The 54645-nt window shown below is 67.6% G+C and carries 59 protein-coding genes (2 of these 59 running past the window's edge); 32 read left to right on the forward strand and 27 right to left on the reverse strand.

What is annotated here, in order from left to right; translation table 11 throughout:
• The 5 genes in view from ACWW1C_RS02635 to ACWW1C_RS02655 are tightly spaced (at most 51 nt apart) and all read left to right on the forward strand, a layout consistent with a single transcriptional unit that may run on beyond the window.
• Nucleotides 1-916: the 3' portion of an aldehyde dehydrogenase gene (locus ACWW1C_RS02635; RefSeq protein ID WP_455981992.1), read on the forward strand. Its footprint begins 554 nt before the window's first position; only the last 916 of its 1470 coding nucleotides appear in the window; its start codon lies off the left edge, out of view; the stop codon is at nucleotides 914-916.
• A 51-nt stretch (nucleotides 917-967) separates the two neighbouring features.
• On the forward strand, nucleotides 968-1723 hold the full coding sequence (locus tag ACWW1C_RS02640) for an SDR family oxidoreductase (RefSeq protein WP_455981993.1): 756 nt from the start codon (nucleotides 968-970) through the stop codon (nucleotides 1721-1723).
• Nucleotides 1720-2574 (forward strand): NAD(P)-dependent oxidoreductase, encoded by an 855-nt coding sequence (locus ACWW1C_RS02645; protein WP_455981994.1) that lies wholly within the window; start codon nucleotides 1720-1722, stop codon nucleotides 2572-2574. Before ACWW1C_RS02640 ends, ACWW1C_RS02645 begins: the two co-directional genes overlap by 4 nt.
• The gene (locus ACWW1C_RS02650; RefSeq protein ID WP_455981995.1) at nucleotides 2574-3017 is read left to right on the forward strand and encodes a carboxymuconolactone decarboxylase family protein; all 444 of its coding nucleotides are present in this window, start codon (nucleotides 2574-2576) and stop codon (nucleotides 3015-3017) included. The genes ACWW1C_RS02645 and ACWW1C_RS02650 overlap by 1 nt, the downstream gene beginning before the upstream one ends.
• Entirely contained in the window at nucleotides 3007-4233 is a 1227-nt protein-coding gene (locus ACWW1C_RS02655) for a hypothetical protein (protein WP_455981996.1), read from the forward strand. Before ACWW1C_RS02650 ends, ACWW1C_RS02655 begins: the two co-directional genes overlap by 11 nt.
• 4 nt (nucleotides 4234-4237) lie before the next feature.
• Here ACWW1C_RS02655 and ACWW1C_RS02660 read toward each other — a convergent pair whose 3' ends face one another.
• On the reverse strand, nucleotides 4238-4729 hold the full coding sequence (locus tag ACWW1C_RS02660; protein WP_455981997.1) for an EspA/EspE family type VII secretion system effector: 492 nt from the start codon (nucleotides 4727-4729) through the stop codon (nucleotides 4238-4240).
• Between the two features lie 72 nt (nucleotides 4730-4801).
• On the opposite strand from ACWW1C_RS02660, the gene purD reads away from it, so the two are divergent.
• Nucleotides 4802-6070 carry a phosphoribosylamine--glycine ligase gene (purD, locus tag ACWW1C_RS02665; protein ID WP_455981998.1) on the forward strand — a complete coding sequence of 423 codons (1269 nt, stop codon included), beginning with the start codon at nucleotides 4802-4804 and terminating at the stop codon, nucleotides 6068-6070.
• Nucleotides 6071-6085: 15 nt separating this feature from the next.
• Here the strand turns inward: purD and ACWW1C_RS02670 are convergent, their stop codons facing one another.
• Complete coding sequence (locus tag ACWW1C_RS02670) at nucleotides 6086-6982, reverse strand: alpha/beta hydrolase (protein WP_455981999.1); 897 nt, start codon at nucleotides 6980-6982, stop codon at nucleotides 6086-6088.
• A gap of 96 nt (nucleotides 6983-7078) precedes the next feature.
• On the opposite strand from ACWW1C_RS02670, the gene ACWW1C_RS02675 reads away from it, so the two are divergent.
• From ACWW1C_RS02675 to ACWW1C_RS02685, 3 genes are read left to right on the forward strand one after another with little or no spacing between them, the layout of a single operon-like run.
• Complete coding sequence (locus tag ACWW1C_RS02675; protein ID WP_166428169.1) at nucleotides 7079-7693, forward strand: TetR/AcrR family transcriptional regulator; 615 nt, start codon at nucleotides 7079-7081, stop codon at nucleotides 7691-7693.
• A 24-nt stretch (nucleotides 7694-7717) separates the two neighbouring features.
• A complete protein-coding gene (gene purB, locus ACWW1C_RS02680) occupies nucleotides 7718-9136 on the forward strand; it encodes an adenylosuccinate lyase (protein ID WP_455982000.1) in 1419 nt (472 codons plus the stop codon).
• Entirely contained in the window at nucleotides 9133-10350 is a 1218-nt protein-coding gene (locus ACWW1C_RS02685) for a cytochrome P450 (RefSeq protein WP_455982001.1), read from the forward strand. The genes purB and ACWW1C_RS02685 overlap by 4 nt, the downstream gene beginning before the upstream one ends.
• 8 nt (nucleotides 10351-10358) lie before the next feature.
• Here the strand turns inward: ACWW1C_RS02685 and ACWW1C_RS02690 are convergent, their stop codons facing one another.
• Nucleotides 10359-11225, reverse strand: a complete 867-nt coding sequence (locus tag ACWW1C_RS02690) for a cyclopropane mycolic acid synthase family methyltransferase (protein WP_455982002.1) — start codon at nucleotides 11223-11225, stop codon at nucleotides 10359-10361.
• A gap of 278 nt (nucleotides 11226-11503) precedes the next feature.
• Here ACWW1C_RS02690 and ACWW1C_RS02695 point away from each other — a divergent pair, with 278 nt between their 5' ends.
• Nucleotides 11504-12721, forward strand: a complete 1218-nt coding sequence (locus ACWW1C_RS02695) for a geranylgeranyl reductase family protein (RefSeq protein WP_455982003.1) — start codon at nucleotides 11504-11506, stop codon at nucleotides 12719-12721.
• Nucleotides 12722-12774: 53 nt separating this feature from the next.
• Here the strand turns inward: ACWW1C_RS02695 and ACWW1C_RS02700 are convergent, their stop codons facing one another.
• From ACWW1C_RS02700 to ACWW1C_RS02710, 3 genes are all read right to left on the reverse strand, one after another.
• On the reverse strand, nucleotides 12775-13659 hold the full coding sequence (locus tag ACWW1C_RS02700) for a cyclopropane mycolic acid synthase family methyltransferase (RefSeq protein ID WP_455982004.1): 885 nt from the start codon (nucleotides 13657-13659) through the stop codon (nucleotides 12775-12777).
• A gap of 10 nt (nucleotides 13660-13669) precedes the next feature.
• Nucleotides 13670-14533: a cyclopropane mycolic acid synthase family methyltransferase gene (locus ACWW1C_RS02705; protein WP_455982005.1), complete on the reverse strand. Its 864-nt coding sequence runs from the start codon at nucleotides 14531-14533 to the stop codon at nucleotides 13670-13672.
• 401 nt (nucleotides 14534-14934) lie between these two features.
• Nucleotides 14935-15564: a hypothetical protein gene (locus ACWW1C_RS02710; RefSeq protein WP_455982006.1), complete on the reverse strand. Its 630-nt coding sequence runs from the start codon at nucleotides 15562-15564 to the stop codon at nucleotides 14935-14937.
• A gap of 30 nt (nucleotides 15565-15594) precedes the next feature.
• Between ACWW1C_RS02710 and ACWW1C_RS02715 the strand changes: the two genes are divergently transcribed.
• Nucleotides 15595-16494: a phosphoribosylaminoimidazolesuccinocarboxamide synthase gene (locus ACWW1C_RS02715; protein ID WP_455982007.1), complete on the forward strand. Its 900-nt coding sequence runs from the start codon at nucleotides 15595-15597 to the stop codon at nucleotides 16492-16494.
• A complete protein-coding gene (locus tag ACWW1C_RS02720; RefSeq protein WP_455982008.1) occupies nucleotides 16491-18653 on the forward strand; it encodes a S9 family peptidase in 2163 nt (720 codons plus the stop codon). Before ACWW1C_RS02715 ends, ACWW1C_RS02720 begins: the two co-directional genes overlap by 4 nt.
• Here the strand turns inward: ACWW1C_RS02720 and ACWW1C_RS02725 are convergent.
• Nucleotides 18582-19028 carry a DoxX family protein gene (locus ACWW1C_RS02725; RefSeq protein WP_455982009.1) on the reverse strand — a complete coding sequence of 149 codons (447 nt, stop codon included), beginning with the start codon at nucleotides 19026-19028 and terminating at the stop codon, nucleotides 18582-18584. The two genes, ACWW1C_RS02720 and ACWW1C_RS02725, sit on opposite strands and share 72 nt — an antisense overlap.
• A 79-nt stretch (nucleotides 19029-19107) precedes the next feature.
• On the opposite strand from ACWW1C_RS02725, the gene ACWW1C_RS02730 reads away from it, so the two are divergent.
• The 3 genes from ACWW1C_RS02730 to ACWW1C_RS02740 all read left to right on the forward strand — a co-directional run bounded on the left by ACWW1C_RS02730 (nucleotide 19108) and on the right by ACWW1C_RS02740 (nucleotide 22357).
• Nucleotides 19108-19659, forward strand: a complete 552-nt coding sequence (locus tag ACWW1C_RS02730; RefSeq protein ID WP_455982010.1) for a TetR/AcrR family transcriptional regulator — start codon at nucleotides 19108-19110, stop codon at nucleotides 19657-19659.
• A gap of 255 nt (nucleotides 19660-19914) precedes the next feature.
• Nucleotides 19915-20619 (forward strand): DUF2334 domain-containing protein, encoded by a 705-nt coding sequence (locus ACWW1C_RS02735; protein ID WP_455982011.1) that lies wholly within the window; start codon nucleotides 19915-19917, stop codon nucleotides 20617-20619.
• A 49-nt stretch (nucleotides 20620-20668) separates the two neighbouring features.
• Nucleotides 20669-22357 carry an FAD-binding dehydrogenase gene (locus ACWW1C_RS02740; RefSeq protein ID WP_455982012.1) on the forward strand — a complete coding sequence of 563 codons (1689 nt, stop codon included), beginning with the start codon at nucleotides 20669-20671 and terminating at the stop codon, nucleotides 22355-22357.
• 3 nt (nucleotides 22358-22360) lie between these two features.
• On the opposite strand, the gene ACWW1C_RS02745 is transcribed toward ACWW1C_RS02740, so the two are convergent.
• Both ACWW1C_RS02745 and ACWW1C_RS02750 read right to left on the reverse strand, forming a co-directional pair.
• Nucleotides 22361-22969 (reverse strand): PA-phosphatase, encoded by a 609-nt coding sequence (locus tag ACWW1C_RS02745; protein WP_455982013.1) that lies wholly within the window; start codon nucleotides 22967-22969, stop codon nucleotides 22361-22363.
• A gap of 2 nt (nucleotides 22970-22971) precedes the next feature.
• Nucleotides 22972-23634, reverse strand: coding sequence for an MBL fold metallo-hydrolase (locus ACWW1C_RS02750; RefSeq protein WP_455982014.1), 663 nt, complete (start codon nucleotides 23632-23634; stop codon nucleotides 22972-22974).
• Between the two features lie 112 nt (nucleotides 23635-23746).
• On the opposite strand from ACWW1C_RS02750, the gene purS reads away from it, so the two are divergent.
• Nucleotides 23747-23986 carry a phosphoribosylformylglycinamidine synthase subunit PurS gene (purS, locus tag ACWW1C_RS02755; protein ID WP_455982015.1) on the forward strand — a complete coding sequence of 80 codons (240 nt, stop codon included), beginning with the start codon at nucleotides 23747-23749 and terminating at the stop codon, nucleotides 23984-23986.
• Complete coding sequence (purQ, locus tag ACWW1C_RS02760) at nucleotides 23983-24657, forward strand: phosphoribosylformylglycinamidine synthase subunit PurQ (RefSeq protein WP_455982016.1); 675 nt, start codon at nucleotides 23983-23985, stop codon at nucleotides 24655-24657. The genes purS and purQ overlap by 4 nt, the downstream gene beginning before the upstream one ends.
• A gap of 71 nt (nucleotides 24658-24728) precedes the next feature.
• On the opposite strand, the gene ACWW1C_RS02765 is transcribed toward purQ, so the two are convergent.
• Both ACWW1C_RS02765 and ACWW1C_RS02770 read right to left on the reverse strand, forming a co-directional pair.
• Nucleotides 24729-25526, reverse strand: a complete 798-nt coding sequence (locus tag ACWW1C_RS02765) for a family 1 encapsulin nanocompartment shell protein (protein ID WP_455982017.1) — start codon at nucleotides 25524-25526, stop codon at nucleotides 24729-24731.
• Nucleotides 25523-26533: a Dyp-type peroxidase gene (locus tag ACWW1C_RS02770; RefSeq protein ID WP_455982018.1), complete on the reverse strand. Its 1011-nt coding sequence runs from the start codon at nucleotides 26531-26533 to the stop codon at nucleotides 25523-25525. Before ACWW1C_RS02770 ends, ACWW1C_RS02765 begins: the two co-directional genes overlap by 4 nt.
• Before the next feature lie 51 nt (nucleotides 26534-26584).
• On the opposite strand from ACWW1C_RS02770, the gene ACWW1C_RS02775 reads away from it, so the two are divergent.
• Both ACWW1C_RS02775 and ACWW1C_RS02780 read left to right on the forward strand, forming a co-directional pair.
• Entirely contained in the window at nucleotides 26585-27868 is a 1284-nt protein-coding gene (locus tag ACWW1C_RS02775; RefSeq protein WP_455982019.1) for a M18 family aminopeptidase, read from the forward strand.
• A gap of 14 nt (nucleotides 27869-27882) precedes the next feature.
• Entirely contained in the window at nucleotides 27883-28236 is a 354-nt protein-coding gene (locus ACWW1C_RS02780) for a VOC family protein (RefSeq protein ID WP_455982020.1), read from the forward strand.
• A 4-nt stretch (nucleotides 28237-28240) separates the two neighbouring features.
• Here ACWW1C_RS02780 and ACWW1C_RS02785 read toward each other — a convergent pair whose 3' ends face one another.
• The gene (locus tag ACWW1C_RS02785; protein WP_455982021.1) at nucleotides 28241-28411 is read right to left on the reverse strand and encodes a hypothetical protein; all 171 of its coding nucleotides are present in this window, start codon (nucleotides 28409-28411) and stop codon (nucleotides 28241-28243) included.
• 136 nt (nucleotides 28412-28547) lie between these two features.
• On the opposite strand from ACWW1C_RS02785, the gene ACWW1C_RS02790 reads away from it, so the two are divergent.
• From ACWW1C_RS02790 to ACWW1C_RS02800, 3 genes are read left to right on the forward strand one after another with little or no spacing between them, the layout of a single operon-like run.
• Nucleotides 28548-28970 carry a DoxX family protein gene (locus ACWW1C_RS02790; protein ID WP_455982022.1) on the forward strand — a complete coding sequence of 141 codons (423 nt, stop codon included), beginning with the start codon at nucleotides 28548-28550 and terminating at the stop codon, nucleotides 28968-28970.
• A gap of 51 nt (nucleotides 28971-29021) precedes the next feature.
• Nucleotides 29022-31310 (forward strand): phosphoribosylformylglycinamidine synthase subunit PurL, encoded by a 2289-nt coding sequence (gene purL, locus ACWW1C_RS02795; RefSeq protein ID WP_455982023.1) that lies wholly within the window; start codon nucleotides 29022-29024, stop codon nucleotides 31308-31310.
• Between the two features lie 53 nt (nucleotides 31311-31363).
• Nucleotides 31364-31744 carry a sterol carrier family protein gene (locus tag ACWW1C_RS02800; protein WP_455982024.1) on the forward strand — a complete coding sequence of 127 codons (381 nt, stop codon included), beginning with the start codon at nucleotides 31364-31366 and terminating at the stop codon, nucleotides 31742-31744.
• Nucleotides 31745-31747: 3 nt separating this feature from the next.
• On the opposite strand, the gene ACWW1C_RS02805 is transcribed toward ACWW1C_RS02800, so the two are convergent.
• Complete coding sequence (locus tag ACWW1C_RS02805; RefSeq protein WP_455982025.1) at nucleotides 31748-33100, reverse strand: DoxX family protein; 1353 nt, start codon at nucleotides 33098-33100, stop codon at nucleotides 31748-31750.
• Between the two features lie 207 nt (nucleotides 33101-33307).
• Here ACWW1C_RS02805 and purF point away from each other — a divergent pair, with 207 nt between their 5' ends.
• A complete protein-coding gene (gene purF, locus ACWW1C_RS02810; RefSeq protein ID WP_455984117.1) occupies nucleotides 33308-34840 on the forward strand; it encodes an amidophosphoribosyltransferase in 1533 nt (510 codons plus the stop codon).
• A 63-nt stretch (nucleotides 34841-34903) separates the two neighbouring features.
• Nucleotides 34904-35986: a phosphoribosylformylglycinamidine cyclo-ligase gene (gene purM / locus ACWW1C_RS02815; protein ID WP_455982026.1), complete on the forward strand. Its 1083-nt coding sequence runs from the start codon at nucleotides 34904-34906 to the stop codon at nucleotides 35984-35986.
• A 60-nt stretch (nucleotides 35987-36046) separates the two neighbouring features.
• Here the strand turns inward: purM and ACWW1C_RS02820 are convergent, their stop codons facing one another.
• The gene (locus tag ACWW1C_RS02820; protein WP_455982027.1) at nucleotides 36047-36262 is read right to left on the reverse strand and encodes a DUF3073 domain-containing protein; all 216 of its coding nucleotides are present in this window, start codon (nucleotides 36260-36262) and stop codon (nucleotides 36047-36049) included.
• A 203-nt stretch (nucleotides 36263-36465) separates the two neighbouring features.
• A complete protein-coding gene (gene ygfZ, locus ACWW1C_RS02825) occupies nucleotides 36466-37530 on the reverse strand; it encodes a CAF17-like 4Fe-4S cluster assembly/insertion protein YgfZ (protein WP_455982028.1) in 1065 nt (354 codons plus the stop codon).
• Between the two features lie 70 nt (nucleotides 37531-37600).
• Between ygfZ and ACWW1C_RS02830 the strand changes: the two genes are divergently transcribed.
• Nucleotides 37601-38389, forward strand: a complete 789-nt coding sequence (locus ACWW1C_RS02830) for an aminotransferase class IV (protein ID WP_455984118.1) — start codon at nucleotides 37601-37603, stop codon at nucleotides 38387-38389.
• A 269-nt stretch (nucleotides 38390-38658) separates the two neighbouring features.
• On the opposite strand, the gene ACWW1C_RS02835 is transcribed toward ACWW1C_RS02830, so the two are convergent.
• From ACWW1C_RS02835 to lmeA, 7 genes are all read right to left on the reverse strand, one after another.
• Nucleotides 38659-39318, reverse strand: a complete 660-nt coding sequence (locus ACWW1C_RS02835; RefSeq protein WP_455984119.1) for an FABP family protein — start codon at nucleotides 39316-39318, stop codon at nucleotides 38659-38661.
• 291 nt (nucleotides 39319-39609) lie between these two features.
• The gene (locus ACWW1C_RS02840; protein WP_138228477.1) at nucleotides 39610-39912 is read right to left on the reverse strand and encodes a DUF1416 domain-containing protein; all 303 of its coding nucleotides are present in this window, start codon (nucleotides 39910-39912) and stop codon (nucleotides 39610-39612) included.
• Nucleotide 39913: 1 nt separating this feature from the next.
• Nucleotides 39914-40750, reverse strand: a complete 837-nt coding sequence (locus ACWW1C_RS02845) for a sulfurtransferase (protein ID WP_455982029.1) — start codon at nucleotides 40748-40750, stop codon at nucleotides 39914-39916.
• A 38-nt stretch (nucleotides 40751-40788) separates the two neighbouring features.
• Entirely contained in the window at nucleotides 40789-41259 is a 471-nt protein-coding gene (locus tag ACWW1C_RS02850; RefSeq protein WP_455982030.1) for a DUF4395 domain-containing protein, read from the reverse strand.
• 82 nt (nucleotides 41260-41341) lie between these two features.
• Nucleotides 41342-41434 carry an Ms5788A family Cys-rich leader peptide gene (locus tag ACWW1C_RS02855; RefSeq protein WP_350224456.1) on the reverse strand — a complete coding sequence of 31 codons (93 nt, stop codon included), beginning with the start codon at nucleotides 41432-41434 and terminating at the stop codon, nucleotides 41342-41344.
• A gap of 29 nt (nucleotides 41435-41463) precedes the next feature.
• Nucleotides 41464-41889 carry a thioredoxin family protein gene (locus ACWW1C_RS02860; protein WP_455982031.1) on the reverse strand — a complete coding sequence of 142 codons (426 nt, stop codon included), beginning with the start codon at nucleotides 41887-41889 and terminating at the stop codon, nucleotides 41464-41466.
• Nucleotides 41886-42683 carry a mannan chain length control protein LmeA gene (gene lmeA / locus ACWW1C_RS02865; protein WP_455982032.1) on the reverse strand — a complete coding sequence of 266 codons (798 nt, stop codon included), beginning with the start codon at nucleotides 42681-42683 and terminating at the stop codon, nucleotides 41886-41888. Before lmeA ends, ACWW1C_RS02860 begins: the two co-directional genes overlap by 4 nt.
• A 209-nt stretch (nucleotides 42684-42892) precedes the next feature.
• Between lmeA and ACWW1C_RS02870 the strand changes: the two genes are divergently transcribed.
• The 6 genes from ACWW1C_RS02870 to pstB all read left to right on the forward strand — a co-directional run bounded on the left by ACWW1C_RS02870 (nucleotide 42893) and on the right by pstB (nucleotide 48637).
• Nucleotides 42893-43672: a winged helix-turn-helix transcriptional regulator gene (locus ACWW1C_RS02870; RefSeq protein WP_455982033.1), complete on the forward strand. Its 780-nt coding sequence runs from the start codon at nucleotides 42893-42895 to the stop codon at nucleotides 43670-43672.
• Nucleotides 43669-44559 carry a mycothiol synthase gene (mshD, locus tag ACWW1C_RS02875; protein WP_455982034.1) on the forward strand — a complete coding sequence of 297 codons (891 nt, stop codon included), beginning with the start codon at nucleotides 43669-43671 and terminating at the stop codon, nucleotides 44557-44559. The genes ACWW1C_RS02870 and mshD overlap by 4 nt, the downstream gene beginning before the upstream one ends.
• 149 nt (nucleotides 44560-44708) lie before the next feature.
• Nucleotides 44709-45818, forward strand: coding sequence for a phosphate ABC transporter substrate-binding protein PstS (gene pstS / locus ACWW1C_RS02880; protein WP_455982035.1), 1110 nt, complete (start codon nucleotides 44709-44711; stop codon nucleotides 45816-45818).
• A 72-nt stretch (nucleotides 45819-45890) separates the two neighbouring features.
• The gene (gene pstC, locus ACWW1C_RS02885) at nucleotides 45891-46922 is read left to right on the forward strand and encodes a phosphate ABC transporter permease subunit PstC (protein WP_455982036.1); all 1032 of its coding nucleotides are present in this window, start codon (nucleotides 45891-45893) and stop codon (nucleotides 46920-46922) included.
• An 8-nt stretch (nucleotides 46923-46930) separates the two neighbouring features.
• Nucleotides 46931-47845: a phosphate ABC transporter permease PstA gene (gene pstA, locus ACWW1C_RS02890; RefSeq protein WP_455984120.1), complete on the forward strand. Its 915-nt coding sequence runs from the start codon at nucleotides 46931-46933 to the stop codon at nucleotides 47843-47845.
• Between the two features lie 15 nt (nucleotides 47846-47860).
• Nucleotides 47861-48637, forward strand: coding sequence for a phosphate ABC transporter ATP-binding protein PstB (gene pstB / locus ACWW1C_RS02895; protein WP_455982037.1), 777 nt, complete (start codon nucleotides 47861-47863; stop codon nucleotides 48635-48637).
• A gap of 98 nt (nucleotides 48638-48735) precedes the next feature.
• On the opposite strand, the gene ACWW1C_RS02900 is transcribed toward pstB, so the two are convergent.
• Both ACWW1C_RS02900 and ACWW1C_RS02905 read right to left on the reverse strand, forming a co-directional pair.
• Complete coding sequence (locus ACWW1C_RS02900; protein ID WP_455982038.1) at nucleotides 48736-49608, reverse strand: type IV toxin-antitoxin system AbiEi family antitoxin domain-containing protein; 873 nt, start codon at nucleotides 49606-49608, stop codon at nucleotides 48736-48738.
• Between the two features lie 129 nt (nucleotides 49609-49737).
• The gene (locus tag ACWW1C_RS02905) at nucleotides 49738-50712 is read right to left on the reverse strand and encodes a quinone oxidoreductase family protein (protein WP_455982039.1); all 975 of its coding nucleotides are present in this window, start codon (nucleotides 50710-50712) and stop codon (nucleotides 49738-49740) included.
• A 73-nt stretch (nucleotides 50713-50785) separates the two neighbouring features.
• Here ACWW1C_RS02905 and ACWW1C_RS02910 point away from each other — a divergent pair, with 73 nt between their 5' ends.
• Nucleotides 50786-51322, forward strand: coding sequence for a MarR family winged helix-turn-helix transcriptional regulator (locus tag ACWW1C_RS02910; RefSeq protein WP_455982040.1), 537 nt, complete (start codon nucleotides 50786-50788; stop codon nucleotides 51320-51322).
• Between the two features lie 87 nt (nucleotides 51323-51409).
• Here ACWW1C_RS02910 and phoU read toward each other — a convergent pair whose 3' ends face one another.
• From phoU to dusB, 3 genes are all read right to left on the reverse strand, one after another.
• On the reverse strand, nucleotides 51410-52078 hold the full coding sequence (gene phoU / locus ACWW1C_RS02915; RefSeq protein WP_455982041.1) for a phosphate signaling complex protein PhoU: 669 nt from the start codon (nucleotides 52076-52078) through the stop codon (nucleotides 51410-51412).
• A gap of 78 nt (nucleotides 52079-52156) precedes the next feature.
• Complete coding sequence (locus ACWW1C_RS02920) at nucleotides 52157-54259, reverse strand: LCP family protein (protein ID WP_455982042.1); 2103 nt, start codon at nucleotides 54257-54259, stop codon at nucleotides 52157-52159.
• 2 nt (nucleotides 54260-54261) lie between these two features.
• Nucleotides 54262-54645: the end of a tRNA dihydrouridine synthase DusB gene (gene dusB / locus ACWW1C_RS02925; protein ID WP_455982043.1), read on the reverse strand. 702 nt of this gene lie beyond the right edge of the window; 384 of the gene's 1086 nt are visible here — the last part of the coding sequence; its start codon lies beyond the right edge, outside the window; its stop codon occupies nucleotides 54262-54264.

Genomic DNA, 54645 nt, shown 5'->3' on the forward strand with positions numbered 1-54645 from the left:
GCCCGACACCCCGTGGGCCGCCGCGGTGCTCGGCGAACTGATCACCGCGCACACCGACTTCCCGGCGGGCGCCATCAACATCGTCACCTCCCGTGACCACGGCGTCGGCGCCATGCTGTCGAAACACGCTGACGTGGACATGGTTTCGTTCACCGGCTCGACCGTCACCGGACGTGCCGTGATGACCGACGCTGCCGAGACCATCAAGAAAGTGTTCCTGGAACTCGGTGGCAAGTCGGCGTTCCTGGTCCTCGACGACGCCGATGTCGCCGGCGCCTGCGCCATGGCCGCGTTCACGGCGTCTATGCACGCCGGCCAGGGCTGCGCGATCACCACCCGCCTCGTGGTGCCGCGGACCCGTTACGACGAGGCCGTCGCGGCCGCGGCCGGCACGATGGGCGGCATCAAGCCCGGTGATCCATCGAGCCCGCGAACCGTCTGCGGCCCGGTGATCTCGGCCCGTCAGCGGGACCGCGTGCAGAGCTATCTCGATCTCGCCATCGCCGAGGGTGGCACGTTCGCCTGTGGCGGCGGACGTCCGGCGGACCGAGACACGGGGTTCTTCATCGAGCCGACCGTCATTGCCGGACTTGATAATTCGGCCCGAGTCGCCCGCGAGGAGATCTTCGGCCCGGTCCTCACCGTCATCGCCCACGACGGCGACGACGACGCCGTCCGTATCGCCAACGACTCGCCGTACGGTCTGTCGGGCACGGTGTTCTCGGCCGACCCACAGCGGGCGGCCGGCGTCGCGGCGCGGCTACGCGTCGGCACCGTCAACGTCAACGGCGGTGTCTGGTACTCCGCCGATGCGCCGTTCGGCGGCTACAAGCAGTCCGGCAACGGGCGCGAGATGGGCCTCGCCGGGTTCGAGGAGTACCTGGAGACCAAATGCATCGCCACGCTGGCCACATAGGTCCGGCGGGCGAGAACTTCTGGCTGACAAGAACTTAGACGAAAGGTAATCATGAGCAGCAGGTTCGAGAACAAGGTCGCGATCGTGACCGGGGCCGGTGGTGGCATCGGTCAGGTCTACGCCGAGGCACTGGCCCGGGAAGGCGCCGCCGTCGTCGTCGCCGACATCAACGTCGAAGGCGCCGAGAAGGTGGCGGCCGGCATCAAGGCCGAGGGGGGTAAGGCGCTGGCCGTTCGGGTCGACGTCTCGGACCTCGATTCGGCAAACGACATGGCCGCCCAGGCCGTCGCCGAGTTCGGCGGTATCGACTATCTGGTGAACAACGCCGCGATCTTCGGCGGGATGAAGCTCGACGGTCTGCTCACCGTGGACTGGGACTACTACCGCAAGTTCATGAGCGTGAACCTCGACGGGGCGCTGATCTGTAGCCGGGCGGTTTTCCCGCACATGGAGAAGCGCGGCGGTGGCGCCATTGTCAACCAGTCCTCTACCGCGGCATGGGTTTACGCGAACTTCTACGGTCTGGCGAAGGTCGGTATCAACGGTTTGACGCAGCAGCTGTCCCGCGAATTGGGGTGGCGCAACATCCGCATCAACGCGATCGCGCCCGGACCCATCGACACCGAGGCCAACCGCAGCACCACGCCACAGGCCATCGTCAAGCAGATCGTGCAGACCCTGCCGCTGGCGCGCATGGGCACCCCTGAGGATCTCGCCGGTATGTGCCTGTTCCTGCTGTCCGACGAGGCCAGCTGGATCACCGGGCAGATCTTCAACGTCGACGGCGGACAGATCATCCGGTCATGAGTTCTGATGTGAAACTCGGCTACATCGGGCTCGGCAACCAGGGCGCGCCGATGGCCAAGCGGCTGGCCGAATGGCCCGGCGGGCTCATCGTTTTCGACATGCGAGCGGAGGCCATGGCGCCGTTCGCCGAACTCGGCGCCACCGTGGCCGGCAGCGTCGCGGACGTCGCCAAGGCCGACGTCATCAGCGTGACTGTGCTCAACGACGAGCAGGTCCGCGACGTCGTGGCACAACTGGCTGCACATGCCGAACCGGGCACGGTGATCGCGATCCATTCCACGATCGAGCCGACGACGGCCGTCGAGCTGTCCGAGCAGTTGCGGCCCAAGGGAATTCACGTCGTCGACGCTCCGGTGAGTGGTGGCGCCGGAGCGGCGAGCAAAGGCGAACTGGCCGTCATGGTCGGCGCTGACGACGAGGCGTACGACAAGGTCAAGCCCGTCTTCAAGCAGTGGGCTTCGTTGGTGGTGCGCGCCGGCGAGCCCGGCGCCGGCACCCGGATGAAGCTGGCCCGGAACATGCTGACCTTCATCGGTTTCGCCGCCGCGTGTGAGGCGCAAAAGCTGGCAGAGGCGTCGGGCATCGACCTGCAGAAGCTGGGTCGCGTGGTGCGGCACAGTGACGCGCAGTCCGGCGGACCCGGCGCGATCATGGCGCGCGACGACACCAAACCGCTGGCGCCCGACCACTTCCTCTACAACATGTTCGTCCACACCCGTGGGCTGGCGGAGAAAGATCTGACGCTGGCCCTCGGTCTGGGTTCTGCTGTGGGAGTGGACCTTCCGCTTGCCGAGCTGGCGCTGGCCAACCTCGCCGATGGCCTCGGCGTACCTCATGCCAAGGAGAATTGATGGACGAGTTGCGTGCCAGGGGCCTGGCGAAGATGAACGAGGTCTACGGCTGGGAGATGCCCAACATCGAGGGCGACCCGTACTTCGACCTCACCGTGGACCACCTGTTCGGCACCATCTGGAGCAAGCCCGGACTGTCCATGCGAGAGAAGCGCCTGATGACGTTCACGTGCGTCACGGCCGTCGGCTCGCAAGATCTGGCCGAGATTCAGATCAACGCCGCGTTGCTCAACGAGGAGTTCACCGAGGCCGAGCTCAAGGACATCGGAATCTTCCTGACCCAGTACCTCGGCTTCCCCCTCGGTTCGGCGTTCAACGGCGCCGTATCCAAGGTGGTGGCCAGGCGACGCAAGGCGGCCGAGAAGGGCGTGGCCGAGGACCGCAAGGCCAACGTGAACGCCGCGGTCAAGATGAACACCGGGAGCGAGCTCGATGACAAGTAGGTACGCGTCGCTGTCGCGGGCACAGCTCGCGGCGTTGGTGCCGGAACTGCTGCTGATCGGCCAGCTCATCGACCGCGCCGGAATGGCTTGGTGCATCGTCGAATTCGGTCGTGAGGAGATGCTACAGGTCGCCATCGAGGAGTGGGCCGGGTCCAGCCCGCTCTACACCAAGCGGATGCAGAAGGCGCTGAAATACGAAGGCGTGGACGTCATCACGATCTTCAAGGGGCTGCAGCTCGATATCGGTGCGCCGCCGCAGTTCATGGATTTCCGGTACACCGTGCATGACCGCTGGCACGGCGAGTTCCATCTGGACCACTGCGGCGCGCTCATGGACGTCGAACCGATGGGCCCCGACTACGTGCGCGGCATGTGCCACGACATCGAGGACCCCACGTTCGACGCGACGGCGCTGGCCACCAACCGGCGCTGCCAGGTGCGGCCCATCCACCGGCCGCCACGGGTGCCGGCGGGCCGCACCCCGGCCTGCGCGTGGACCGTCACCATCGACGAGTCCCACCCGGAGGTCGGGTTCATCCCGCAGCTCGACATCATCGGCGCGACCAATGCCTACAGGTGTGAGCTCGACGAGATCGATCCCGCGGACGAGGGCCAGGCCGACTACTCCGGCCCGCTGGTGAGCGATGTCGACTTCTCGGCGTTCTCGCATTCGGCGCTGGTGCGCATCGCGGACGAGGTGTGTCTGCAGATGCACCTGCTGGTGCTGTCGTTCGCACTGGCCGTCCGGGCGCGCTGCAGCGGCGATGTGGAGAAGGAGCGGTCGATCCGGACGAAGTCGCTGATCGGTATCTCCGGGGTCGCGGCCGGCCGCATCCAGCAGGTGCTGGGATTGTCGAACGACACTGCCGGCGCGCTGCGGGTGCTGGAACTGCATCCGCTCCTCAACCCGGCCGCGTATGTCTCCGTTGATGTTTCGGGCGAAGCGGCGCATGTGCACCCGTCACCCGCTCACAAGGACGGCGCCTGGATCACGCTGGTCTCCCCGGAATCCGAGCTGCCGCTGCAGGCCATCGCGACGGCCGTCAACCCGTTGCTGCGGGCCGAGGTGTCCGGCGACGACACCGACTGGACCGTTCGCTTCATCGAAACCGACACCCCGGCAAAGGAACTCGGTGAGGTCTCGGTGTGCAAGGTCAGCAGCGGGGCGGCGTGGGTATTCGAGGAACGCAAGTCCCTGCCGTTGACGGTGGTGTAGCGGCTCAGAAGTCGTCGAACTCGCTGTCGAGACTCTGGATCCGCCCGGCGACTCCCGACAAGTCGGTGTGGGAGCGCTGGATGATGTCGGCGACGTCGCCGCTGGCCTTGCCGATCGCCGACCACAGCGCGTGGTCGGCGGCGGCGGTCGGCGTCTTCTTGGCCTCGTCGGCGAGGTCGGTCACCCAGTGCTTGAGTGCGTCGAGTTCGCGTCGTCCGCCATTGACCACGCCGGCGGACCGCTCGAGCTCGTCGCCGAGGCGCTTGTCGAGATCGGCCAACCGGCCGAGGGCCTGGGCGTGCTTGTCGTTGGCGTCGGCGTAGCTGTCGGCCGCTGCGCCGGTCCAGTGCGACCCGGGACCCGCGGCCATTACCTGGTCCTGCAGCCCGCGCAGCTGCGCGCTCTTGTCGAACTCGGTGCGGTCGTGCGGAACGCCCTCGCCGAAGGTGGCGCGCGCCCGCGCCCACATCAGCAGGAAGGCATCCAGCGGCTCCACCGGTGCGGACCTCCTCGCGTGCGTCGGGCCTGCCCAGTTTAGGACGAGCCGACCAGCTACTAGGGTGTGGCTGTGCGCGTCCTCGTGATCGGCTCCGGAGCCCGTGAACATGCCCTGCTGCTCGCCCTGAGCCGCGACCCCCAGGTGGACCATCTGGCCGTCGCTCCCGGCAATGCCGGTACCTCCGCCGTCGCCGAGCAGCACGACGTCGACATCACCGCCGCCGACGAGGTCGTCGCGCTGGCCAAGAAGCTGACGGCCGACCTGGTCGTGATCGGACCCGAGGTGCCGCTGGTGCTCGGGGTGGCCGACGCGCTGCGTGCGGCCGGCATCGCAACCTTCGGTCCAAGTAAGGATGCCGCCCGCATCGAGGGCTCCAAGGCCTTCGCCAAGGACGTCATGGCGGCCGCCGGTGTCCGCACCGCGACGAGCGAGATCGTCGACAACCCCGCCCGCCTCGACGCCGCACTGGACCGCTTCGGCCCGCCCGCCGGCCAGCGGGCCTGGGTCGTCAAGGACGACGGTCTGGCCGCGGGCAAGGGCGTCGTCGTCTCCGCCGACCGCGACGCCGCCCGGGCTCACGCCGCCGAACTATTGGAGTCCGGCCACCCCGTGCTGCTCGAGTCGTTCCTCGACGGCCCCGAGGTGTCGCTGTTCTGCGTCGTCGACGGCGAGACCGTCGTGCCGCTGCTGCCCGCTCAGGACTTCAAGCGCGTCGGCGACAACGACACCGGGCCCAACACCGGCGGCATGGGCGCGTACACACCGCTGCCGTGGCTGCCCGCCGCCGTCGTCGACCAGATCGTCGACGAGGTCGTCAAACCCGTTGCCGCTGAACTGGTTCGGCGTGACAGCTCCTTCTCGGGGCTGCTGTACGCCGGCCTGGCCATCACCTCGCAGGGGCCGGCCGTCGTCGAATTCAACTGTCGCTTCGGCGATCCCGAGACCCAGGCGGTGCTGGCACTGCTCGAGACCCCGCTGGGCACACTGCTCAATGCCGCCGCCACCGGCACGCTGGACTCCCTCGGTGCGCTGCAGTGGCAGGACGGATCGGCAGTGACGGTCGTCGTCGCCGCCGAGAACTACCCGGGACGCCCCCGCGTCGGGGACGTGATCACCGGGTCCGAGACCGCCGGCGTGCTGCACGCGGGCACCACCCGCCGGGACGACGGCAGCGTCGTCTCCTCCGGTGGCCGCGTGCTGTCGGTGGTCGGCACCGGCGCGGACCTCGCGGCCGCACGCGCGGAGGCCTACCGGATCATCGAGTCAGTTCGCCTGCCGGGCAGCCATTTCCGCACCGACATCGGCCTCGCCGCGGCTGAGGGCCGCATCTCGCTCTAGCTCTGCTCGGCCGGGTCAAGTGACCAGGAGCGGGGCCAGCCAGGAAATCTCGGCCGGCAGCTGCGAACTCCAGAACGACCCGTCGTGCCCGCCGGGGGAGAAGCCGCCGGCCGCACCGTTCGGCAGTTGGGCGATGAACTGCTTGGTCGCCGAGTAGAACGGGTCGCTGTCACCGCAGTCGATCCGGATCGGAATGCCCGCAAGCCCGGGCAGCCCCCACACCGAGTTGGCGGCGTAATCAGCCGCGCCGTCGAAGGCACCCGGAGCCGTTCCGCCCGATGACGTCCACAGCGCCGGGCTGACGGCGCAGATCGCCGCAGTACGGGCCGCGCCCAGCCGGGCACCCAGCAGCAGCGCGCCATAGCCGCCCATCGACCAGCCCAGGAAACCGACCCGTGACGTGTCGAGGCCCTGGCCGGCCAGCATGGGGATCAGCTCGTCGAGCACCATCGCGCCCGAATCCTCGCCGGATGCCCGCTTGTGCCAGTAGCCGCCACCACCGTCGACGGCCACCACAGCGAAGGGCGGCAGACCCGCCGCCACGGCCTGGGCCAGCCCCTGTTCGACGCCGCCGGCCATCACGGTCGCGGCGTCGCTGCCTTTGCCGTGCAGCGCGATCACGGTGCGCAGCGGCGTGGTCTGGCCCGGCGGCCGCGCGATGGCCCAGTTCGTCGAGACGCCCCCGCGGGCCTGCGACACGAACGAACCGGTCACGTATGTGGGCGCCGGCTCCGCGACGGCCGGGGGCGGTGCGAGGGGCACCCCCACGCTCGTCATCGTCACCGGGGTCGCGGTGACCGTCGGGCGGTTGAACGTCGACCCCAGCGCGAACGCGCCGGCGGCCCCTGCGGCGGCGCCCGCTCCGAGTCGGAGGACGGCGCGTCGGCTCAGCTCTGCCATGGCCGCCATCATGCCATCGGCCGCGGCCCCTCATTCCTGAGTAATGCCTAATGGATTACGTGAAATCGTGATCGCCGCGTGACCATTACTGGCAGCATTTACGGGGTGATGACAGCAGTGACCCCAAAGGGGGAACGGCGGCGGTATGCGCTGGTCAGCGCGGCCGCCGAGCTGCTGTGTGAGGGCGGCTTCGACGCCGTCCGGCACCGCGCCGTGGCGCAACGGGCCGGGCTGCCGCTGGCCTCCACCACGTACTATTTCTCGTCCCTCGACGACCTCATCGAAAAGGCGGTCGAGCACGTCGGAGAATCCGAATCTCAGCAGCTGCGCATGCGGGTCTCGGCGCTGTCGCGGCGCCGCCGCGGCGCGGACGCGACGGCGGATCTGCTGGTCGATCTGCTGGTCGGCGACGGTAACCGGGCGTCCGACCAGTTGATTTCCCGCTACGAGCGGTACATCGCCTGCGCCCGTCAGCCCGGACTGCGGGACGTGCAGCGGCGCATCCTCAAGCAGCGCTCCGACGCCGTTATCGAGGTGGTGGAACGGTCGGGCCGCTCGGTGCGGGCCGAACTGCTCACGGCCCTGGTCTGCGCGGTGGACGGGGCAGTTGTGGCGTCGATGGTCAGCGACGGTGACGGCCCGCGGGCGACGGCACGAGCGACCCTCGTCGACGTCATCGATGTCTTGGCGCCCTTCGACCAAGAACGCCGGGTCGCCCTGTAAGCGGGCTTAGTAGGCTGTAGCCCCGTGAGCATCCCCAACGTGCTGGCCAATCGTTACGCCAGCGACGAGATGGTGGCCATCTGGTCCCCGGAGAACAAGATCGTCGCCGAACGCCGGCTGTGGCTGGCCGTGCTGCGTGCGCAGTCCGAGCTGGGCGTGTCGGTGCCCGACGGAGTGCTGGCCGACTACGAGCGCGTGCTGGAGCAGGTCGACCTCGGCTCCATCGCGGCGCGCGAGCGCGTCACCCGGCACGACGTCAAGGCGCGCATCGAGGAGTTCAACGCGCTGGCCGGCCATGAGCACGTGCACAAGGGCATGACGAGCCGCGACCTCACCGAGAACGTCGAGCAGCTGCAGATCCGGCAGTCGCTGGAGCTGGTGTTCTCGCACGGCGTCGCGGTGGTGGCCCGGTTGGCCGAGCGCGCCGCGCTGTACCGCGACCTGGTGATGGCCGGTCGCTCGCACAACGTGGCGGCGCAGGCCACCACCCTGGGCAAGCGGTTCGCCTCGGCCGCCGAGGAGACGCTGATCGCGCTGACCCGGCTGCGTGAGCTGATCGACCGGTACCCGCTGCGCGGCATCAAGGGCCCGATGGGGACGGCGCAGGACATGCTTGACCTGTTCGGCGGGGATGGTTCGCGGCTGGCCGACCTGGAGCGCCGGGTCGCCGAATTCCTGGGATTCACCGAGGTTTTCACGTCCGTGGGGCAGGTTTACCCGCGGTCCCTGGACCATGACGTGCTGTCCGCGCTGGTGCAGCTGGGCGCCGGCCCGTCGTCGTTCGCGCACACCATCCGGCTGATGGCCGGCCACGAACTGGCCACCGAGGGCTTCGCGCCCGGGCAGGTCGGTTCGTCGGCCATGCCGCACAAGATGAACACCCGGTCGTGTGAACGCGTCAACGGCCTGCAGGTCGTCCTGCGCGGCTACGGCTCCATGGCCGCGGAACTGGCCGGCGCGCAATGGAATGAGGGCGACGTCTTCTGCTCGGTGGTGCGCCGCGTCGCGCTGCCCGATGCGTTCTTCGCGATCGACGGCCAGACCGAGACGTTCCTGACCGTGCTCGACGAGTTCGGTGCCTACCCGGCGGTGATCCAGCGCGAGCTCGACCGCTACCTGCCGTTCCTGGCGACCACCCGCATCCTGATGGCCGCGGTGCGCGCCGGCGTCGGCCGCGAGACCGCGCATGAGGTGATCAAGGAGCACGCCGTCGCCGTGGCACTGGCAATGCGCGAAAAGGGTTTGGAGCCCGACCTTCTGGACCGGTTGGCTGCCGATCCGCGGCTGCCGCTGGACCGCGTCGAGCTCGACGCGGCGCTGGCTGACAAGCAGGCTTTCAGTGGCGCGGCGGGCGACCAGGTCGACGCCGTCGTCGCTGCGGTGGACCGCCTGGTCGCGCAGTACCCGGAGGCGGCCAAGTACACCTCGGGCGCCATCCTGTGACCTTGGCGGGAAGTCTGGCCGGGGTCGACCTGACCGACCTCGACAACTTCGCGTCGGGCTTCCCCCATGACCTGTTCGCGCGGCACCGCGCGGAAGCCCCGGTGTACTGGCACGAGCCGACCGAGAACACCCCCGATGGCGAGGGCTTCTGGTCCGTCGCCACCCACGCGGAAACCCTTGCGGTGCTGCGTGATCCGGTGACGTACTCATCGGTGACGGGCGGTTCGCGGCCGTTCGGTGGCACTCTCATCCAGGACCTGTCCATCGCCGGGCAGGTGCTGAACATGATGGACGACCCACGGCACGCGGAGATCCGGCGACTGGTGTCGTCGGGGCTGACGCCGCGGATGATCGCGCGGGTCGAGGACGACCTGCGCGTGCGCACCCACGCGCTGCTGGACGAGATCGTGCCGTCGCAGCCTTTTGATTTCCTCGTCGACATCGCCGCCGAGCTGCCCATGCAGATGATCTGCATCCTCATGGGTATCCCTGAGTCGCAACGGCATTGGCTGTTCGAGGCCATCGAGCCGAGCTTCGATTTCGGTGGGTCGCGCAAGGCCGCCATCACCCGGTTGTCCGTCGAGGAAGCCGGCTCGCGGATGTACAACTTCGGCATGGAGTTGATCGCGTCCAAGCGGGCCCGGCCCACCGACGACATGCTGTCGGTGGTGGCCAACGCCGAAGGCGTGTCAGACCTGGAGGTATACCTGTTCTTCAATCTGTTGTTCAGCGCGGGCGCCGAGACCACTCGCAACTCGGTGGCCGGCGGGCTGTTGGCGTTGTGCGAGAACCCATCTCAGCTGGCCTTGCTGCGGTCAGACCTGTCGCTGTTGCCCTCGGCGATCGAGGAAATGGTGCGCTGGACCTCCCCCTCGCCATCGAAGCGGCGCACCGCCACCCGCACCGTCGAACTCGGTGGATGCACCATCGAAGCGGGGCAGAAGGTGGTCGTCTGGGAAGGGTCGGCAAACCGTGATTCATTGGTGTTCGATCGCGCCGACGAATTCGACGTGACGCGGAAACCCAACCCGCACTTGGGCTTCGGGCAGGGACTGCACTACTGCCTGGGTGCCAACCTGGCCCGCCTCGAACTGCGGGTCCTGTTCGAGGAGCTGCTGAACCGGTTCCCCGACATCAAGGTTGTCCAGCCGCCGGAATGGACCCGCAGCAACCGGCACACCGGGTTGCGGCACCTGATGGTCAGCATCAGCTAGCCCCTGGATCAACGATCCGGCAACTTCGCCAGAGTGAATTGGTTGACGTCCATCTGGCGGCGGCGGAACATCGCGGCACAGCCCGTCAGGTACCTCATGTAGCGGTCGTAGACCTCGACCGATGCCGTTGCGATGGCTTCTTCGCGGTGCGCCTCCAGCGCTTCGGCCCACCGGTCCACGGTCCGGGCGTAGTGCGGCTGAAGAGACTGGACCCGCGTTACGCGGAACCCCGCCGCTGCCGAATGTTGACGCACCATCGCGGCCGACGGCAAGCCGCCGCCGGGGATGATCTCGTTGCTGATGAATTTCATGAACCGGGCCAGTTCGAGGGTCGGGGGCAGGTCTGAGTAGCGCGGGTCGATGCCGCAGATCGTGTGCAGGACCATGACGCCGTCGGGCGGAAGGACGTCATATGCCATTCGAAAGAATGCCGGGTAACGGTCACGGCCGAAATACTCGAAGGCGCCGATGGACACGATGCGATCGACGGGTTCATCGAACTGTTCCCAGCCTGCCTGCAGGACCCGTCGGGAATGTGTGGTCGCCGTCCCGTCCAGCAGCTGCTCGACGTGGTCAGCCTGGCTCTTGGACAGGGTGAGTCCGACGACGTCGACGCCGTAGTTCTCGATCGCGCGGCGCATCGCCGCGCCCCACCCGCAGCCGATGTCGAGCAGCGTCATCCCGGGCGCGAGACCCAGTTGCCCGAGTGCCAAATCGATCTTCGCCATCTGGGCTTGCTCCAGAGTCATGCCGTCGTGCTCGAAATAGGCGCAGCTGTACGTCCTGCTGGGGTCGAGAAACAACGCGAAGAAGTCGTCCGAGATGGGTTGGTGCGCTTGGGTATCCGCGGTGTGAGCGGTCAGCTTTTCTGCCATGGTGTTGCCTTCTCGAGCGAATGGCCACCGCGGGCGCCGCGAATGGTGTCAGGGATTCGCAGTGGGGCACGCGCCGGATGGGTCGGCCACGCGGGCGCCGACGGGTCGACCGTTGCACCCATCCGCGCGCCTTCGGGCTACGAATTCCTCGAGCCAATACACGAAGACCCCCGAGAGGTCGGAGGTCGGTCAGGAGGATGCGCGATGGTGGACTGCACTGACACAAGGCGAAGAACTATTGCCGGCCAACGTATTACGCGATTGCCGCGAGTGTGCCGATGACATCCAGCTATGACGTCGTGATCGTGGGCGGCGGCCCGGCGGGGTCGGCGGCCGCGTGGCAGGCCGCGCAGGCCGGCGCTCGGGTACTGGTGTTCGACAAGGCGGACTTCCCGCGCGACAAGCCGTGTGGTGATGGGCTGACACCCCGGGCGGTCAGCTACATCCAGAAGATGGGATTGGCCGACCAGGTCGCGAAGTTTCATCGAGTGAATCGCGCGACGGTCTTCAGCCCGAGTCGATGGGACCTGGCATTTCCCGACCGCCCCGGCATGCCTCACCACGGTCACGTGGCGCGCCGACTCGATCTGGACCTGATGCTGCTCGACCGGGCCGAGTTCTGCGGGGCCGAGGTGCGCCGCGGCGCCGAGGTGGCCGGACCCATCGTTGCGGACGGCGGGCGAGTCGCGGGCGTGGTGCTCAAGAGCGGTGAACGGGTCGCCGCCGACGCCGTGATCGCGGCTGACGGTGCCCATTCGCCGATCAAGCGGGCGCTGAAGATCACCTCGCCCTACAACGGCTACGCCGCCATCGCGATCCGGGCGGAGATGACCGCCTGTCGCCCGGACGTCGACTCCCTCGACGTCCACTTGCAGCTGAAATTTCGGGGAGACCAATTGCCCGGCTATGGCTGGGTGTTTCCGCTCGGCGGCGGTCGGGTCAATGTCGGTCTGGGCTACGTGAACAGTTACCAGAAGTGGCAGCAGATCAACGCCACTCAGCTGCTGGGCGAGTTTCTCGCCGGCCTGCCTGCCGAATGGCAATTGCCGTCGATCGGTGAGTTGATGGCGGCGAAAGCCGTTCGGGCGTGGCGACTTCCCATGGGCTTCACCGCCTGGCCCCCGTGGCGCCCCGGTGTGCTGTTCGCCGGTGACGCGCTGGGCGCCGCACGACCGGCGTCGGGTGCGGGCATCTCCAAGGCACTGCAGTCTGGCTTGGCTGCTGGTGAATGCGCGGTCGCCGCGCTGATCAATGGTGGCCCAGACGATTTCACCAACTACACCCAGCGGATCGAGGACGCGTGGGGCAAGGAGTATCGCCGGGGCCGCTGGTTCCATCGGCTGGTCGGAGTGCCGGCGATAGCGGGCGTCGGGCTACGCGCGCTCGACGCGGTCAGCAACCCTTCGGCCCGCGCCAGGCTGCTCTTCTGGGAACAATGGTCCGACCCCGGGCGCCTTCCGAGCGCGGATACGGGAGTGCCCGGTTCTGGGGCGTGATCGCCGATGTGCTCCCGGTCCAGGGGACCGGGAGCACATCGGCGGTGCGACAACTATGCCGCGGGTTTGCGGTATGTGGCGAGGGTGACGTCGAGGATGCCTTCGGTGAAGTAGCGTTCGCAGCCGCGCAGGTATCTCATGAACCGCTGGTACACCTGTTCTGATTGGACTTCAACAGCTTTCGCGTGGTTGGCCTGCAGTGCGTTGCCCCACATGTTGAGCGTCCGGATGTAGTGCGGGCGCAGTGAGATCGCTTCGGGAACCTCGAATCCGGCTTGTTCACCGTGCTCGATCATCATGTCCGTGGTCGGAATCCGGCCGCCGGGGAAGATTTCGGTGACCATGAATTTGATGAATCGCGCGGTTTCGAAGGTGACTTTCTTTCCGTCCGCGTTCAGTTGGTACGGGTGGTAGCCGACACTGCTCTGAATCGTCATCCGGCCGTCGGCGGGCAGAATTTCGAAGCAGTTCTTGAAGAAATCCGGGTACCGGTCGAAACCGAAATGTTCGAAGGCCTCGATGGACACGATCCGGTCGACGGGTTCGTCGAACTCTTCCCAGCCGTGCAGCAGTACCCGTCGGGTTCGGTCGGTGTCGATGTCGTCCAGGAGTTGCTGGGTGAAGGCCTGTTGATTCTTCGACAGGGTGAGTCCGATGATGTTGACGTCGTATTTCTCGACGGCGCGCTTGGCGGTGGCGCCCCAGCCGCAGCCGATGTCCAATAGCGTCATCCCGGGCGTGAGTCCGAGTTTGTCGAGGTTGAGGTCGATCTTCGCGATCTGCGCCTCTTCCAGGGTCAAGGTCTCGGGTTCGAAATACGCGCAGCTGTAGGTGCGCGACGGATCCTGGAACAGGCCGAAGAATTCGTCGGACAGGTCGTAGTGGGCTTGTACTTCTTCGAAGTGGGGGCGGAGTTCGTCTTGGGAACCAGATGACATTTGTCGCGGCTCACTTCTCCAGGGTGAACTGATTGATGTCGACTTGGCGACGGCGGAACATGTCCGCGCAACCCGTCAGATATTTCATGTAGCGGTCGTAGACCTCCACGGACTGCACCGCGATCGCTTCATCGCGGTGTGCCTCCAGCGCCTCGGCCCACAGGTCCAGCGTTCGTGCGTAGTGCGGCTGCAGCGATTGCACCCGGGTGACCCGGAATCCGGTTGCCTCGGCCTGGTCACAGACCATCTCGATCGACGGTAACCGGCCGCCCGGGAAGATCTCGGTGATGATGAATTTGATGAACCTGGCCAGCTCGAAGGTCAGGGGAATCCCGAGCTCCGCCGCCTGGTTCGGGTTGATGCCGCAGATGGTGTGGAGCAGCATGACCCCGTCGGACGGCAGCGCGTCGTAGGCCATCTGGAAGAACGCCGGATAGCGGTCATGGCCGAAGTGCTCGAACGCCCCGATCGACACGATGCGGTCCGCCGGCTGGCTGTACTGTTCCCAGCCTTCCAACAGCACCCGCCGTGAGCGCGTGGTGGGCATGTCGGCAAACAACTGATTGACGTGCGCAGCCTGATTCTTGGAGAGTGTCAGCCCTACGGCATTCACGTCGTACTTCTCGATTGCGCGACGCATGGTGGCGCCCCAGCCGCAGCCGACGTCGAGCAGCGTCATGCCGGGCTCGAGGCCCAGCTTGCCCAGCGCGAGGTCGATCTTCGCCAACTGAGCCTGCTCCAGCGTCATGTCGTCGCGCTCGAAGAACGCGCAGCTGTAGGTCTGGGTGGGATCCAGAAACAGCCGGAAGAAATCGTCCGATAGGTCGTAGTGGGCCTGGACATCCGCGAAATGCGGTTTGAGTTTTCCTGCCATGGTTTTCCTTTCCTGGCATTTCGGCGCCGCGCACTGGTCGTGCACCGCAGCGACCAACCACGGCCACGCGCACTACGCGGTGCGATGTTCACGACACGTATGCGGGGCGGGCTTGGTTCAACGGATCCGACGACTGGAATTCGTTGCCAGGCTTCAGGTGGATAGGTCGGATACCGAAATCGATGGGTGCGGAGCTGCTGGGGCGATCGGTTGGGACAGCGATCGGCAGAGCAGCGAGCGGTTGAGCAGGAATCCGCGGTCCGGCGGCGCCCACGCTTCTGGAGCGATCAGCCAGAGAATTCCTGCAAGATGTTGCCGACGGTGTACCAGTGAATCAACGACTCAGCGGCAACGCAAGAGCAAACGCCCAGCGAATGTCGGCCGGGTCCGGCACCCGTCCGTCACTGCGGCTTGGCGCGCGCGGGGCGCAGGCCGGCCGATCGCAACTCCAGCGCCGCGAGTTTCCGGATCGCGATGGTGTCGTGGGTGCGCCACGCGGTGACGGGGTCGTCGGAGACCTCGGTGAGCTTGGCCAACGGCCGGTTCGCCAGGGCCCGCAGAGCGAGCAGCTGTTCGCCGGCGTCGGTCGACGCCAACGTCACCGCCGTCCACTTGCGCCGGAAGAACCTGATCCGCAGCACCAGCCACGGCATGGCCACCGCGAGGATCGGCGGCAGCGCGACCGCCAGCGCGAGCACCCACGCCAGCCAGCCGGCGGTGCTGTGGAGGCTGTCACCGGCGCCCGCGATGTCGGTCGCGGCGCTGCCGGCCGACCGTAACGGAGCCCCGAAAGCTTTCCCGATCAGAGGAATTCCGTCGGCGTTGTGGCCGGCAGAGGCCAGGCTGCCGGCGACGCCGTCGGCACCGTCGTGCACCTGGCGCCCGACGTCGGCGATGGTGGCGATGGCGCTGTGGACCGCGACGCCGACCGAGATCCAGATGACGAACCACACCAGCGCGACAACGTCGCTGGTCAGCTGGGCGAACAACCGGCCCGGTGTCCGGGCGTAGGGCACGTAGCGCGAACTCATGCCGTCCATCCCAACAGATAGGGTGGTCCGATGCGCCCAGCTTTATCCGACTACCGGCACCTGACCAGCGGTAAGGTCCGCGATCTGTACCGCATTGACGACGATCACCTGCTGTTCGTCGCCTCGGACCGGATCTCGGCTTTCGACTACGTCCTGGACAGCGAGATTCCGGACAAGGGCCGCATCCTCACCGCGATGAGCGTGTTCTTCTTCGACTACCTGGCGGAGCAGCTGGGCACCGCCAACCACCTGGCGGGCCCCGCCGACGACGAGCGCATCCCCGCCGAGGTGTTGGGCCGCGCCCTGGTGGTGCGCAGCCTCGAAATGATGCCGGTCGAGTGTGTGGCGCGCGGGTACCTGACGGGTTCGGGGCTCATCGACTACCGCAAGACGGGCCAGGTGTGCGGCATCGACCTGCCCGAGGGGCTGACGGAGGCCAGCAGGTTCGGCGAGCCATTGTTCACGCCGGCGACCAAGGCCGAGATCGGCGCGCACGACGAGAACATCGCCTTCGACGCCGTCGTGAAGCTGGTCGGTGAAGAGCGGGCCGCGCAGCTGCGCGACGAGACCCTGAAGGTCTACAGTGCGGCCGCCGCGCACGCTCTGACCAAGGGAATCATCTTGGCGGACACCAAATTCGAGTTCGGGGTCGACGCCGACGGCGGGCTGGTGCTGGCCGACGAGGTGCTGACGCCGGACTCGTCGCGCTACTGGCCGGTGGATGGCTACACCGAAGGCGTGGTGCAGCCGAGCTTTGACAAACAGTTCGTCCGGAACTGGCTGACCGGGCCGGACTCCGGCTGGGACCGCGCCGGCGACACCCCGCCGCCGGCCTTGCCCGACGACATCGTCGAAGCCACCCGGGCGCGGTACATCGAAGCGTACGAACGCATTTCGGGTCGTCGGTTCGCGGATTGGGTCGGTGCATGAGCATGAGCACGCCGCCCGTCGCCAAGAAGGTCGAACACCGCCGCGAACACCACGGCGACGTGTTCGTCGACCCCTACGAGTGGATGCGCGACAAGAACGATCCCGAGGTGCTCGCGCTCCTGAATGCGGAGAACGCCTACACCGAGGAGATCACCGCGCCGCTGGAACCGTTGCGGCAGAAGATCTTCGACGAGATCAAGGCCCGCACCAAAGAAACGGACCTCTCGGTGCCGACCCGCCGCGGCGACTGGTGGTACTACGCCCGCAGCTTCGAGGGCAAGCAGTACAGCGTGCACTGCCGGTGCCCCATCAGCGATGCCGACGACTGGACCCCGCCGCAGCTCGATGAGCACACCGAGGTCCCCGGCGAGCAGGTGCTGCTGGACGAGAACGTCGAGGCCGAGGGCCACGACTTCTTCTCGCTCGGCGCGGCCACCGTCAGCGTCGACGCCAACATCCTCGCGTACTCCGTCGACACCGTCGGCGACGAGCGATACACGTTGAAGTTCAAGGACTTGCGCACCGGCGAGCTATACGACGACCGGATCACCGGCATCGGCGCCGGCGGCACCTGGGCGGCCGACAACCGGACGCTCTACTACGTCACCGTCGACGAGGCCTGGCGGCCGGACACCGTCTGGCGGCACCGACTGGGTTCTGGGCTGCCCGGCGAGAAGGTGTACCACGAATCCGACGAGCGCTTCTGGGTCGGCGTCGGCCGCACCCGGAGCGACAAGTACGTCTTCATCGCCGCGGGCAGTGCCGTGACCTCCGAGGTGCGCTACGCCGACGCGGGCGACGCCAAGGCCGAGTTCGCAGTGGTGTTTCCGCGCAAGGACTCTGTGGAGTATTCCGTCGAACACGCGGTGATCGGCGGCGACGACCGCTTCCTGATCCTGCACAACGACGGTGCCGAGAACTTCACGCTGGTGGACGTGCCGGTGGCCGACGTCCCGCTGACGGACTTGACCGACGCCCGCACGCTCATTCCCCACCGCGACGACGTCCGCCTCGACGGTGTCGACGCGTTCGCCGACCAGTTGGTGGTCAGCTACCGCAGCGAAGCATTGCCGCGAATCCAGTTGTGGCCCTTCGATTATTCGGGCAACTACGGGCAAACCCAGGACATCACATTCGAATCGGAGCTGATGTCGGTCGGCCTGTCGGGCAACCCGAACTGGTCGTCTCCGCGGCTGCGGGTGGGTGCGACGTCGTTCGTCATCCCGGTCCGGATCTATGACCTCGATCTGGCCACCGGCGAACGAATCCTGTTGCGCGAGCAGCCGGTTCTCGGTGACTACCGTCCCGAGGACTACCTGGAGCGTCGCGACTGGGCCGTCGCCGCCGACGGCACCAAGGTGCCACTGTCGATCATCCAGCGGGCCGGCGCGCCGGCCCCGGCGCCGGCCCTGCTGTACGGCTACGGCGCCTACGAGTCCTGCGAGGACCCGCGCTTCTCGATTGCGCGGCTGTCGCTGTTGGACCGCGGCGTGGTGTTCGTCATCGCCCACGTGCGTGGCGGCGGCGAGCTGGGGCGCGGGTGGTACGAGCACGGCAAGCTGTTGGAGAAGAAGAACACCTTCACCGACTTCATCAGTGCGGCAGAGCATCTGATCGCCACCGGAGTCACCCGGCCGGAGAACCTGGTGGCCCTCGGCGGCAGTGCCGGTGGTCTTCTGATGGGTGCGGTGGCCAACATGGCACCTCAGCTGTTCGCGGGCATCCTGGCGCAGGTGCCGTTCGTCGACGCGCTGACCACCATCCTCGATCCGTCGCTGCCGCTCACCGTCACCGAGTGGGACGAGTGGGGTAATCCGTTGGCGGACAAGGACGTCTACGAGTACATGAAGTCCTACACGCCGTACGAGAACGTCACGGCACAGGACTACCCGGCGATCCTGGCGATGACGTCACTGAACGACACCCGGGTGTACTACGTCGAACCGGCGAAATGGGTTGCTGCCCTGCGCAGTACCAAGACCGACGACCATCCCGTGCTGCTCAAGACCGAGATGGCCGCTGGGCACGGTGGCACCAGTGGGCGCTACGAACGCTGGAAGGAAGCCGCGTTCCAGTACGCCTGGGTGCTAGCCACCGCGGACCGCGACAAATATGGCAGCGGCCAGGTAGACGACCTCCTGGACGGAGCGCACGCATAGGTTCGCCGTCATGGACGGCGGGGTGTCGGGCATCTGCGATGCGTAGATGTTGGCCGGAAACATGGCCAGCATCAACAGAAACAGGCAGATCGCCGCGGCGACGCGGGTGGGCGGGAACAACAGCCCGACCGCGCCGAGCAGTTCCAGCACGCCAGTGACCGTCACCAGCAGTTCGGGCGAGGGTAGCCGGGGTGGGACGATCGCGCTCATGTCCCGCCGCATGCCCGGGGTGAAGTGCGCGACGCCGGTCATGAAGAACATCAGGGCCAAGCCGAACGCGATGGCGCTCGGCCAACTGTTGACGTAGCCGACTCCGAGCCACCCTGCGACGCGGGCGCCCAGGCTGCCCAGAACGAGAACGAGAAGAACGGCCACGGGCTGTGCCTCCATGATCTAGTCGATGTCTAGATTGAGGATAGCGTTGAACTAGGCGCTGTCAAGATAGGATGCGGCCATGGCCAGGGAGAGCTACCACCATGGCGACCTGAAGGCCGTCATCCTGGGACAGGCGGCTGCGCTCGTCGCCGAACGCGGCGCAGCCGGCATCTCCTTGCGCGAGTTGGCCCGCGCCGCCGGGGTATCGCACGCGGCACCGGCACACCACTTCACCGATCGGCGTGGATTGTTCACCGCGCTCGCGACGGAGGGCTTCACGCTGCTGGCCGCAGCCCTCCACGATGCCAAACCCGAATTCGCCGACGCGGCAAGGGCATACGTGCAGTTCGCCCTCGACCATCCCGGCCACTACGCCGTCATGTTCGACAAGTTGCTGTACGACGCGGCCGACCCGACGCTGTGCGCCGCCGAGGCGGAGGCCGCCGCAGAACTTGCGGGCGGGGTCGCGACCCTGGCTGACCCCAACGCGCAGAACGACCCCGAAGGCGCGGCGCTGGCCGCCTGGTCGCTGGTGCACGGCTTCGCGCTGCTGACGCTCAACGGCACGGTCGCCGACACCGACCCCGTCGACACCGCCGAACGCATCGCCCGGATCCTCTTCTCCGGCTAGTTCTCCGGCTAGCCCCCACCTCCCGCGAGCGGCCGTGTCTGCACGGCAACACGCCGGCACAGGTGTACAAAACGGGGCCGCTCGGCAGCCTCGAGCGACACCTTTCTGCACACGAACTGCGGTGTGTTGCCGTACAAACACGGCCGCTCGCGCCGAGGAGGGGCCGAGGAGGGGCGGTGTTAACGAGGGGCAGTGTTCAGGTGGCACCAATGTCACGGCAACCATCGGGACACCTGACGTTGTCACACTGCTTACATGGCTGGTCAACTGATCGTCTCGATCTCGGGCATCCGGGACCGCACGCTGGGCGATGTCGCGGACTTCTGCGCCGAACTCGAAGCCCGGCAGATACCGGCGTCGCTGCTGGTCGCCCCGCGCCTCAAGGGCGGGTACCGGCTGGATCGCGACGCCACCACGGTGGACTGGCTGACGGCGCGCCGTGCCGGCGGTGCCGCGCTCGTCCTGCACGGGTTCGACGAAGCGGCCAGCAAGAAGCGCCGTGGCGAGTTCGCCGCGCTGCCCGCCCACGAGGCCAACCTGCGGCTCATGGGCGCGGACCGGGTGCTCGAACACCTCGGCCTGCGCACCCGCTTGTTCGCGGCGCCCGGCTGGACGGCGTCACAGGGCACCGTGACGGCATTGCCGCGCAATGGTTTCCGGCTGCTGGCCGGCGACAGTGGCATCACCGATCTGGTGCGGTCGACGACGCTGCGGTCCCGGGTCTTCGGCATCGGCGAGGGGTTTCTCACCGAACCCTGGTGGTGTCGCACCCTGGTACTCGCCGCCGAGCGCACCGCCCGGCGTGGCGGAACCGTCCGCCTGGCTGTGGCGGCCGGCCAACTGCGGCGCACCGGGCCGCGGCAGGCGATGCTCGACGCCATCGACCTTTCGCTGATGCACCGCTGCGCTCCCGCGGCCTACGAGTGGGCCCCGGACCCAGCGTTGAACGAGGCAGCCTGAACCTGAGCCATCTGACTCGCCAACCGCGAGGGGACGCTAGCGTGGCGCCATGGACGCTGACGTCATCGTCGTGGGGGCTGGACTGGCCGGACTGGTCGCCGCCGCTGAACTGCTCGAGCGGGGCCGGTCGGTTCTGATCGTCGACCAGGAGAACGAGGCCAACATCGGTGGCCAGGCGTTCTGGTCGTTCGGGGGACTGTTCTTCGTCGACAGCGCCGAACAGCGACGGGTCGGCATCCGTGACAGCTACGAGCGGGCGCTGGAGGATTGGCTGCGCACAGCGGGATTCGACCGCAACGAGGACCACTGGCCCGAGCAGTGGGCGCGCGCCTACGTCGACTTCGCCGCCGGCGAGAAGCGCCGCTGGCTGCGCGAGCGGGGCCTGCAGACGTTCGCGTTGGTGGGCTGGGCCGAACGCGGCGGCTGGGACGGCAAGGGGCCTGGCAACTCGGTGCCGCGTTTCCATATCACCTGGGGCACCGGACCGGCGCTGGTCGACGTGTTCGCCAGGCGCGTCGTCGGGCACCCGAAAGTGCGGTTCGCGCACCGGCATCGGGTCGACGAGCTGATCGTCGACGGCGGTGCCGTCAGTGGTGGGAGCGGCGGTGCCGTCAGTGGTGGGAGCGGCGGTGCCGTCAGCGGCGTGCGTGGCGCGGTGTTGGAACCGTCGACCGCTGCCCGTGGTGCAGCCTCGTCACGTAACACCGTGGGGGAGTTCGAATTCCGGGCGCAGGCGGTGATCGTCGCCAGCGGCGGTATCGGTGGCAACCACGACCTGGTGCGGCAGAACTGGCCCAAGCGCATGGGCCGCGTGCCCGGCCAGCTGCTGTCCGGTGTGCCCGCACACGTCGACGGCCGCATGCTCGGCATCAGTGAGGCCGCCGGCGCGAGCGTCATCAACAACGACCGGATGTGGCACTACACCGAGGGCATCACGAACTACGACCCGGTCTGGCCGCTGCACGGTATCCGCATCCTGCCCGGGCCGTCGTCGCTGTGGCTGGACGCCACCGGCAAGCGCCTGCCCGACCCGCTGTACCCGGGCTACGACACCCTGGGCACGCTGGAGTACATCTGCCAAACCGGTTACGACTACACGTGGTTCGTGCTCGACCAGAGCATCATCGCCAAGGAGTTCGGCCTGTCCGGCCAGGAGCAGAACCCCGACCTCACCGGCAAGAACCTGCGGGAAGTGCTGGGGCGTAGCCGGGGTGGTGGCCCCGCCCCGGTCCGGGCCTTCGTCGACAAGGGGGTGGACTTCGTGTCGGCGAACACGTTGCGCGACTTGGTTTCCGCCATGAACAAGGTGCCCGACGTCGAACCGCTGGACTACGCGATCGTCGAGGCCGAGGTCGCCGCCCGCGACAAGGAGATGACCAGCAAGCTCACCAGCGACGGCCAGACCGTCGCTTACCGCGCCGCGCGCTCCTACCTGCCGGACCGGCTGGCCCGCATTGCTGGACCGCACCGGCTCACCGACCCCAAGGCCGGCCCGATGATCGCCGTCAAGCTGCACATCCTGACCCGAAAGTCGTTGGGCGGCTTGCACACCGACCTCGATTCCCGGGTGCTGACACCGGAGGGCGCGGTGCTCGACGGGCTGTACGCAGCGGGCGAGGCGGCCGGTTTCGGTGGCGGCGGGGTGCACGGCTACCGGGCGCTGGAGGGCACTTTCCTGGGCGGTTGCATCTTCTCGGGCCGCGCGGCCGGGCGTGCTGCCGCCCGCGCCGTCGGCTGAGTTCTACCGCCGAATGCTTCCGCTTCCCCAGTGGGAGGCGCCCCTGGTTTGCGAATGGTGCAACGCCTGTGGCCCCGCGGCCAAGACGGCCAGGCACACCATCGACGTCGCATAGAGCGTGCCGCCGATGATGTCGGTGAAGTAGTGGAAGCTGTTGCTGGCCATGCCTATCGAGGGGATGGCGGCGCCGATCACGGCGAGGGCGACGCTCCACGGGTGAATCCCGATCGCGAGCACCAGCATGGCCGCGACCGTGATCGCCACGGTGGTGTGACCGCTGGGATATGCCAGATTCTCGCCGTACCAGGGCCGGCCGAACAGCACCTTCAGCACCTTGGCGCCGATGATCGAGATGATCGGGCACAGCGCGGCAACGGTGGCCAGCCGCCATTCGCGGCGCCACAGCGGGATGCCTATCGCCACCAGGTAGAGGGGCACCAGCACCTTGACGCGGTTCAGCAGCAGCATCCAGTACGGGTGCTGGCCGAGCAGTTCGTGCGAGGTCGCCATGAACCATCGATCCACGGCAGAATCCCCCGACCTGACCGCCAGGCCCAGCACGATCGTCGCGGTGAACCCCACCAAGGGCCACCACACCAGGAACCGCCGCATGCTCAGAACCGTGTCTCCTGCTCGGGCGTGAGCACCCGGAAGTCGGTGCCGGTCATCTCATCGAGCCGCCCGTAATAGATGCCCTTGGCTTGTTCGGCGACGACGCCCTGATGGATGGGCACCGCGTGCTGCGGCGCGACCGCACGCAGGAAGTCGACGGCCTCGGCGATCTTCATCCACGGCGCGGCGGCCGGCGCCGCCAGCACCTCCACGGGCTCATCCGGCACGAACAACGCGTCGCCGGGATGCATCAGGCGGGCCGCGTGACCAGCATCACCGACCAGGTACGAGATGTTGTCGATGATCGGAATGTCCGGGTGGATCACGGCGTGCTTGCCCCCCGCGCCGCGCACCGTCAGGTGGCCGATCGACAGGGTGTCACCGACGTGCACCGCCTGCCACGGGCCGCCCAGCTGTGCCGCGGTCATCGGGTCGGCGTACAGCTTGGCCTGCGGATTCGCCTCGACCAGGGCCGGAAGCCGGGCCGGATCCGCGTGGTCGGGGTGCTGATGGGTGATCAGGATGGCGTCCAGCCCGGTGATGCCTTCGAACCCGTGCGAGAAGTTGCCCGGGTCGAACAGGACGGTCGTCGCCTGGCTCCCGGTGGCACCGTCGGCCAAAAATCGGGCCAACAGGCAGGAATGTCCGAAGTGCGTCAGCTCCATCAGTCCATTGTGCGGGCATCGCGGCTGACGAGGGCGCCGGTAGAGTAACTCTGCATATTCCCGTCGCTGCGCTCGCCCAGTCGAGCAATCCGACCCGAACAAAGGAGCGCGCGTGGCCCGCGTCGTTGTGCACGTGATGCCCAAGGCCGAGATCCTGGACCCGCAAGGCCAGGCGATTGTGGGAGCGCTGGGGCGCCTCGGGATCACCGGAGTGTCCGACGTCCGGCAGGGCAAGCGGTTCGAGCTCGAGGTCGACGACACCGTGTCCGACGAGACGCTGGAGCACCTCGCCGAGACGCTGTTGGCCAACACCGTGATCGAGGACTTCTCGGTGCACCGGGAGAACGCATGACCACCAAGGTCGGTGTCATCACCTTCCCCGGCACGCTCGACGACGTCGATGCCGCACGGGCCGTCGGGGCGGTGGGGGCCGAGGCTGTCAGCCTCTGGCACGCCGATCCCGACCTGAAGGGTGTCGACGCCGTCATCGTCCCCGGCGGCTTCTCGTACGGTGACTACCTGCGCTGCGGCGCCATCGCCAAGTTCGCGCCGGTGATGACGTCGGTCGTCGAAGCGGCCGGCAAGGGCATGCCCGTGCTGGGTATCTGCAACGGCTTCCAGGTGCTGTGCGAGGCCGGGCTGCTGCCGGGCGCGTTGACCCGCAACGAGGGTCTGCACTTCATCTGCCGCGACGTGTGGCTCGAGGTCACCGCCACGTCGACCGCGTGGAGCAGCCGCTACGACGCCGGCGCCGACATCCTGATCCCCCTGAAGTCGGGCGAAGGCCGGTACGTCGCATCGGAGAGCGTGCTCGACGAACTCGAGGGCGACGGCCGCGTGGTGTTCCGCTACCGCGACAACATGAACGGCTCGATGCGCTCGATCGCCGGGATCAGCTCGGCCAACGGCCGCGTCGTCGGCCTGATGCCGCACCCCGAGCACGCCACCGAAGCTCTCACCGGCCCGTCCGACGACGGGCTGGGCATCTTCTTCTCGGCGCTCGACGCGGTCCTGAGCGCCTGATTCGTTGACCCCGCGCTGAGGGCGCAGAAGTGCGAGTGACTCGCACCCTCAGCGCAGGATCAACGAACGGCTCAGCTGTCGAGCGCGACCGACGCCTCGGCGGTGTAGCAGAGGAACGTCAGCGTCTCCTGCAGATACAGCTGCACCGTCTCGGCATCGTGGGACAGGTAGCCGATGGTCACGTCGGTGCCCAGTTGCAGATCGAAATCGCCTCCGCGCGTGGACAATACGAACGCGCCGTCGATGGCGGGCGCCCAGATGATCTCACCGTCGACCAGTCGGTTGAGGTGCTCGAGCAGCGGGTAGCCGTGCTCGGTGGTCTCGCTGACCTTGGTGTAGGCGTCCGCCGACAGCAGCACCGAATACGGCCCGTCCACACCGGCCAGGCGCAACTCCGACAGCGCCTGCGAGATCACGTCCGGGTAGCCGCGCGGGTCGCTGGGCAGCGCCAGCGCGGGGTTGGAACTGGCGGCCCGGATGCCCTCGATCTGCGCTGCGGGGTAGCCCTCGAAGATCGCCCGGTCCTCTGAGAACGCGAGCTTCTTGGCGGCTTCCTTGACCGGATCCCAGTCGGAGTCCTGGGCGCCCCGCTCGACGTCGTCGACTGCCGTGCGCGTCACCGTGAACGGCACCCGCAGCCGGACCAGCGGCCGCGCCTCCCGAAGGTGCGCCACGACACCGTCGGCTGGTGCGGTGACGTCGACCAGGTGGCCGGTGCTGACGGCGGCCGTCGTCGGCCCGCCCGGTTCGCTCACGTCGACGACCCGACGGCCGGCGATGTGCCGCTTGAACGTCCGGGCGGCCTCCTCCTCGATCTGGGCCCAAGCGGCCGCGGTGATCGGAGCGAGATCGCGGTACAGGTTGTTCATTGCGGTTGACCTTTCAGACTGCCGATGGACAAGGGGCTGACGTGCTCGGGTGCTGCGGCTGCAACGGGCGTCGCCGGCAGGGGCGGGGGCGCGTCGAGGAAATCCACTGTGGGAGTGAAGAACAACACGCCCGTGACCGCGGTGGAGAAATCCAGGATGCGATCGGTGTTGCCCGGTGGATCGCCGATGAACATGTTCCGGAGCATCCGTTCGGTGACCTCCGGATCAGCAGAGTAGGCGATGTAGTACGTGCCGAATTCCCCTGAGCCGACGCGGCCGAACGGCATGTTGGCCCGCACGATCTGCAGTTGGTTGCCGTCGTCGTCTTCGATCACGTTGAGCGCCAGGTGCGAGTTCGGCGGCTTGACGTCGTCGGCCATCTCGATGTCCTCGAGCTTGCTGCGGCCGATCACCCGTTCCTGCTCGGTGACGCTGAGCGATTCCCACGACGTCATGTCGTGCAGGTATTTCTGCACGTGAACGTAACTGCCACCGGCGAATTCGGGATCCTCGTCACCGACCTGCGCCGCGACCACGGCGTCCGGGCCGTTCGGGTTTTCGGTCCCGTCGACGAAACCCAACAGGTCGCGATTCTCGAAGAACTTGAATCCGTGTACTTCGTCGATCACGGTCACCGCGCCGTCGAGCGACTTCAGAATCTGGTTCGCGAGCTCGAAACACACGTCCATGGCGTCGGCCCGGATGTGGAACAGCAGGTCGCCCTGGGTCGACGGCGCGTGGTGACGTGCACCCTGCAATTCGGGGAACCGGTGCAGTCCGGCCGGCCGCGGCCCACTGAACAAGCGATCCCAGGCCTCCGAGCCGATCCCGGCGACCAGGCTCAGACGGCTTGCGGGCGTGCGGAATCCAACTGCCCGAACCAGTCCAGACAGCCCGGAGAGCGCTTCGTGCACTTTGGGCTCGGCACCCTCATCGATGGTGGCGATGAGAAAGATCGCGGCGGACGTCAAAGTCGTGAGTACGGGCTGAGGCCGTGCGGGACACACGAATCCGACCCTAGCGGCAACCGTCGCGGATTTCCGGGTGATGATGGCCTCATGACCGGAGCTACTGCCGCGGGCCTCTGCGGGTTCATCGACGCGTCGCCCTCGCCGTTTCACGTGTGCGTGACGGTGGCGGCCCGCTTGACCGCCGCCGGCTTCACCGAACTCGCCGAGACCGATGCCTGGCCTTCCGCCGCGGGCGGCGCATCGGGCGCCGACCCGGGTAAGTACTTCACGGTGCGGGCCGGCTCTCTGGTGGCGTGGAAGGCAACGGACGCGGCCAACCCGTTCCGCATCGTCGGCGGCCACACCGACAGTCCCAACCTGCGGGTCAAACAGCACCCCGACCGGTTCGTCAGCGGCTGGCAGGTGGTGGCGCTGGAGCCGTACGGCGGGGCGTGGCTCAACTCCTGGCTGGACCGCGACCTCGGCATCAGCGGCCGGCTCTCGGTGCGGCGCGGCAACCTCGTCGAGGACGTCCTGGTCCGGATCGACGACCCGATCCTGCGGGTGCCGCAGCTGGCCATCCACCTGTCCGAGGACCGCAAGGGCGTCACCCTCGACCCGCAGCGGCACGTCAACGCGGTGTGGGGGGTGGGGACGGGCAGCCGTGATTTCGTCGCCTATGTCGCCGAGCACGCGGGGGTCGACGGCGCCGCGGTGCTGGCCGCCGACCTGATGACGCACGACCTGGCGCCGTCCCGCCTGATCGGCGCCGACAGCGAGCTCGTCAGCGCACCGCGGCTGGACAACCAGGGCACCTGCTACGCGGGGCTGGAGGCGTTCCTGGCCGCCGATGGCGCGCGGCATGTACCGGTGCTCGCTTTGTTCGACCACGAAGAGGTCGGGTCGACGTCCGACCACGGCGCGCAGTCCGACCTGCTGCCGACGGTGCTCGAGCGCATCGTCCTGGCGGCCGGCGGGACGCGCGAAGACCTGCTGCGCCGGCTGGCCGGGTCGATGGTGGCCTCCGGCGACATGGCGCACGCCACCCACCCGAACTACCCGGAGCGACACGAGCCGGGTCACCTCATCGAGGTCAACGCCGGCCCGGTGCTCAAGGTGCAGCCCAACCTTCGGTATGCCACCGACGGCCGGACCGCCGCGGCGTTCGCGCTGGCCTGTGCCCAGGCCGGGGTGCCGTTGCAGCGGTACGAGCACCGCGCGGATCTGCCGTGCGGATCCACCATCGGCCCGATGACGGCCGCGCGCACCGGCATTCCGACCGTCGACGTCGGCGCCGCGCAGCTGGCCATGCACTCAGCTCGCGAGGTGATGGGCGCGCTCGACGTGCCGGCCTATACCGCTGCGCTGCAGGCGTTCTTGTCACCGTCCTGACCTACAGTCGGGCCATGGCACTCAAAGTGGAGATGGTCACATTCGACTGCACCGACGCGCAGGCGCTCGCAGACTGGTGGGCCGCGCAGTTCGGCGGCGAGGTGCACACCCTGATGCCGGGGGAGTTCTTCGTCGTCAACTTGGACGACGGACCGAACCTGGGCTTCCAACAGGTCGACGACCCGACGCCCGGCAAGAACCGGCTGCACCTGGACTTCCATCTGGAAGGCGATATCGAGCCCGAGCTCGCGCGCCTCAAGGCCGCCGGTGCGACCGAAACCGAGCGGCACGCCTTCGGTGAGGTGGCGCGCTGGGTGGTGCTGGCCGACCCCGAGGGCAACGCGTTCTGCATCGCCGGCGCGGCCTGACGCGCTACTGGCCGCCCTGCTCGACCAGTTCGACGCCGGTCGAGACGAACGGTTCTGAGGCCGAGTGCCACGCCTTGGACGCGACGACGATCGCGCCGGCACAGATACACACCAGGGTCGCGATCACGGCGAACACCGCGAGTGCACCCCGGTTGAGGCCAAGGTTGAGTCTCATCCGGCCACGCTAAATCTGCTGGTTAAGGCCGGGGTGGGTGCTACTTAGCTGCCGGCTGTGAGTGCACTCGCGATGAGTTCCCGGGCTCGCGCCGGTTGACATAGTGTTAAACCAACGACCGAGAACGGAGTCCGCCATGGCCGACGCCAAGGACGTAGCGAAATCACGGGCCGCAATCGCCGACCGCACGACGCCGGAGAAGGTCGGCCTCGGGCTGAGTGCCATCATCCTGCTGTTCCTGCTGGCCGACGCCATCCCAAAGATTCTCGGGTTGGAGTTCGCGCGCACCGCGACCGAGGGCCTCGGCTTCCCGCCCTACGAGACGTACATCATCGGATGGGTGCTGCTGGCCTGCATCATCGTGTGGGTGATCCCGCGCACCGCCGTGCTGGGTGCAGTCGGGCTGACGGCTTACCTCGGCGGTGCGGTGACCATCGACATGCACCACGAGGCGTGGTTCCCGGTGGTCTTCGCGGTGGCGTTCGGGTTGCTGATCTGGGCCGCCCTCATCTTGCGGCGTCCCACCCTGCTGAAGGTGCTGGTCGGCGGGAACGAGTAGCCGGCGTTCGCCGTGGCGGGCCGGCCAGATCGGCAACGGTAGACTCTCTGCGTGACGTCCTCGGTCGATACCGTCAATAACGCGACTACCACGCCCGATCAGCCGCAGCCGTATCGCGAGCTCGGTCTCAAGGATGACGAGTACCAGCGCATCCGCGAGATCCTCGGCCGTCGGCCCACCGACGCCGAACTCGCCATGTACTCGGTGATGTGGAGCGAGCACTGCTCGTACAAGTCCTCCAAGGTGCATCTGCGCTACTTCGGTGAGACCACCACCGACGAGATGCGCGCCGGCATGCTGGCCGGTATCGGCGAGAACGCCGGCGTCGTCGACATCGGTGATGGCTGGGCCGTCACCTTCAAGGTCGAGTCGCACAACCACCCGTCGTACGTCGAGCCCTACCAGGGTGCGGCGACCGGCGTCGGCGGCATCGTGCGCGACATCATGGCCATGGGCGCCCGCCCGGTCGCCGTCATGGATCAGCTGCGCTTCGGTGCGGCCGACGCGCCCGACACCCGCCGCGTGCTCGACGGCGTCGTGCGCGGCGTCGGTGGCTACGGCAACTCGCTGGGCCTGCCGAACATCGGCGGCGAGACCATCTTCGACCCGTCCTACGCCGGCAACCCGCTGGTGAACGCCCTCTGCGTGGGTGCGCTGCGCGTCGAGGACCTGCACCTGGCGTTCGCGTCCGGCACCGGTAACAAGATCATCCTGTTCGGCGCCCGCACCGGCCTGGACGGCATCGGCGGCGTGTCCGTGCTGGCCTCGGACACCTTCTCCGGCGATGAGTCCGGCGCCGGCCGCAAGAAGCTGCCGTCCGTTCAGGTGGGCGACCCCTTCACCGAGAAGGTGCTCATCGAGTGCTGCTTGGAGCTGTACGCCGCGCACCTCGTGGTCGGCATCCAGGACCTCGGCGGCGCCGGCTTGTCCTGTGCCACTTCCGAATTGGCATCGGCCGGCGACGGTGGCATGCACATCGACCTGGACCAGGTGCCGCTGCGCGCGACCGGTATGACCCCGGCCGAGGTGCTCTCCAGCGAGTCGCAGGAGCGCATGTGCGCGGTCGTCACGCCGGAGAACGTCGACGCGTTCATGGCCGTCTGCCGCAAGTGGGACGTGCTGGCCACCGTCATCGGTGAGGTCACCGACGGCGATCGGCTGAAGATCAGCTGGCACGGCGAGACCGTCGTCGACGTTCCGCCGCGCACCGTCGCCCACGAAGGCCCGGTGTACAAACGTCCCGTGGCGCGCCCCGACACCCAGGACGCGCTGATCGCCGACACCACGGCCAACCTGCCCCGGCCGAAGACCGGCGACGAACTGCGCGCCACCCTGCTGCAGCTCCTCGGCAGCCCGCACCTGTGCAGCCGGGCGTTCATCACCGAGCAGTACGACCGCTACGTCCGCGGCAACACCGTCCTGGCCGAGCACGCCGACGGCGGCGTGCTGCGCATCGACGAGGCCACCGGCCGCGGCATCGCGGTCTCGACCGACGCGTCGGGCCGCTACACCCAGCTGGACCCGTACACCGGTGCGCAGCTGGCGCTGGCCGAGGCCTTCCGCAATGTCGCCGTCACCGGCGCGACGCCGGTCGCCGTCACCAACTGCCTCAACTTCGGTTCTCCCGAGGACCCGGGCGTCATGTGGCAGTTCTCGCAGGCCGTGCGCGGCCTCGCGGACGGCTGTGCGGCCCTTGGCATTCCGGTCACCGGCGGCAACGTCAGCTTCTACAACCAGACCGGCTCGACGGCCATCCTGCCGACCCCGGTGGTGGGCGTGCTCGGCGTCATGGACGACGTGCGTCGCCGCATTCCGACCGGCATCGGCCTGGAACCCGGCGAAACCCTGATCCTGCTCGGCGACACCTACGACGAGTTCGACGGCTCCGTCTGGGCGCAGGTCACCGCCGACCACCTCGGTGGCGTGCCACCTCGCGTGGACCTCAAGCGCGAGCAGCTGCTGTCCGAGGTGCTGACCGCCGGTTCGCGTGACGGCCTCATCTCGGCCGCCCACGACCTGTCCGAAGGCGGGCTCATCCAGGCCGTCGTGGAAGCCGCGCTGGCGGGCGAAACCGGTTGCCGGGTCCTGCTTCCCGAGAACTCCGATGCGTTCGTGCAGCTGTTCTCCGAGTCGTCCGGCCGAGTGCTGGTCGCGGTGCCGCGCACCGAGGAGAGCCGCTTCATGGCCATGTGCGAGGCCCGTGAGCTGCCGGCCGTCCGCATCGGCGTCGTCGACCCGGGCAGCGACTCGGTCGAGGTGCAGGGTCAGTTCAGCGTCACGCTGGACGAGCTGCGGCGCACCTCCGAGAGCGTGCTGCCCGCCCTGTTCTCGCATGAGTGATCTGTGCACGAAAATCCGCGCCCGGCGCGGAAAATCGTGCACAAATCACTGAGATGGTGACGCGCAAGGCGCCCGACCCGGCCACGACCCGGGCCGCCGCGCTGCGCGTCGCCGAGTGGCTGCGTGACGACCAAACCGAAGCGCCGCCGCGCGCCGCGATCGCAGACGCCGTCCGGCTGACCGCGCGCACCCTGGCCGCCGTCGCCCCCGGCGCCAGCGTCGAGGTTCGCATCCCGCCTTACGTTGCCGTGCAGTGCATTTCGGGGCTCAGCCACACCCGCGGCAACCCGCCCAACGTGGTCGAGACCGACCCCCGCACCTGGCTGCTGCTGGCCACCGGGCTGTTGTCCCTCGACGACGCGACCGGTGCTGTCGAGCTGTCGGGCTCGCGGGCCCGGGAGATCGAGCGCTGGCTTCCGCTGGTCGACCTGTAGCGCTCACTTGAAGAACGGGTATTCCTGAATCCAGTGAAAGCCCCTGTTGCGCAGAGTGAATTGGTCGAGGTCGACCTGATCGAGGGCGATCTGTACCGGACGGCCGTGCAGCGTGCCGGTCAGTTGCAGCTGGTGGGCCGACGGCCGTGACACCTTCAGCTCGGCCAGCGCCGCGCCGCCGGGTTCGGTCGCCGTGATGGTGTCGGACTTGACGGTGGCGGGCGCATCCACCAGTTCGCCGTTCATCCGCTGATACGTCAGCGCGCCGTCCGTTTCGAAAACTACGCGTTGCCAACGGGTTTGATCGGTCGTCAGCGGCGGCACCGGTTGGCCGTCCACCCTGAACTCGCGGACCGACCAGATTCCGTACAGCTCGGGCTTGGCTTTGCCGCCGCCGTAGGCGTGCCATGCCTGCCAGCTACCGAGGACGCATCCGGCCAGCACCCACAGACCCAGCACGGCCTGCGCGGTGGCGGCTCGACGATTGGCCCGCTCGGAGCTGAACAATGCGGGTTGGGTGACCGGCTCCGAGGGGCGTTGCAGGACAAACAGGTTCGTCAACCGGCGCAGTTGCGGGGCGAGCAACACCAGGCTCATCAGCAGCAGATGTCCGGACAGGACCTTGACCGGCACATCGAAGGTCATGTTCAGCAGGAAGACCTGGGCCATGCTGGCCAGCCCGAGCAGCGTGCCCAGGGTCGCGGTGCGCGGCAGGAACATCAGCAACCCGGCCAGTACCTCGACGGCGCCGAGCGTCATCTCATACGGATGCGAGCTGCCCACCTGTAGCCACAGCACCGAGGCCGGGCTGAGGTCACCGAAGGACCGCAGCAACGCGGACGGCGGCGGCGACGGCATCTGTGTCGGCACCAGTTTGGCGAACCCGTAGAACAGCATCTGGCCGGCGACGCACAACCGCACGAACGTCAGGAACCAGGCCGACAGCCGGGCGTAGTCGGGCCGTCGCCGGTCCGCCAGCGTCCACACCGCGGTCCCGACGGCCGCGACGACCGCCAGGGTGAACACCATTACCCAAACCACGGTCTGATCGCCGCTGCCGGAATCCTGGTGCAGCACCGCGTCGACCCCGAAGACCTCGCGGCCGACCCACTTCAGCGGCGGGCCCAGCACGGTCATCTGCCACATCACCGCGAGTTTCGGCAGCCACTCGCCCACGATCCCGAAGAAGGCAAAGGTGATCTGCGCGAACAGCAAACAGAACAAGCCGAAGTACAGAAAGCAGAATCTGAATGCGATCTTCGTCACGGTCGGCCATGGCCGGGTCGAGTCGGCGGCGACCGAATCTGGGACGTCGGTACCGGGACTCTCGGATAATTGACTGACCATGAAATCCATATAAACAGCTGGATTGAAGTGGGCTGATGAGACGGGTGGAGGCCGGGTGCGAAGCCGGTCGCGGCACGGCGGCCGGGCTCGGGATGAGCCCGACGGGTGCGCCGCCGCTGCCCGACGCGATGACGGACGCACGATTCGATTCCGTTTCCCGGCCGGCAGGACCGTAGACTCATTCCTGTCACCAACCGCCTCCCCGGGAGCAGCCCTATCGTGACCGAACAGACCGAGAACGAGCCACGCGAGGAATGCGGCGTATTCGGGGTCTGGGCCCCTGGCGAGGACGTGGCGAAGCTCACGTACTACGGCCTTTATGCGCTGCAGCACAGAGGGCAGGAAGCGGCAGGCATCGCCGTCGCCGACGGATCCCAGATCCTGGTGTTCAAGGACCTCGGCCTGGTCAGTCAGGTATTCGACGAGCAGACCCTGGCCGCCATGCACGGCCACGTCGCCGTCGGACACTGCCGCTACTCCACTACCGGCTCCACCACCTGGGAAAACGCGCAGCCGGTGTTCCGTAACACCGCCGCCGGCACGGGCGTCGCGCTCGGCCACAACGGCAACCTGGTCAACACCGCCGAACTGGCAGCCCGGGCCCGCGAAGCCGGCCTGATCAACGCGCGTGGCCACGTCGCCGCCACCACCGACTCGGACATCCTGGGTGCCCTGCTCGCGCACGGCGCCGCCGACACGAGCTTGGAACAATCGGCGCTGGAACTGCTGCCGCAGGTCCGCGGCGCGTTCTGCCTGACCTTCATGGACGAGAACACCCTGTACGCCGCGCGCGATCCGCACGGCGTACGTCCGCTGTCCCTCGGCCGGCTGGACCGCGGCTGGGTCGTCGCTTCGGAGACCGCCGCGCTGGACATCGTCGGTGCGTCGTTCGTCCGCGACATCGAGCCAGGTGAACTGCTGGCCATCGACGCCGACGGCGTGCGCTCCACCCGGTTCGCCAACCCCGAGCCGAAGAGCTGCGTCTTCGAGTACGTCTACCTGGCCCGCCCGGACAGCACCATCGCCGGCCGCTCGGTGCACGCCGCCCGCGTCGACATCGGCCGCCGGCTGGCCCAGGAGAAGCCCGTCGACGCCGACCTGGTCATCGGGGTGCCCGAATCGGGCGTGCCCGCGGCCGTCGGCTACGCACAGGGCTCGGGTATCCCGTTCGGCCAGGGCCTGATGAAGAACGCCTACGTCGGGCGCACCTTCATCCAGCCGTCGCAGACCATCCGGCAGCTCGGTATCCGGCTCAAGCTCAACCCGCTCAAGGAAGTCATCCGCGGCAAGCGGCTGATCGTCGTCGACGACTCGATCGTCCGCGGCAACACCCAGCGCGCCCTGGTCCGCATGCTGCGCGAGGCCGGCGCCGTCGAGGTGCACGTGCGCATCGCGTCGCCGCCGGTGAAGTGGCCGTGCTTCTACGGCATCGACTTCGCCACGCCGGCCGAGCTGATCGCCAACGCCAAGAGCACCGAAGCGAGCGAGGACGAGATGCTCGAGGCGGTCCGGCACGCGATCGGCGCCGACTCCCTCGGCTACATCAGCCGGCAGGGCATGATCGCCGCCACCGAGCAGCCCGCAACCCGCCTGTGTGCGGCCTGCTTCGACGGCAACTACCCGATCGAACTGCCCGGTGAAGCCGTCCTCGGCAAGAACGTCGTCGAGCACATGCTGGCGTCCGCGGCCCGCACCGGCCTGCCGCTGACCGCCGACAACGACAACGCCTCAGCCCTGCGTCGCCCCTGACCTGACGGCCGTCAACAGGCGCGAGGTGCATCGGCGAGGGTGCGACCGGTAGCCTTGGGGCCGATGACTAGCCAGGATGAGCGAGCTGAATCGATTGGCGCCTCCTACGCTTCGGCGGGGGTTGACATCGAGGCAGGCGATCGCGCCGTCGAATTGTTCAAGCCCCACGCGAAGAAGGCCACCCGCCCCGAGGTGCGGGGCGGCCTCGGAGGCTTTGCCGGGTTGTTCGGCCTGAAAGCCGGATACCGCGAGCCGCTGTTGGCCTCGTCGACCGATGGGGTAGGCACCAAACTCGCCGTGGCACAGGCCATGGACAAGCACGACACCGTCGGCATCGACCTTGTCGCGATGGTCGTCGACGACCTGGTCGTGTGTGGCGCCGAGCCGCTGTTCCTGCAGGACTACATCGCCGTGGGCCGCACCGTGCCCGAGCGGGTGGCCGAGATCGTCTCGGGCATCGCCGAAGGCTGTGTGCAGGCGGGCTGTGCGCTGCTGGGCGGTGAGACCGCCGAGCACCCCGGTCTGATGGAGCCCGACCACTACGACATCTCCGCCACCGGCGTCGGTGTCGTCGAGGCCGACGATCTGCTGGGCCCCGAGAACGTCCGCCCCGGCGACGTGATCATCGCCATGGCCGCCACCGGCCTGCACTCCAACGGCTACTCGCTGGCCCGCAAGGTGCTGCTCGAGATCGACCGCATGAGCCTGACCGGGCACGTCGAGGAGTTCGGCCGCACGCTCGGTGAAGAACTGCTCGAGCCGACCCGCATCTACGCCAAGGACTGCCTGGCGCTGGCCGCCGAGACCCAGGTGCGCACCTTCTGCCACGTCACCGGCGGCGGACTGGCCGGGAACCTGGAACGCGTCATCCCGCACGGCCTGACCGCCGAGATGGACCGCGGTACCTGGACGCCCGCACCCGTGTTCCAGATGATCGCCCAGCGCGGCCGCGTGGAGCGGGTCGAAATGGAGAAGACCTTCAACATGGGAGTCGGCATGGTCGCCGTCGTCGCGCCGGAGGACACCGACCGCGCACTGGCGATTCTGACTGCCCGGCACCTGGACTGCTGGACTCTGGGCACCGTGAACAAGGGTGGCAAGAGCAGCGTTCGCGCCGAGTTGGTGGGCCAGCACCCGCGCTTCTGACCGATCAGGTCGTGCGCGGGTTCAGGCCTGCGGCGCTGGGATCAGGGCCGCACGTGGGGTCTAGTGACGCCAGTCGTCTTCGGGTACGACCCAACGACCGGCGGGCTCGTCGGCCGGGTCGTCGTCCTCCAGGTCGTTATCGATGGCACTGGAGCTGTAACCAACGGAGTCGTTAGACAGCTCCCGCTGCAACCGAGTGAAATCGGTCTGCGGTGAGCTGTACTTAAGGTCTCGAGCTACCTTGGTCTGCTTTGCCTTTGCCCGGCCGCGGCCCATAGGGGACCCCCTCGCGCAATAACGGAGCGGCCCGATGTGCAGGCGGCTCCGATCTGAGTGTGTTTATTGTCCTGCCGTTAGCTTACCGTGCCCGGCGGCCTCATGCTGGCAGGCCACCCTCAGGGGCCGTCCAGAGGGCGGATGAGGTGAGCGGTTCAGGCTTGATGCAGGAAGACGGGGGACAGCCGGCACGCCGACGCCGCCTACCGGGCGCCGCCGCGCAAGCGGTCCACCGCGGCCCGGCCCGCACCGGCGGTGGTATCCGCGTCAGGCAGCGAGTCCGCATCGATCGCGGCGGGCACCTCGGATTCGCCTCCGGTTGTCAGCTCGGTGTCGGCGGGCACGCCGCGCTTGAGCAGCGCCAGCGCGATCGGCCCCAGATCCACATGCTCGGCGACGGTGCCCAGCCGGCCGATCGCCCGGCCCCCGGCCAGGATCGGATCACCCGTCGCGGGACGGTCGTCACCGCCATCGAGATGCAGCAGGACCAGCATGCGGGGCGGCTTGCCCAGATTGTGGACCCGAGCGACGGTCTCCTGGCCGCGGTAGCAGCCCTTGTCCAGGTGCACGGCTCCGACGCCGGGGCCGCCGATCCAGCCGACCTCCTGCGGGATGGTCCGCTCGTCGGTGTCGACACCCAGCCGCGGCCGCAGTGCCGCCACTCGCAGGGCCTCGTAGGCCCACAGCCCGGCCGGCCGGACACCGGCGTCGAGGAGCCGCTGCCGCCACGTCGCGGCGTCGGCCCGCGGCACCACCAGATCGATCTCCTGCGGGCCCACACGGCGCACGAAGCCGCCTTCGGCCAGCGGAGCTGCCGTCCACTCCGGGTCCGGCGTCGGCAGGTCGAGTGCGTTGACGGCGGGCCCGAGCAGCGACAGCACCGTGAGATCGGCCGGGTTCACCTCGACCTTCGACCAGAACACCATTTTGCGCAGGAAATCGGCGAGCGGCTGTCCGCGCCACGACTCGGTGTCCAGCGTGGTGGCGCCGCCGAGTTCGGTCTGCAGCCAGTGGTCCTCGACGCGGCCCTGTCCGTCCAGGCTCAAGTTCTGGACGACGGATCCCTCCGGCAACGAGCTGACGTGCTGGCTCGAGATGGTGTGCAGCCAGCTCTGGCGGTCATCACCGGTGAGTTCGATGGTCGCGCGGTGACCGCGGTCCACGATGACGGCCTCGGTGGCGGCGGCCCGCTGCTCCCCGAGTGGGTCGCCGTAGTGCCAGACGGCGCCGGCGTCGGGTCCGGATTCGGGGGCGGGAACTGCGCTCATGCTTCGAGCCTAGTTCGCGCGCCGGACTAGCCTTCTGGCCGTGACCACCAGGCCGACCGACCCGCCGCCGATCGTCGTCGCGGTCGAGGGCTGCCGGGCCACGATTCGCGCCGACGATCCGGTGTTCTCCCGCGGCGACGGAGTCTTCGAGACGGCGCTGGTACGTGACGGCGTCGTCCTCCTGCTCGACGAGCACCTGACGCGGTTGACGGGTTCGGCGGCGCTGGCGGGCCTGCCCGGTCCGGATTCCGGCCGGTGGCCGGCGGCGGTGGCAGCCGCGGTCGCCCAGTGGCCCGGCGGTGAGGGCGTGTTGCGGCTGGTGCTCGGCCGCGGCGTCGACGATGTGGTGGCCTTCGTGATGATTTCCGCGGTGCCGGCTCGTGCCGCCGTGGCCCGCCGCGACGGCGTGGCCGCGGTGACGCTGGTGCGGCCCCACTGGCCGCTGGCCGCCGCGAAGTCGCTGTCCTATGCGGCGAACGTGGCCGCGCTACGGCACGCCGAACGGGCGGGTGCCGGCGACGCCGTCTTCGTCGACGCGACGGGCGCGGTGCTCGAAGGTCCGCGGTCGGCCGTCGTTCTGGCGGTTCGCGGTTCGGCCGGTGAACCGATTCTGGTGACGCCCGATGCGTCGTCCATCCTGCCGTCGACCACGCAGCGAGCCCTGTTCGCGGCCGCCGCGGCGCAGGGTGTCGAGTGCGTGTACCGGCGCGTGCTGGTCACGGATTTGCTTGCCGCGCAAGGGGTTTGGCTGCTGTCGGCGATCACGCTGGCGGCGCGAGTGCGCATGCTCGACGGGCACGAGTTGGCGGGCTCACCCTTCGACACGCTGATCGCCGAGTTGATCGACGGGCAGTTCTGAGCCCGAGAAAAACCGGTTGTCGAGGCTCGGACCTGGGAGTACGGTCGCACGTACACAGGGAAGGAGGTGGTCCGACAAATTGATTGATTCTTTGAGGACATGTGAGGTGGCTGCCCGCTAGTAGCGCCGGGTAATTCGTCCGAGCGCACTCGCGAATTCCCGCAGCCACCCGGCCCCCGAGCCTCCCGGTCTTGTCCAACCAGGAACCTTGGCTCGGGGGTCGCCTCATGTCCGGGGCGGGTCAGCAGACCGGCGCGGCGGCGGGAGTGTCAGCCGACGAAACGCGACAGGCGCGCGGAGAGGTGCGGGGTCAGGCCGCCGTCGGCGTCCACGCGCTCCTCGACATAGGCCAGGTCGCCGTTCTCGATGATTCCGTAGAGCCGCTTCGCGCCCCCGACCAGAACGCCGGACTTGCTGCGGGCCAGGGCGTCGGTCGCCAGTTCCCAACTGGCCTGGTTCAGTGGGGCGCCGTAGAACAGTTCGACGTAGCCGGCTGAATGCGCCAGCAGCAGCTCGATGGCCTGCGACTCGTCCTGTCCGTGCGGATCGTCCGGGTCGTTCACGAACCGCCAGTAGCCCGTCTCGCGCAGCCCCGGACCGGCATATTCGCCGTTCTCGTCGAGCCGCCAGGAGCGGGCATCCCAATTGAGGTAGTCGTCGCCGTTGTGCGACACGATGATCTGCTGACCGAACCGGTAGTCACCGGCGGCATCGCGACCTTCGCCCTCACCGCGCCAGACGCCGACGAGCGGCAGCAGGGCCAGCAGGGCGTCGTTGAAGTTCGCGCCTTCGCGCAGGTTGGCGGTGTCCGCGGGTAGCGGCAGGTCGTCGAACCCGGGGACGTTGCGCGCGGCCGTGGCCTTGGCGCGATCGGCCGCCGCGGCGATCGCACGGTCGCCCGAACTGGCCAGTGCGCCGAGCTCGCCCAAGCCGTCCGAGGCCGAATCGCCGCTCGCGTCCGCGGGGTCCTGGTCGGACGTCACGACTCGTCGGTGATCAGGCGGTACAGCGCGTAGAGCGCAAACCAGGTGATGGCCAGCGAGGCCGCGACCAGCAGGATCTCGAAGAAAAGCACCACGGACAGACAGATTACTCGGGCTGTCGGTGTGACGTGCGCCGCACCGGCCCCTCACATGCGACGAGCGGCCGCATTTGTACGTCCGGACACGGAGTGTCGGGGTACGAACACGGCCGCTCGCGGCAGTGAGAACTAACTCAGGTCACGCGACCTTGACGTCGACCTCGTGGATGCCGGCACCGGTCGGCGCCACCACGGCGTCGCCGTTGCCGACCTTGGACAGCGCACGCAGCGTCCAGGTGCCGGGGGCGGCGAAGAACCGGAAGTCACCGGTGGCCGATGCGACGACCTCGGCGGTGAATTCGTCGGTGTTGTCCAGCAGGCGCACGAACGCGCCACCGACCGGCTGGCCCGAGCCGTCGACGACGCGGCCGGTGATGACGGTTTCCTTCTCCAGATCAACGCTGGCCGGCAGCGTCAGGCCTTGCTTGGGTGCAGAGCACATATCAGTTTCCCAACTCGATCGGGGCACCCACCAGGGAGCCGTATTCGGTCCAACTGCCGTCGTAGTTCTTTACATTCCGGTGGCCCAGCAATTCCTGCAGCACGAACCAGGTGTGCGACGAACGCTCACCGATGCGGCAGTACGCGATGGTCTCCTTCTCGCCGTCGAGGCCGGCGTCGGCGTAGATCTTCGCCAGCTCCTCGTCGGACTTGAAGGTGCCGTCGTCGTTGGCGGCGCGGCTCCACGGCACGTTGATGGCGCTCGGCACGTGGCCGGGGCGCTGGCTCTGCTCCTGCGGCAGGTGCGCGGGCGCCAGAATCTTGCCGGAGAACTCGTCCGGTGAACGCACGTCGACCAGGTTCTTGGTGTTGATCGCGGCGATCACCTCGTCGCGGAACGCGCGGATGCTGTTGTCGATCGGCTGGGCCTCGTACGAGGTCGCCGGGCGGACGGTGGCGTCCTTGACCAGTGGGCGGTCGTCGAGCTCCCAGCGCTTGCGGCCACCGTCGAGCAGCTTGACGTCGCCGTGCCCGTACAGCTTGAAGTACCAGTAGGCGTAGGCCGCGAACCAGTTGTTGTTGCCGCCGTACAGGACGACGGTGTCGTCGTTGCTGATGCCCTTGTCGGACAACAGCTTCGAGAACTGCTGCTGGTCGACGAAGTCACGCTTGACCGAGTCCTGCAGATCATCGCGCCAGTCCAGCTTGACGGCGCCGGGGATGTGCCCCTCGTCGTCGTAGGCGCTGGTGTTCTCGTCGACCTCGACGAACACCACGCCGGCGGTGTCGAGGTTGTTCTCGGCCCATTCGGTCGAGACCAGGACGTCGGAACGTGCCATGTACGAATTCCTTTCGGTTGCTTTTGAGCTCTAGCGGGTCAGGTGGTGGCGGGGATACCCGGGCGGCGCAGTCGCGACACCAGGGGGTAGATCTGGCAGCCCAGGCAGATGCCGAAGGCGGCGTTCAGGAAGGCGGCGATCAGCGCGAAAGCGGTGGCGCCGAGCCCCAGGCCCGTGATGCCCGTCGCAAAGCCGACGGTCCCGACGATGGCAAACAGCAGCCCGACGAGTTGGGCGAACTTCAGCGGCGCGACCGGTTCCTTCTCGGTCACCGGCGCCAGCCGCGGCGCGATGAAGCGGGCGAAGATGCGGCCGTACGGGTGCTTGCGCGGTCCGCCGATCGCGCCGATTGCGAACACCACGGCCTGCACACCGAGAGTCACCGCCGCGGCGATCGGGCTCGCGGCCGAGACCAGCAACGCAGCAATCAGCACGCCGGTGGTGACCCAGGCTGCGAAGCGGGGTCCACGCACGTCGACCTGCGAGTTTTCGATGGAATTGTCTGACATGGGAAAGCTCCTGTTGTTTGTAAACGTGGACTGTCCACAGAAAGGCTGCTCGGAGCGCAACACGAAACGACGGCGCGGCTACTCAGCAGCTACAACAACAACAGCAACAACCCGCAACGCGGCACAGATCTACTGCGCGACGCTTGGTGAGCAGGAGCTCGCGGGGGGCTAACACGGCAGACAGCTTACCCAACAACGGGGTGCTCAGGCCAACAGCGGTAACAGGGCCTCGTGCAGATCAGCGGATTTCGGGACGCCCGCAGTGCGGTACCGCTGCTGCCCGGAGGCATCGAAAATGAACGTCGTCGGCAGCGAGAGCACCGACAGTCGTCGGGCCGCAACGGGATTGGCGTCCAGGTCGAGCTCGACATGCTCGACCCCGAGATCGTCGCACACCTGGTCGACGACGCGGCGGACGGCCGCACAGGGTCCGCACCACGTTGCGCTGAAATGCACGACGGTGGGTCCGGTGGTGGACAGGCCGAGATCGGCGTTGTCGTTTTCGGCGGACGGTTCGGCCGGCGTCACGTCCTTCATCAGGCCCGCGCGCAGGGTCAGCAGTCGGCCGACGATGTACGCGATCCCGAGGGCGGCGACCAGGACCGTCAGCACCACAACTGTGGAGTTCATGACTGTCTGAACCCGTCCAGGGGCACGGTTACTCCCGTGGCGATGCCTTCGACGATGACGTCGGAGCCGCGGGCGCCCTCGCTCGTCGGAGTCAGCCCGAACGGCAGCTTCATCCCCGGCATCGTCGTGGAGAAGGCCCGTAGCACCGCGGCCTTCTTGTCCTCGGCCACATGCTGTTCGGCGGTACCCGGGCCGGTGAGCACGTCGGTCGCGGTGAACACCAGGTTCGTGTGGTCGGCGCCGGTGACGGACAAGTCCACCGAGACGCTGACGCGCTTGTTCAGGCCGGCGGCGGTCGGGGTGCCGGTGAACACAAGGCCGTGGCTCTCGGAGATGCCGGACTCTGTGGTGCCGCCCGTGGCGTCGTTGGAATCGTTCGTCGGGGCTTCCACCAGCAGGTCTTTGATGCCCATGAACCGGCCCACGTGGGTCGAGTCGACGATGATGCGGCTTTCCAGCCTCGTCGAGGCCAACTTGGCGTCCGGCCCGATCAACCAGGACTTGGGTATCGCCACCATGTCGTACAACGTGGCCTCGATCGACGCCTTACCCACGACGGGGTGCGCGACACCGGGGGCCTTCACCTCCACCTGCTGGTAGCGGCCGCGCGCAGCCTGGGTTCCGAACGGGAAACCAAGGATCGACACCCACGGATCGAAGTGCAGGTGGGCGGCGGTGCGGACGCTGCGGGCCATCCGGTATTCGGCGAAGATCGCGAAGCCGAAATCGGTGCCGACGACCACGAGGATCAGCACGACCGCCGGGATCAGCAGCCGGGTCAGCACCTTACGCATCCGGACATTCTGGCTTACGCCCAGCCACCCAGCGCCGCGACCGGCCGTTCAACACCGCTAAATCGCAGGTGGCAAGCTATCGTTAGATGATCGTTGGCCGGTAACGGTCACGTGTCAGCCATGATTCTCCGGGGTTGAATCGGATTGAACCGCGACAGCGTCGTCGCCGGGGAGCGTCCGGTACGGCCCCGGACGCACTGGAGGACCCGTTGGATCTTCTGCTACTGACCGTCGACCCGCACCCGGAGTCGGTACTCCCGGCGCTGGCGCTGCTCCCGCACAGCGTGCGGCCGGCACCCACCGAGGTGTCGTCGTTGCTGGAAGCCGGCAACGCCGATGTGGCGATCGTCGATGCGCGCACCGATCTCGCGGCCGCCCGCGGACTCTGTCGTCTGCTGGGTAGCACCGGCGCGTCCGTCCCCGTCGTGGCCGTGGTCAACGAAGGCGGTCTGGTCGCCGTCAACATCGAATGGGGCATCGACGAAATCCTGCTGCCCGGCACCGGCCCGGCCGAGATCGACGCCCGGCTGCGACTGCTGGTAGGACGCCGCAACGGCGTCGCCGACCAGCAGAGCGCCGGCAAGATCACCCTCGGCGAGCTCGTCATCGACGAGGGCACCTACACCGCCCGGCTGCGTGGCAAGCCCCTGGATCTGACCTATAAGGAATTCGAGCTGCTGAAGTACCTGGCTCAGCACGCCGGCCGGGTGTTCACCCGCGCTCAGCTGCTCCAGGAGGTGTGGGGCTACGACTTCTTCGGCGGCACTCGCACCGTCGACGTGCATGTTCGGCGCCTGCGCGCCAAACTCGGCCCGGACTACGAGTCGCTGATCGGTACCGTCCGCAACGTCGGTTACAAAGCCGTCCGGCCCGCGCGCGGCCGCACCAACGGGGCCGCCGAGGCCGTCGACGACATCGACGAGGACGACGACGCCGGCGATTCCGGCGACGTCGACAACGGCACCCGCCAGACCCAGCCCGCCCAGTGACGGAACTGAGCTGGCATACCGCGCTGAGTCCTGACGATCAGGCCGCCATCCGCGCACTCGTCGTCGCGGCGACCGCCGCGGACGGCGTGGCCCCGGTTGGCGACCAGGTGCTGCGGGAGCTGCCGTTGAACCGCACGCGGCATCTGCTGGCCCACGACTCCGGCACGCTGGTCGGCTATCTGAACCTCGCGCCGGACATGGCCGAGACCGTCGTCGCCGTCGAGGCGCGCCGCCGCGGGATCGGCAGCGACCTGATCCGCACCGGCCTGGCGGCCGGTGGCCCGAGCACCCGAATCTGGGCGCACGGCAACCTCGATGCCGCCTGTGCCACCGCCGCGGCACTCGGCCTGACCGCGGTGCGCGAGCTCTGGCAGATGCGCCGTTCGTTGTCCCCACTACCTGCGCTGACCGATGTCCCGGGCGTGCGGCTGACCACGTATCCGGGGCCCGAGGTCGACGCCGAACTGCTCCGCGTCAACAACGCGGCGTTCCACTGGCACCCCGAACAGGGCGGCTGGACGCAGGCCGAGGTGGACGAGCGCCGGGGTGAGTCGTGGTTCGACCCGGCCGGGTTGTTCCTGGCCTATGACGCCGCCGACACCGCTGGGGAGCGGTTGCTCGGCTTCCACTGGACGAAGATTCACCCGGGCTCGGGCCTGGGCGAGGTGTACGTCGTCGGGGTGGGCCCGGACGCGCAGGGTCGTGGCCTCGGTGCGTTGCTGACGCTGGCCGGCCTGCACTACCTGGCCGACCGGCTCGGTCCCGACGGGACCGTACTGCTGTATGTCGAGGCAGACAACACCGCGGCGGTGAAGACATACCGACGTCTCGGGTTCGAGCTGTACAGCGCCGACGTCGCGTACGCGGGACCTCCGACCGTTAGCTGAAACAGCGGGTTGGCTGAAAAGTCGCTGATCGTGTTCACCCGGTGTTCATTCGGCATCAGGAATGCGTCCACCACAGCCGCATACGTTGCGCGGGAGTCGGAAGCCGACCCTTGAAAGCCGACCATCGGCCGACACCGAAAGTAGGACCCGTGAAGTTCACCAGCATCGGTAAAGCATTCGTCGTCACCGCAGCGGCCGCATCGCTTGCCGTCGGCATGACCGCGTGTGGCAACGACAACAAGTCCGGTACCGCGTCGTCGACGTCCGGTTCGTCCGCCGAGTGCGGCGGCAAGAACGCGCTGACCGCCGAGGGCTCGACTGCCCAGCAGAACGCGATCGCCGAATTCAACAAGGCTTGGGGCCAGGCTTGCTCGGGCAAGAACCTGTCCTACAACGGCACCGGCTCGGGCGCCGGCCGCCAGCAGTTCATCGCCAAGCAGGTCGACTTCGCCGGTTCCGATTCGGCGCTGGCCAAGGAGCAGATCGAGAAGGCTGCCGAGCGCTGCGGTGGCAACCCGGCGTGGAACCTGCCGCTGGTCTTCGGCCCCGTCGCCATGGCCTACCACCTCGAGGGCGTGAGCAAGCTCGTCGTCAACGCCGACGTGCTGGCGAAGATCTTCCAGGGCGAGATCAAGAAGTGGAACGACCCGGCCATCGCCGCGCTGAACGCCGGCACCACCCTGCCGGACACCGACATCAAGCCGGTCTACCGCTCGGACTCGTCGGGCACCACCGACAACTTCCAGAAGTACCTGGCCGCTGCCGCTCCGGAGAGCTGGAAGAAGGGCGCCGGCAGCGAGTTCCAGGGCGGCGCCGGTGAAGGCGCGCAGAAGTCGGCCGGTGTCGTGCAGGCCGTCCAGGCCACCCCGGGTGCCATCGGTTACGTCGAGAAGAGCCCGGCCGCGGCCGCCGGCCTGCCGTTCGCGCAGATCGACACCGGTTCGGGCGCAGTCGAACTGACCGACGACAACGCCAAGAAGGCCATCGCCTCGGCCAAGTTCGCCAAGGAGGGCAACGACCTGGCCCTCGACCTGAAGTCGCTGTACTCGACCAAGGAAGCCGGCGCATACCCGCTGGTGCTGGCCACCTACGAGATCGTCTGCTCGAAGGGCTACGACGCCGACACCTCCGCGGCAGTGAAGTCGTTCCTCAAGGTGGCCGCCAACCAGGGCCAGGCCAACCTGTCGAAGGCGGGCTACATCCCGCTGCCCGACGCTTTCAAGGCGCGTCTGCTGCAGTCGGTTGACGCAATCGCTTAAGCAGCGCTGGCGCTCCGGTTCCATCCCGGTGAGGATGGAACCGGAGCCCACGACCGTTAGGTTCCTGACAGGATGACAGTGACAACACCGAATCCAGCCGACGCGGGGTCGGGGGAGGCGCTCGCCGCACCCTTTCCTGAGCCGACGCCGGTGTCTCTCGACCCGCTGAAGGGCTCGAAAGTCCGCATGGGCGACCGGGTCTTCCGCCTGCTCGCTGAAGGCTCCGGCGTACTGATCGTCGCGCTCATCGCGGCCATCGGTGTGTTCCTGCTGTGGCGCGCCATCCCGGCGCTGGCCCGCAACAAGGAGAACTTCTTCACCTTCGGCGGCAACTGGGTCACCACCGACACCTCGGCGATGCACTTCGGCATCCTCGATCTGCTGCAGGTCACCGTCTTCGTGTCGGTGTTCGCGCTGCTGATCGCGATGCCGGTCGCGTTGGGTATCGCGATCTTCCAGACCCAGTACGCGCCGCGCCGGCTGGCCGGTCCGCTGGCCTATGTCGTGGACCTGCTGGCCGCCGTGCCGTCGATCGTCTACGGCGTGTGGGGCCTGTACGTCCTGGCTCCCGTGCTCAAGCCGTTTGCGTTGTGGCTCAACGAGAATCTGGACTGGCTGTTCCTGTTCAAGACCGGTAACGCCTCGGTCGCCGGCGGTGGCACGGTCTTCACGGCGGGCATCGTGCTCGCGGTGATGATCCTGCCGATCATCACCGCGGTGAGCCGTGAGGTCTTCGTGCAGACACCCCGCGGCCAGATCGAGGCCGCGCTGGCGCTGGGCGCCACCCGCTGGGAAGTCGTGCGCACCACGGTCCTGCCGTTCGGTCTGTCGGGATACATCAGTGGTGCGATGCTCGGCCTCGGCCGCGCTCTCGGTGAGACCATCGCGCTCTTGATCATCCTGCGCGGCACCCAGACCCAGTTCAGTTGGACGCTGTTCGACGGCGGCTACACCTTCGCGAGCAAGATCGCCGCGACCGCAAGCGAATTCAACGATCAGTACAAGGCGGGCGCCTACATCGCGGCCGGCCTGGTGCTGTTCATCCTCACCTTTGTGGTGAACTCCGCGGCACGCGCCGTCGTGGCCGGAAGGGGCGCCAAATGAACGCCAAGATGGCGGCGATGCTGGAACGGCCGGTCAAGCACCAATCGTTCGAGGGCGTCGGTCTGCGCCGCAAGGCGACCAACTGGGTGGCCACGGTGCTGGTCAGCCTGTCGGTCCTGGTGGCGCTGATCCCGCTCGTGTGGGTGCTGTATTCCGTTGTCACCAAGGGTTATCAGGCGCTGACATCGGCGGAGTGGTTCACCAACTCGCAGTCCGGCATGACGGCGTTCGAGACGGGCGGTGGTGCGTACCACGCCATCGTCGGTACCGTCCTACAAGCGCTGGTGTGTGCCGTCATCTCGATCCCGATCGGGGTGATGGTGGCGGTGTACCTCGTGGAGTACGGCGGCGGCACCCGGTTGGGCAAGATCACCACCTTCATGGTCGACATCCTCACCGGTGTCCCGTCGATCGTCGCCGCACTGTTCATCTACGCGCTGTGGGTGGCCACCTTGGGATTCCAGCGGACCGGCTTCGCGGTGTCGCTGTCGTTGGTGTTGCTGATGATCCCGGTCATCGTGCGGTCCACTGAAGAGATGCTGCGTATTGTCCCGATGGACCTGCGGGAGGCCAGCTACGCACTCGGCATTCCCAAGTGGAAAACCATTGTGCGCATTGTCATCCCGACTGCGCTGTCGGGCATCGTGACGGGCGTCATGCTGTCGCTGGCCCGCGTCATGGGGGAGACGGCCCCGCTGCTCGTCCTGGTGGGCTACGCACAAGCCATGAACTTCGACATGTTCGGCGGCTTCATGGGCTCGCTGCCCGGCATGATGTACGACCAGATCGGTGCCGGCGCCGGTGCCAACGTGATCCCCACGGACCGCATGTGGGGCGCCGCGCTAACCCTGGTGTTGCTGATCGCCCTGCTGAACATCGCGGCGCGCGTGGGCGCCAAAATCTTTGCCCCGAAAAAAGTTTGAGCAGGAGTAGCGGTAATGGCCAAGCGACTTGATCTCAAGGATCTCAACATCTACTACGGCGCGTTCCACGCCGTGCAGAGCGTCAGTCTGTCGGTGGAGCCGCGCAGCGTGACGGCGTTCATCGGCCCCTCGGGTTGCGGCAAGTCGACGGTGCTGCGCACCCTCAACCGCATGCACGAGGTGATTCCGGGCGCCCGCGCCACCGGCTCGGTGCTACTCGACGGTGACGACATCTACGCCCCCGGCGTGGACCCGGTCGGCGTGCGCAAGACCATCGGCATGGTGTTCCAGCGGCCGAACCCGTTCCCCACCATGTCCATTCGTGACAACGTGGTGGCGGGACTGAAGCTGCAGGGTGTGCGCAACAAGAAGACGCTCGACGAGGTGGCCGAGCGGTCGCTCAAGGGCGCCAACCTGTGGAACGAGGTCAAGGACCGCCTCGAGAAGCCCGGTGGTGGCCTCTCCGGTGGTCAGCAGCAGCGCCTGTGCATCGCCCGCGCCATCGCGGTACAGCCCGATGTTCTCCTGATGGACGAGCCGTGCTCGGCACTGGACCCGATCTCGACGCTGGCCATCGAGGATCTGATCGCAGAACTGAAGCAGGACTTCACCATTGTGATCGTCACGCACAACATGCAGCAGGCTGCGCGCGTGAGCGATCAGACTGCGTTCTTCAACCTCGAGGCCACCGGCAAGCCGGGCCAGTTGATCGAGATCGACGACACCGAGAAGATCTTCTCCAACCCGACCAAGAAGGCCACCGAGGACTACATCTCCGGCCGCTTCGGGTAGGGCGCCTCCTTCCGGCGTCACCATTCTTCCCCGAACAGACGTAAAACTGTCATTTCCGCGTGAAATACGACAGTTTTGCGTCTGTTCGCGAGTGTCCTTCAGGCCGCGCGGTCGAAGTGGCGCTTGATCCGTGCGCACAGCTCAACCGGATATTGCCGGATATCGTCGACCACTGCCGGAACGCTGGTCCAATTCATCTCCTGCAGGCGCGCTGTCTTTATCCGATCATGCTTGACTGCAACTGGATTCGAGTGCCACTCCATGCTGTCGTATTCGGCGGCCACGCGGAACTCGGGCCATGCAAAATCGAGTCGCCAGAGTTGACCGTGAAGGTCACGGATTTCGTACTGCAACTCGGGGGCAGGCAGTTCCCAGTCGATGAAGACCAGCCGCATCTCAGATTCCATCGGCGACTCGGCTCTCGGATCTGCTAGAGGCAACATTTCCCGGACTGCGACCACGCCTCGGCGACCGCGTTGTTCGTCAAGGGCTGCCTGCAGTTCCGGCCGGGTACAGGTCCCGCTACGGAGTGCGGCATCGAGTGTGGCCAGTACCCGAGGGCGTTTCAGTGTCCGAGCGACTTCAACGGCGGTCCATGCGGGTGCAGTGGCGAGCCTGCCATCAATCCTCTTGAGCGGGGCGCCAATTCGCTGGTGAACGCTGAGGTCGAGCGAAGTCCGGATGCGCATGCCCGGGTCGAGAATGTGGGTCCGGTCGTCCTGTTCTGTGTCAAAGCCGTACATTGCGGCAGCGGTGCCCATGCATGCGACGATGGGGACGTCAGATAGCAGGTCCAGGGCTCGGAGGCGGCTAGTTGTGTCTGGAGGTCGCGCGGAATAGACGCCGTGGCACACCCGGAAGACTTTGCCTGCGCGGACCCTGCGGGCGAGCGCTCGATCGGTCATCGTGGCGAGTAGCTGCTGGGCGGTCGCCAGTCCGTCATGGGTGGCGAAGACCTCATCGAGCGTCATGTCTCGATGGTCGCGGACCGGTCGGGTGACCGCCAGCATCCTGCTTCCAGCCCTGTGGATAACTCCGCGAGCAGACGCAAACCTGTCGATTCTGGGTGCAAAACGACAGTTTTACGTCTGCTCGCGGGTTTATGGCGTGACGACCACGCGGGTGCCGGAGGGTTCCTTTGCCGCCCAGACGTTTTCGATGTCGGCGAGCGGGCGGGCGACGGTGGTCAGTTGCAGTTCGCCAGTCTCGAGCATCGCGAACAGCCGCGGCAGACCTTCCGTGCGGGCGCGCTGCACGGCCTCGGGTGGGACGCTGCCGATCCCCACGCCCTGGAGCGCGATCCCGGTGCTGCGCAACGTTGCAGCGTCGATGTCGATGCTCGCCCCGGTCATCGACCCGACCTGGATGAAGCGCGTGGCGTGGAAATGGGCCGACGGATGCGCGGCGGCCAGGGCGGCGAGGGTCTGCTGCGCCGGTGTGCCCCAGAGGTAGTCGATGACGGCGTCGAACGGTCGTGCAGAGTGCTGTGCCACAACGCTTTCGGTGAGATCGTCGGTTCCAAGCGCGATGACGTCGTCGGCTCCGACGGTGCGTAGCCATTCCAGTCGCTCGGGGTTGCGGCCGGCCACCACGACGCGTCCCGCCCCGAAGACGAACTTCGCCAATTGCACTGCCAGTGATCCGGTGACGCCGGTGGCGCCGAGGACCAGCACGTGGTCGCCGGGTTTGGTTTGGGCGGCGTAGTCCAAGCTCATCCACGCCGACATGCCGGGATTGGGCACCGCGGCAGCAGTGACGGAGTCAACGTGTTCTGGGACCGGGACGGCGTCACCCGGATTGACGAGAGTGCGTTCGGCCATCAGCCCGTACGGGGCCAGTGATCCGGTGTACACCCGCGAGCCGTCGTCGAGGCGGGCGACGCCGTCCACGCCGGCGATGGCAGGGAGCTGAATCTCCTTGCTGCTGTAGTGCTTTCCCATGATGACCATGCGACTGAGGTTGGTCAGCGCCGATGCCTCCACGGCGGCGACGACGGCGCCGCCGCGCGATGTGGGTTCGGGGAAATCCAGGTACCGGGGCTGCTGGCCCCATTCGTGCACGACCGCTGCCTTCATGTTGCTCCTCGGCTAGATATAGTTTCTTCGGAAACTATATGCCGCCGGCTCGTCGAATGGCAAGATGGTTTCCATGAAAACCAAGTCTGTGCTGATCACTGAGATCAGTGCACTGGTGGGTGCGGTGGGGGACAAGTTCGACACCGACGAGAGTGATGCCGAACGTGACTACCTTGCCGAACACTGTCCAGCGCGGCTGGAACGCACAGTGCGTGAATTGCCCACGCTGAGCCTGCACCTGTTGGCGGTGCTCGCCGACGGGCCGATCAGCGTGGTCGGCCTGGCTGCCCGCGCCGACCAACTCAAGGGGACCGTGTCGAAACATGTCCAAAGACTGGTCGACGCCGGCCTCGTCATCCGTGGACCGGTGCCGGGCAACCGCAAAGAGCTGCAGCTGACCCCCACCGCGGACGGGAAGATCCTCATCGAGGTGCACCAGCGCATGCACGACGAGATGGATGCCGGCCGGCACGACTTCCTGGCGCGCTATACCGCCACGGAACTATCGGTGCTGGCGAAGATGCTGCAGGACCTGCTGGCAGCCGATCGGGACGGCGTGCGCCTGATACCTGCTGAGCTGAGGTCACCTTCCGCTCGCGAAAAGACGTAAAACTGTCGATTTTCGCGCGGAAACGACAGTTTTACGTTCCCCCGCAAGCGGGAGGTGCCCCCAGCTCGCGAGTGAAACCGAGCGGTCCTAGCGGATGGTCGGCAGGCCGTCGTCGTCGGAGAAGCGGCCGGTGACCTGGAAGATCACCCGGCGGGCGACCTCGACGGCGTGGTCGGCGAAGCGCTCGTAGAAGCGGCTCAGCAGCGTCACGTCGACGGCCGCAGTCACGCCGTGCTTCCATTCGCGGTCCATCATCACGCTGAACAGATGGCGGTGCAGGTCATCCATCGCGTCGTCTTCTTCTTGGATACGGGCGGCGCGCTCGGGGTCCTGGGTGAGCAGCACCTCCTGCGCGGTGTTGCCCAATTCGACTGCCAGGCGGCCCATCTCGGCGAAGTAGCCGTTGACCTCCTCGGGCAGCGCGTGCTGCGGGTGGCGGCGGCGGGCGATCTTGGCGACGTGCAGCGCCAGCGCGCCCATCCGGTCGACGTCGGCGACGATCTGGATGGAGCCGACGACCGACCGCAGGTCACCGGCGACCGGCGACTGCAGAGCCAGCAGGACGAAGGCCTGTTCTTCGGCCTGCGTGCTCAGGACGGCGATGTGCTCGTGGTCGGAGATGACCTGCTCGGCCAGTACCAGATCGGCCTGTAGCAGGGCCTGGGTCGCGCGCTCCATGGCAACACCCGCCAGTCCGCACATCTCGCCCAGGCGGTTGGTCAGGCTCTCAAGCTGCTCGTGGTACGCGGTACGCATGCGCTCCAGACTACTTTCTGGCCATTGGACATGCCGTGATCTGGCAATGAACGGCCGGTGAATGGGACAGGTCAGGTGCTATTTGCAGGTGGTGTCGGCAGCGTTGGTGATGCTGAGGTCTTCCGGCAGCTTGGTGGGCTCGCCGGACAGGCTGCCGTGGGTCACCCGCATCTGGGCCGCCGAGCCGCTGGACGCGGGGCTGCCCACCGACGTGAAATCGGTGCCGAGGACCACCCGCACCACGTCTCCGAGACCGGAAACCTGCTCGACATGGGCGCCCGGCAGCGTCGACGCCACCGTCGCGGCGGCCTGTTCCTGCCCGGCCGAGAAGAACACCGTCGTCGACGTCACCTGGCCCTGGTAGTCGTCCGGGGAGTTGACGGTGAAGCCGTGTTGCTCGAGTTCTTTGGTGGCGGTCGCCGCCAGGCCGTCCTGGCCGGTCGAGTTGGACACCCGGACCGTCACCTGGCTCGGGTCGGTCGTCGTGGTGTTGACCTGGTCGCCGTCCGAGGTGGCCGGGGTCGTGCTGGGCGCGGCCGGGGTGGGCGGAACCGGGGTGTTGTCGGAGTTGCGCTCCTCGGGCAGCGGGTCGTCGTTGATGATCGCGTCGAACAGCGCGCGCATGTCGTCGACCCGCGGCGGCTCGTTGCCTTCGGAGTCGGTGACTCCGGTCGGCACCGTGACGAAGGTGACGCGGCCCGCGCTGACGCCCTGGATCGACTGGCCCAGCTGCACCAGGTCCTTGGTGGTGACGTTGTCGACCGAGGAGTCGTCGATGAACAGGTTGACGACGTTGTTGAGCTTGCCGATGTTGAAGAAGGTGTCCTTGGAGATCATCGACCGCAGCAGTGACGACAGGAACATCTGCTGGCGCTTGATCCGGCCGTAGTCGCCGTTGACCTCGGTGGTGACCTGGCGGGCGCGGACGTACTGCAGCGCGGTGTGGCCGTCGATGATCTGACGGCCGGAGTGGTCGAGCACGGTGCCCAGCTCGTAGTCCTCGAGGGGCGTGGAGCTGCACACCTCGACGCCGCCGACCGCGTCGACGAGCTTGGAGAAGCCTGCGAAATCGACTGCCATGAACCGGTTTATCGACAGGCCGGAGAGCTTCTGGAGCACCTTGACCAGGCACTTGGGGCCACCGAACGAGTACGCCGAATTCAGCTTGGTCTCGGTGTAAACCTGGTCGGGCCCATAGCTTTTGGTGTCTTCGTCGTAGATGGGCCCGTACATGCCGGTCTTCGGATCCCAGGCTTCGCACTGCGTCTGCTTGATTGCCAGGTCGCGCGGGAACGAGACGGCCACAACACGTTTGCGGTTCGCGGGAATGTTCACCAGCATGATGGTGTCCGAGCGCGCGCCACCGGCCTCTTCAGTGGTTCCGGCGCCCATGTCCGCGTTCTGGCCGTAGCGGCTGTCCACGCCGACGATCAGGAAGTTCTCGTCACCGAACTGCGCGTTGGGGTCGAGGATGTCGCGCGAGTTGAGGTCCAGCGCCGAGACGCGGTTCATGTTGTTGTTCTTGATGTTCTGCCACTGCCAGGCGGCGCCGGTCATCGACAGCGCGATGACGGCGGCCAGTGCCATGAGGATGCGCCCGGCCACCGCGAACCGGTGGCGGGTGTGGTGATCGACCGCTGGTGGCGCATCGGCATGCGTCGGCCGTTCCGGGTGATCGATGTAGTTCCGCACATCGGTGCGAACCACGGCACGCGGCCGTTCGGGCAGCTCGACCGCGTCGGCCTGCGCGACCAGCGGGGCGTCGAAAACCTCTGTGACAGGGTCGGTTTCGGTCCGACGACGGGTCGCGCGCGCCGGTTCCACGGCGGCCGGAGGCGCCGGGCTCACGGGCTCGGGCTTCGGTTCGGGCCGCCGGGGTGGGGCCGGCTTCGGTGTGGGCCGTTGCGGCTCCGGGGTTTTGGGTGGTGACGGAGCCTCGATGGCCTGCGCGGGCGGGACCTTGCCACCCGAGAGCCGGGCGATGAGTTCGGCGACCGTGACGCCGCCGCCGCCGTGGCTGCCGGTGGCGTCGTCGTCCGCGGTCTCGTCGTCCGGTTGGCTCTGCTGGCGACCGCTTCGTTCCCATGGCGCCCGGACCGAGCCCGAGGCCCGCGCCGTACGCGTTACCCAGGGGCTGTCGCCGTCACCCTCACCGGGGGTGGTCCGGTCGCGGTCGCTCACGCTTACCCGCCGGAGTTGACCAGGTCGGCGCCGAACGGCACCGTGCAGTCGTCGGGGTCGTCCAACCAGCCTTCGGGCAGCACCACGGAACCCGGCGACCCCTGCCGGCCTCGCGGGCCCTCTGCGCAGTCCGGGAACGGCACATCGGAATCCAGTTGGGTAAGCAGCTCATCCAGTTCGGCCAGGGTTTTCACCAGGGCCAGCGCGCGCCGCAGATCGGCGCCGGCGGGCAGCCCGTGCAGGTACCAGGCGACGTGCTTGCGGATGTCGCGCATGCCCTTGTCCTCGCCGAAATGGTCGGCGAGCAGCTGACCGTGCCGGCGGATGATGTCCGCGATCTCGCCGAGCGTCGGCGGGGTGGGGCGAGGCTGGTCGTTGAAGGCCGC

The sequence above is a fragment of the Mycobacterium sp. HM-7 genome (assembly GCF_053852335.1).

Bases quoted from the DNA above. Each gene is read 5' to 3' on its own strand.
- ACWW1C_RS02675 (WP_166428169.1), top strand. From the start codon at position 7,079: ATGACAGCAGTGACCCCAAAGGGGGAACGGCGGCGGTATGCGCTGGTC.
- ACWW1C_RS02910 (WP_455982040.1), top strand. From the start codon at position 50,786: ATGAAAACCAAGTCTGTGCTGATCACTGAGATCAGTGCACTGGTGGGT.
- ACWW1C_RS02850 (WP_455982030.1), bottom strand. From the start codon at position 41,259: ATGTCAGACAATTCCATCGAAAACTCGCAGGTCGACGTGCGTGGACCC.
- ACWW1C_RS02705 (WP_455982005.1), bottom strand. From the start codon at position 14,533: ATGGCAGGAAAACTCAAACCGCATTTCGCGGATGTCCAGGCCCACTAC.
- ACWW1C_RS02715 (WP_455982007.1), top strand. From the start codon at position 15,595: ATGCGCCCAGCTTTATCCGACTACCGGCACCTGACCAGCGGTAAGGTC.
- purQ (WP_455982016.1), top strand. From the start codon at position 23,983: ATGACCACCAAGGTCGGTGTCATCACCTTCCCCGGCACGCTCGACGAC.
- ACWW1C_RS02905 (WP_455982039.1), bottom strand. From the start codon at position 50,712: ATGAAGGCAGCGGTCGTGCACGAATGGGGCCAGCAGCCCCGGTACCTG.
- ACWW1C_RS02840 (WP_138228477.1), bottom strand. From the start codon at position 39,912: ATGTGCTCTGCACCCAAGCAAGGCCTGACGCTGCCGGCCAGCGTTGAT.
- pstA (WP_455984120.1), top strand. From the start codon at position 46,931: ATGGCGGCGATGCTGGAACGGCCGGTCAAGCACCAATCGTTCGAGGGC.
- ACWW1C_RS02750 (WP_455982014.1), bottom strand. From the start codon at position 23,634: ATGGAGCTGACGCACTTCGGACATTCCTGCCTGTTGGCCCGATTTTTG.
- ACWW1C_RS02730 (WP_455982010.1), top strand. From the start codon at position 19,108: ATGGCCAGGGAGAGCTACCACCATGGCGACCTGAAGGCCGTCATCCTG.
- ACWW1C_RS02745 (WP_455982013.1), bottom strand. From the start codon at position 22,969: ATGCGGCGGTTCCTGGTGTGGTGGCCCTTGGTGGGGTTCACCGCGACG.
- ACWW1C_RS02720 (WP_455982008.1), top strand. From the start codon at position 16,491: ATGAGCATGAGCACGCCGCCCGTCGCCAAGAAGGTCGAACACCGCCGC.
- ACWW1C_RS02900 (WP_455982038.1), bottom strand. From the start codon at position 49,608: ATGACGCTCGATGAGGTCTTCGCCACCCATGACGGACTGGCGACCGCC.
- ACWW1C_RS02765 (WP_455982017.1), bottom strand. From the start codon at position 25,526: ATGAACAACCTGTACCGCGATCTCGCTCCGATCACCGCGGCCGCTTGG.
- ACWW1C_RS02670 (WP_455981999.1), bottom strand. From the start codon at position 6,982: ATGATGGCGGCCATGGCAGAGCTGAGCCGACGCGCCGTCCTCCGACTC.
- ACWW1C_RS02640 (WP_455981993.1), top strand. From the start codon at position 968: ATGAGCAGCAGGTTCGAGAACAAGGTCGCGATCGTGACCGGGGCCGGT.
- phoU (WP_455982041.1), bottom strand. From the start codon at position 52,078: ATGCGTACCGCGTACCACGAGCAGCTTGAGAGCCTGACCAACCGCCTG.
- ACWW1C_RS02645 (WP_455981994.1), top strand. From the start codon at position 1,720: ATGAGTTCTGATGTGAAACTCGGCTACATCGGGCTCGGCAACCAGGGC.
- ACWW1C_RS02845 (WP_455982029.1), bottom strand. From the start codon at position 40,750: ATGGCACGTTCCGACGTCCTGGTCTCGACCGAATGGGCCGAGAACAAC.
- ACWW1C_RS02655 (WP_455981996.1), top strand. From the start codon at position 3,007: ATGACAAGTAGGTACGCGTCGCTGTCGCGGGCACAGCTCGCGGCGTTG.
- ACWW1C_RS02800 (WP_455982024.1), top strand. From the start codon at position 31,364: ATGGTGACGCGCAAGGCGCCCGACCCGGCCACGACCCGGGCCGCCGCG.
- ACWW1C_RS02775 (WP_455982019.1), top strand. From the start codon at position 26,585: ATGACCGGAGCTACTGCCGCGGGCCTCTGCGGGTTCATCGACGCGTCG.
- ACWW1C_RS02820 (WP_455982027.1), bottom strand. From the start codon at position 36,262: ATGGGCCGCGGCCGGGCAAAGGCAAAGCAGACCAAGGTAGCTCGAGAC.
- ACWW1C_RS02710 (WP_455982006.1), bottom strand. From the start codon at position 15,564: ATGAGTTCGCGCTACGTGCCCTACGCCCGGACACCGGGCCGGTTGTTC.
- lmeA (WP_455982032.1), bottom strand. From the start codon at position 42,683: ATGCGTAAGGTGCTGACCCGGCTGCTGATCCCGGCGGTCGTGCTGATC.
- ACWW1C_RS02735 (WP_455982011.1), top strand. From the start codon at position 19,915: ATGGCTGGTCAACTGATCGTCTCGATCTCGGGCATCCGGGACCGCACG.
- pstC (WP_455982036.1), top strand. From the start codon at position 45,891: ATGACAGTGACAACACCGAATCCAGCCGACGCGGGGTCGGGGGAGGCG.
- pstB (WP_455982037.1), top strand. From the start codon at position 47,861: ATGGCCAAGCGACTTGATCTCAAGGATCTCAACATCTACTACGGCGCG.
- ACWW1C_RS02690 (WP_455982002.1), bottom strand. From the start codon at position 11,225: ATGGCAGAAAAGCTGACCGCTCACACCGCGGATACCCAAGCGCACCAA.
- ACWW1C_RS02805 (WP_455982025.1), bottom strand. From the start codon at position 33,100: ATGGATTTCATGGTCAGTCAATTATCCGAGAGTCCCGGTACCGACGTC.
- ygfZ (WP_455982028.1), bottom strand. From the start codon at position 37,530: ATGAGCGCAGTTCCCGCCCCCGAATCCGGACCCGACGCCGGCGCCGTC.
- ACWW1C_RS02785 (WP_455982021.1), bottom strand. From the start codon at position 28,411: ATGAGACTCAACCTTGGCCTCAACCGGGGTGCACTCGCGGTGTTCGCC.
- ACWW1C_RS02650 (WP_455981995.1), top strand. From the start codon at position 2,574: ATGGACGAGTTGCGTGCCAGGGGCCTGGCGAAGATGAACGAGGTCTAC.
- ACWW1C_RS02700 (WP_455982004.1), bottom strand. From the start codon at position 13,659: ATGTCATCTGGTTCCCAAGACGAACTCCGCCCCCACTTCGAAGAAGTA.
- ACWW1C_RS02695 (WP_455982003.1), top strand. From the start codon at position 11,504: ATGACATCCAGCTATGACGTCGTGATCGTGGGCGGCGGCCCGGCGGGG.
- ACWW1C_RS02780 (WP_455982020.1), top strand. From the start codon at position 27,883: ATGGCACTCAAAGTGGAGATGGTCACATTCGACTGCACCGACGCGCAG.
- ACWW1C_RS02790 (WP_455982022.1), top strand. From the start codon at position 28,548: ATGGCCGACGCCAAGGACGTAGCGAAATCACGGGCCGCAATCGCCGAC.
- ACWW1C_RS02740 (WP_455982012.1), top strand. From the start codon at position 20,669: ATGGACGCTGACGTCATCGTCGTGGGGGCTGGACTGGCCGGACTGGTC.
- ACWW1C_RS02860 (WP_455982031.1), bottom strand. From the start codon at position 41,889: ATGAACTCCACAGTTGTGGTGCTGACGGTCCTGGTCGCCGCCCTCGGG.
- purM (WP_455982026.1), top strand. From the start codon at position 34,904: ATGACTAGCCAGGATGAGCGAGCTGAATCGATTGGCGCCTCCTACGCT.